The organism is Bacillus sp. BS3(2021), assembly GCF_021043345.1.
GTDB lineage: Bacteria > Bacillota > Bacilli > Bacillales > Bacillaceae > Bacillus > Bacillus paralicheniformis.
The window spans coordinates 1-55,131 of the sequence record NZ_JAJNDM010000013.1 but is presented as its reverse complement, the minus strand read 5'-3'; the positions used below and the strand labels follow the sequence as shown (position 1 = coordinate 55,131).

71 protein-coding genes, 1 rRNA gene and 2 other annotated features are annotated in these 55,131 nt (G+C 44.7%); of the genes, 3 read left to right on the top strand and 69 right to left on the bottom strand.

From position 1 onward, the window contains the following. Positions 1–1,044: 1,044 nt before the first annotated feature. From LQ247_RS21030 to LQ247_RS22145, 3 genes are all read left to right on the top strand, one after another. Positions 1,045–1,668, top strand: a complete 624-nt coding sequence (locus tag LQ247_RS21030; protein ID WP_020449883.1) for a glycosyl hydrolase lipoprotein — start codon at positions 1,045–1,047, stop codon at positions 1,666–1,668. Positions 1,669–1,728: 60 nt separating this feature from the next. Further along, on the top strand, positions 1,729–2,091 hold the full coding sequence (locus LQ247_RS22150; protein WP_250635916.1) for a site-specific integrase: 363 nt from the start codon (positions 1,729–1,731) through the stop codon (positions 2,089–2,091). A 100-nt stretch (positions 2,092–2,191) separates the two neighbouring features. Then, positions 2,192–2,404 carry a tyrosine-type recombinase/integrase gene (locus LQ247_RS22145; RefSeq protein ID WP_025810425.1) on the top strand — a complete coding sequence of 71 codons (213 nt, stop codon included), beginning with the start codon at positions 2,192–2,194 and terminating at the stop codon, positions 2,402–2,404. 101 nt (positions 2,405–2,505) lie between these two features. On the opposite strand, the gene rpsI is transcribed toward LQ247_RS22145, so the two are convergent. The 69 genes from rpsI to rrf all read right to left on the bottom strand — a co-directional run. Next, positions 2,506–2,898 (bottom strand): 30S ribosomal protein S9, encoded by a 393-nt coding sequence (rpsI, locus tag LQ247_RS21020; RefSeq protein WP_023855904.1) that lies wholly within the window; start codon positions 2,896–2,898, stop codon positions 2,506–2,508. Between the two features lie 20 nt (positions 2,899–2,918). Beyond that, the gene (gene rplM, locus LQ247_RS21015) at positions 2,919–3,356 is read right to left on the bottom strand and encodes a 50S ribosomal protein L13 (protein ID WP_003178393.1); all 438 of its coding nucleotides are present in this window, start codon (positions 3,354–3,356) and stop codon (positions 2,919–2,921) included. 161 nt (positions 3,357–3,517) lie between these two features. Further along, positions 3,518–4,261 carry a tRNA pseudouridine(38-40) synthase TruA gene (gene truA / locus LQ247_RS21010; RefSeq protein WP_025810423.1) on the bottom strand — a complete coding sequence of 248 codons (744 nt, stop codon included), beginning with the start codon at positions 4,259–4,261 and terminating at the stop codon, positions 3,518–3,520. Between the two features lie 10 nt (positions 4,262–4,271). Next, positions 4,272–5,069 (bottom strand): energy-coupling factor transporter transmembrane component T family protein, encoded by a 798-nt coding sequence (locus tag LQ247_RS21005; RefSeq protein ID WP_023855906.1) that lies wholly within the window; start codon positions 5,067–5,069, stop codon positions 4,272–4,274. After that, positions 5,066–5,935, bottom strand: coding sequence for an energy-coupling factor ABC transporter ATP-binding protein (locus tag LQ247_RS21000; protein WP_231006567.1), 870 nt, complete (start codon positions 5,933–5,935; stop codon positions 5,066–5,068). The genes LQ247_RS21005 and LQ247_RS21000 overlap by 4 nt, the downstream gene beginning before the upstream one ends. Next, a complete protein-coding gene (locus LQ247_RS20995) occupies positions 5,911–6,756 on the bottom strand; it encodes an energy-coupling factor ABC transporter ATP-binding protein (protein ID WP_025810420.1) in 846 nt (281 codons plus the stop codon). Before LQ247_RS20995 ends, LQ247_RS21000 begins: the two co-directional genes overlap by 25 nt. Before the next feature lie 141 nt (positions 6,757–6,897). Continuing rightward, positions 6,898–7,260 carry a 50S ribosomal protein L17 gene (rplQ, locus tag LQ247_RS20990; protein ID WP_020449876.1) on the bottom strand — a complete coding sequence of 121 codons (363 nt, stop codon included), beginning with the start codon at positions 7,258–7,260 and terminating at the stop codon, positions 6,898–6,900. A 77-nt stretch (positions 7,261–7,337) separates the two neighbouring features. After that, positions 7,338–8,282: a DNA-directed RNA polymerase subunit alpha gene (locus LQ247_RS20985; protein ID WP_020449875.1), complete on the bottom strand. Its 945-nt coding sequence runs from the start codon at positions 8,280–8,282 to the stop codon at positions 7,338–7,340. A gap of 174 nt (positions 8,283–8,456) precedes the next feature. After that, complete coding sequence (gene rpsK, locus LQ247_RS20980) at positions 8,457–8,852, bottom strand: 30S ribosomal protein S11 (protein ID WP_020449874.1); 396 nt, start codon at positions 8,850–8,852, stop codon at positions 8,457–8,459. Positions 8,853–8,872: 20 nt separating this feature from the next. Further along, the gene (rpsM, locus tag LQ247_RS20975; RefSeq protein ID WP_003178378.1) at positions 8,873–9,238 is read right to left on the bottom strand and encodes a 30S ribosomal protein S13; all 366 of its coding nucleotides are present in this window, start codon (positions 9,236–9,238) and stop codon (positions 8,873–8,875) included. A gap of 22 nt (positions 9,239–9,260) precedes the next feature. Next, on the bottom strand, positions 9,261–9,374 hold the full coding sequence (gene rpmJ, locus LQ247_RS20970) for a 50S ribosomal protein L36 (RefSeq protein ID WP_003156543.1): 114 nt from the start codon (positions 9,372–9,374) through the stop codon (positions 9,261–9,263). 33 nt (positions 9,375–9,407) lie between these two features. Beyond that, the gene (infA, locus tag LQ247_RS20965) at positions 9,408–9,626 is read right to left on the bottom strand and encodes a translation initiation factor IF-1 (protein ID WP_003178377.1); all 219 of its coding nucleotides are present in this window, start codon (positions 9,624–9,626) and stop codon (positions 9,408–9,410) included. Continuing rightward, a complete protein-coding gene (locus LQ247_RS20960) occupies positions 9,604–9,933 on the bottom strand; it encodes a KOW domain-containing RNA-binding protein (RefSeq protein WP_023855908.1) in 330 nt (109 codons plus the stop codon). Before LQ247_RS20960 ends, infA begins: the two co-directional genes overlap by 23 nt. 10 nt (positions 9,934–9,943) lie before the next feature. Next, positions 9,944–10,690 (bottom strand): type I methionyl aminopeptidase, encoded by a 747-nt coding sequence (gene map, locus LQ247_RS20955; protein WP_023855909.1) that lies wholly within the window; start codon positions 10,688–10,690, stop codon positions 9,944–9,946. Beyond that, the gene (locus LQ247_RS20950) at positions 10,687–11,340 is read right to left on the bottom strand and encodes an adenylate kinase (protein ID WP_020449871.1); all 654 of its coding nucleotides are present in this window, start codon (positions 11,338–11,340) and stop codon (positions 10,687–10,689) included. Before LQ247_RS20950 ends, map begins: the two co-directional genes overlap by 4 nt. 53 nt (positions 11,341–11,393) lie before the next feature. Beyond that, a complete protein-coding gene (gene secY / locus LQ247_RS20945; RefSeq protein WP_020449870.1) occupies positions 11,394–12,689 on the bottom strand; it encodes a preprotein translocase subunit SecY in 1,296 nt (431 codons plus the stop codon). A 1-nt stretch (position 12,690) separates the two neighbouring features. Beyond that, positions 12,691–13,131 carry a 50S ribosomal protein L15 gene (rplO, locus tag LQ247_RS20940; RefSeq protein ID WP_020449869.1) on the bottom strand — a complete coding sequence of 147 codons (441 nt, stop codon included), beginning with the start codon at positions 13,129–13,131 and terminating at the stop codon, positions 12,691–12,693. Positions 13,132–13,161: 30 nt separating this feature from the next. Continuing rightward, positions 13,162–13,341 (bottom strand): 50S ribosomal protein L30, encoded by a 180-nt coding sequence (gene rpmD, locus LQ247_RS20935; RefSeq protein WP_020449868.1) that lies wholly within the window; start codon positions 13,339–13,341, stop codon positions 13,162–13,164. A 13-nt stretch (positions 13,342–13,354) separates the two neighbouring features. Continuing rightward, positions 13,355–13,855: a 30S ribosomal protein S5 gene (rpsE, locus tag LQ247_RS20930; protein WP_023855910.1), complete on the bottom strand. Its 501-nt coding sequence runs from the start codon at positions 13,853–13,855 to the stop codon at positions 13,355–13,357. A gap of 24 nt (positions 13,856–13,879) precedes the next feature. Then, the gene (gene rplR / locus LQ247_RS20925; RefSeq protein ID WP_020449866.1) at positions 13,880–14,242 is read right to left on the bottom strand and encodes a 50S ribosomal protein L18; all 363 of its coding nucleotides are present in this window, start codon (positions 14,240–14,242) and stop codon (positions 13,880–13,882) included. A gap of 31 nt (positions 14,243–14,273) precedes the next feature. Further along, on the bottom strand, positions 14,274–14,810 hold the full coding sequence (gene rplF, locus LQ247_RS20920) for a 50S ribosomal protein L6 (RefSeq protein WP_003178356.1): 537 nt from the start codon (positions 14,808–14,810) through the stop codon (positions 14,274–14,276). A gap of 29 nt (positions 14,811–14,839) precedes the next feature. Then, positions 14,840–15,238, bottom strand: a complete 399-nt coding sequence (rpsH, locus tag LQ247_RS20915) for a 30S ribosomal protein S8 (protein ID WP_003178355.1) — start codon at positions 15,236–15,238, stop codon at positions 14,840–14,842. 31 nt (positions 15,239–15,269) lie between these two features. Further along, complete coding sequence (gene rpsN, locus LQ247_RS20910; protein ID WP_003178353.1) at positions 15,270–15,455, bottom strand: 30S ribosomal protein S14; 186 nt, start codon at positions 15,453–15,455, stop codon at positions 15,270–15,272. A gap of 22 nt (positions 15,456–15,477) precedes the next feature. Continuing rightward, on the bottom strand, positions 15,478–16,017 hold the full coding sequence (gene rplE, locus LQ247_RS20905) for a 50S ribosomal protein L5 (RefSeq protein ID WP_020449865.1): 540 nt from the start codon (positions 16,015–16,017) through the stop codon (positions 15,478–15,480). 25 nt (positions 16,018–16,042) lie between these two features. Next, on the bottom strand, positions 16,043–16,354 hold the full coding sequence (gene rplX, locus LQ247_RS20900) for a 50S ribosomal protein L24 (protein ID WP_003178350.1): 312 nt from the start codon (positions 16,352–16,354) through the stop codon (positions 16,043–16,045). 35 nt (positions 16,355–16,389) lie between these two features. Then, the gene (gene rplN / locus LQ247_RS20895; protein WP_020449864.1) at positions 16,390–16,758 is read right to left on the bottom strand and encodes a 50S ribosomal protein L14; all 369 of its coding nucleotides are present in this window, start codon (positions 16,756–16,758) and stop codon (positions 16,390–16,392) included. A gap of 40 nt (positions 16,759–16,798) precedes the next feature. After that, positions 16,799–17,062, bottom strand: a complete 264-nt coding sequence (gene rpsQ, locus LQ247_RS20890; RefSeq protein ID WP_003178345.1) for a 30S ribosomal protein S17 — start codon at positions 17,060–17,062, stop codon at positions 16,799–16,801. Positions 17,063–17,086: 24 nt separating this feature from the next. Next, positions 17,087–17,287, bottom strand: a complete 201-nt coding sequence (rpmC, locus tag LQ247_RS20885) for a 50S ribosomal protein L29 (protein ID WP_003178343.1) — start codon at positions 17,285–17,287, stop codon at positions 17,087–17,089. Then, entirely contained in the window at positions 17,277–17,711 is a 435-nt protein-coding gene (gene rplP, locus LQ247_RS20880) for a 50S ribosomal protein L16 (RefSeq protein WP_020449863.1), read from the bottom strand. The genes rpmC and rplP overlap by 11 nt, the downstream gene beginning before the upstream one ends. A gap of 1 nt (position 17,712) precedes the next feature. Then, the gene (gene rpsC / locus LQ247_RS20875) at positions 17,713–18,369 is read right to left on the bottom strand and encodes a 30S ribosomal protein S3 (protein WP_023855912.1); all 657 of its coding nucleotides are present in this window, start codon (positions 18,367–18,369) and stop codon (positions 17,713–17,715) included. Between the two features lie 3 nt (positions 18,370–18,372). Continuing rightward, positions 18,373–18,717, bottom strand: a complete 345-nt coding sequence (gene rplV / locus LQ247_RS20870) for a 50S ribosomal protein L22 (protein WP_020449862.1) — start codon at positions 18,715–18,717, stop codon at positions 18,373–18,375. Positions 18,718–18,734: 17 nt separating this feature from the next. Beyond that, positions 18,735–19,013, bottom strand: coding sequence for a 30S ribosomal protein S19 (gene rpsS / locus LQ247_RS20865; RefSeq protein ID WP_003178334.1), 279 nt, complete (start codon positions 19,011–19,013; stop codon positions 18,735–18,737). Positions 19,014–19,070: 57 nt separating this feature from the next. After that, positions 19,071–19,904: a 50S ribosomal protein L2 gene (gene rplB / locus LQ247_RS20860; protein WP_020449861.1), complete on the bottom strand. Its 834-nt coding sequence runs from the start codon at positions 19,902–19,904 to the stop codon at positions 19,071–19,073. A gap of 31 nt (positions 19,905–19,935) precedes the next feature. Then, on the bottom strand, positions 19,936–20,223 hold the full coding sequence (rplW, locus tag LQ247_RS20855; RefSeq protein ID WP_020449860.1) for a 50S ribosomal protein L23: 288 nt from the start codon (positions 20,221–20,223) through the stop codon (positions 19,936–19,938). Then, complete coding sequence (gene rplD / locus LQ247_RS20850; protein WP_020449859.1) at positions 20,223–20,846, bottom strand: 50S ribosomal protein L4; 624 nt, start codon at positions 20,844–20,846, stop codon at positions 20,223–20,225. The genes rplW and rplD overlap by 1 nt, the downstream gene beginning before the upstream one ends. Before the next feature lie 27 nt (positions 20,847–20,873). Beyond that, the gene (gene rplC, locus LQ247_RS20845; protein ID WP_020449858.1) at positions 20,874–21,503 is read right to left on the bottom strand and encodes a 50S ribosomal protein L3; all 630 of its coding nucleotides are present in this window, start codon (positions 21,501–21,503) and stop codon (positions 20,874–20,876) included. A gap of 38 nt (positions 21,504–21,541) precedes the next feature. Next, a complete protein-coding gene (rpsJ, locus tag LQ247_RS20840) occupies positions 21,542–21,850 on the bottom strand; it encodes a 30S ribosomal protein S10 (RefSeq protein WP_003156464.1) in 309 nt (102 codons plus the stop codon). 290 nt (positions 21,851–22,140) lie between these two features. Continuing rightward, positions 22,141–23,331: an elongation factor Tu gene (gene tuf / locus LQ247_RS20835; RefSeq protein ID WP_023855913.1), complete on the bottom strand. Its 1,191-nt coding sequence runs from the start codon at positions 23,329–23,331 to the stop codon at positions 22,141–22,143. A 119-nt stretch (positions 23,332–23,450) separates the two neighbouring features. Next, positions 23,451–25,529 carry an elongation factor G gene (gene fusA / locus LQ247_RS20830; protein WP_023855914.1) on the bottom strand — a complete coding sequence of 693 codons (2,079 nt, stop codon included), beginning with the start codon at positions 25,527–25,529 and terminating at the stop codon, positions 23,451–23,453. A gap of 49 nt (positions 25,530–25,578) precedes the next feature. Beyond that, complete coding sequence (gene rpsG / locus LQ247_RS20825; RefSeq protein ID WP_003178317.1) at positions 25,579–26,049, bottom strand: 30S ribosomal protein S7; 471 nt, start codon at positions 26,047–26,049, stop codon at positions 25,579–25,581. A gap of 165 nt (positions 26,050–26,214) precedes the next feature. Continuing rightward, the gene (gene rpsL / locus LQ247_RS20820) at positions 26,215–26,631 is read right to left on the bottom strand and encodes a 30S ribosomal protein S12 (protein ID WP_020449855.1); all 417 of its coding nucleotides are present in this window, start codon (positions 26,629–26,631) and stop codon (positions 26,215–26,217) included. Between the two features lie 104 nt (positions 26,632–26,735). Further along, positions 26,736–26,984, bottom strand: coding sequence for a 50S ribosomal protein L7ae-like protein (locus LQ247_RS20815; RefSeq protein ID WP_023855916.1), 249 nt, complete (start codon positions 26,982–26,984; stop codon positions 26,736–26,738). A 120-nt stretch (positions 26,985–27,104) separates the two neighbouring features. Next, entirely contained in the window at positions 27,105–30,704 is a 3,600-nt protein-coding gene (gene rpoC, locus LQ247_RS20810) for a DNA-directed RNA polymerase subunit beta' (protein WP_039073334.1), read from the bottom strand. A gap of 59 nt (positions 30,705–30,763) precedes the next feature. Further along, positions 30,764–34,345 carry a DNA-directed RNA polymerase subunit beta gene (rpoB, locus tag LQ247_RS20805; RefSeq protein ID WP_020449852.1) on the bottom strand — a complete coding sequence of 1,194 codons (3,582 nt, stop codon included), beginning with the start codon at positions 34,343–34,345 and terminating at the stop codon, positions 30,764–30,766. A 251-nt stretch (positions 34,346–34,596) separates the two neighbouring features. Next, positions 34,597–35,202 carry a class I SAM-dependent methyltransferase gene (locus LQ247_RS20800; protein ID WP_231006566.1) on the bottom strand — a complete coding sequence of 202 codons (606 nt, stop codon included), beginning with the start codon at positions 35,200–35,202 and terminating at the stop codon, positions 34,597–34,599. A gap of 139 nt (positions 35,203–35,341) precedes the next feature. Beyond that, the gene (gene rplL / locus LQ247_RS20795; RefSeq protein ID WP_003178305.1) at positions 35,342–35,713 is read right to left on the bottom strand and encodes a 50S ribosomal protein L7/L12; all 372 of its coding nucleotides are present in this window, start codon (positions 35,711–35,713) and stop codon (positions 35,342–35,344) included. A 44-nt stretch (positions 35,714–35,757) separates the two neighbouring features. Beyond that, positions 35,758–36,258, bottom strand: coding sequence for a 50S ribosomal protein L10 (gene rplJ, locus LQ247_RS20790; protein ID WP_003178304.1), 501 nt, complete (start codon positions 36,256–36,258; stop codon positions 35,758–35,760). Positions 36,259–36,327: 69 nt separating this feature from the next. Then, positions 36,328–36,469 (bottom strand) — a sequence feature (ribosomal protein L10 leader region). 50 nt (positions 36,470–36,519) lie between these two features. Next, positions 36,520–37,218, bottom strand: coding sequence for a 50S ribosomal protein L1 (rplA, locus tag LQ247_RS20785; RefSeq protein WP_020449850.1), 699 nt, complete (start codon positions 37,216–37,218; stop codon positions 36,520–36,522). Positions 37,219–37,319: 101 nt separating this feature from the next. Next, positions 37,320–37,745: a 50S ribosomal protein L11 gene (rplK, locus tag LQ247_RS20780; protein WP_003178300.1), complete on the bottom strand. Its 426-nt coding sequence runs from the start codon at positions 37,743–37,745 to the stop codon at positions 37,320–37,322. Between the two features lie 169 nt (positions 37,746–37,914). Then, positions 37,915–38,448, bottom strand: a complete 534-nt coding sequence (gene nusG / locus LQ247_RS20775; RefSeq protein WP_003178298.1) for a transcription termination/antitermination protein NusG — start codon at positions 38,446–38,448, stop codon at positions 37,915–37,917. A 176-nt stretch (positions 38,449–38,624) separates the two neighbouring features. After that, complete coding sequence (secE, locus tag LQ247_RS20770) at positions 38,625–38,804, bottom strand: preprotein translocase subunit SecE (RefSeq protein WP_003178291.1); 180 nt, start codon at positions 38,802–38,804, stop codon at positions 38,625–38,627. A gap of 35 nt (positions 38,805–38,839) precedes the next feature. Beyond that, the gene (rpmG, locus tag LQ247_RS20765; RefSeq protein WP_020449849.1) at positions 38,840–38,989 is read right to left on the bottom strand and encodes a 50S ribosomal protein L33; all 150 of its coding nucleotides are present in this window, start codon (positions 38,987–38,989) and stop codon (positions 38,840–38,842) included. 83 nt (positions 38,990–39,072) lie between these two features. Then, entirely contained in the window at positions 39,073–39,744 is a 672-nt protein-coding gene (gene sigH, locus LQ247_RS20760; RefSeq protein WP_003178288.1) for an RNA polymerase sporulation sigma factor SigH, read from the bottom strand. Between the two features lie 63 nt (positions 39,745–39,807). Next, a complete protein-coding gene (gene rae1 / locus LQ247_RS20755) occupies positions 39,808–40,320 on the bottom strand; it encodes a ribosome-dependent mRNA decay endonuclease Rae1/YacP (protein ID WP_020449848.1) in 513 nt (170 codons plus the stop codon). A gap of 5 nt (positions 40,321–40,325) precedes the next feature. Further along, entirely contained in the window at positions 40,326–41,075 is a 750-nt protein-coding gene (gene rlmB / locus LQ247_RS20750) for a 23S rRNA (guanosine(2251)-2'-O)-methyltransferase RlmB (protein WP_023855918.1), read from the bottom strand. Next, a complete protein-coding gene (locus LQ247_RS20745; RefSeq protein ID WP_026578984.1) occupies positions 41,072–41,488 on the bottom strand; it encodes a Mini-ribonuclease 3 in 417 nt (138 codons plus the stop codon). Before LQ247_RS20745 ends, rlmB begins: the two co-directional genes overlap by 4 nt. Positions 41,489–41,490: 2 nt before the next feature. After that, entirely contained in the window at positions 41,491–42,894 is a 1,404-nt protein-coding gene (cysS, locus tag LQ247_RS20740; protein ID WP_035337469.1) for a cysteine--tRNA ligase, read from the bottom strand. Continuing rightward, the gene (gene cysE / locus LQ247_RS20735; RefSeq protein ID WP_020449844.1) at positions 42,891–43,541 is read right to left on the bottom strand and encodes a serine O-acetyltransferase; all 651 of its coding nucleotides are present in this window, start codon (positions 43,539–43,541) and stop codon (positions 42,891–42,893) included. Before cysE ends, cysS begins: the two co-directional genes overlap by 4 nt. Before the next feature lie 74 nt (positions 43,542–43,615). After that, positions 43,616–43,846 (bottom strand) — a binding site (T-box leader). Beyond that, positions 43,847–45,304, bottom strand: a complete 1,458-nt coding sequence (gene gltX / locus LQ247_RS20730; protein ID WP_023855922.1) for a glutamate--tRNA ligase — start codon at positions 45,302–45,304, stop codon at positions 43,847–43,849. Between the two features lie 81 nt (positions 45,305–45,385). Next, positions 45,386–45,862, bottom strand: coding sequence for a 2-C-methyl-D-erythritol 2,4-cyclodiphosphate synthase (gene ispF, locus LQ247_RS20725; protein WP_020449842.1), 477 nt, complete (start codon positions 45,860–45,862; stop codon positions 45,386–45,388). Then, positions 45,855–46,550, bottom strand: coding sequence for a 2-C-methyl-D-erythritol 4-phosphate cytidylyltransferase (gene ispD / locus LQ247_RS20720; protein WP_020449841.1), 696 nt, complete (start codon positions 46,548–46,550; stop codon positions 45,855–45,857). Before ispD ends, ispF begins: the two co-directional genes overlap by 8 nt. A 16-nt stretch (positions 46,551–46,566) precedes the next feature. Next, positions 46,567–47,655, bottom strand: coding sequence for a PIN/TRAM domain-containing protein (locus LQ247_RS20715; protein WP_009330350.1), 1,089 nt, complete (start codon positions 47,653–47,655; stop codon positions 46,567–46,569). Positions 47,656–47,786: 131 nt separating this feature from the next. After that, a complete protein-coding gene (disA, locus tag LQ247_RS20710) occupies positions 47,787–48,863 on the bottom strand; it encodes a DNA integrity scanning diadenylate cyclase DisA (protein ID WP_020449840.1) in 1,077 nt (358 codons plus the stop codon). A 3-nt stretch (positions 48,864–48,866) separates the two neighbouring features. Further along, complete coding sequence (gene radA, locus LQ247_RS20705; protein WP_020449839.1) at positions 48,867–50,246, bottom strand: DNA repair protein RadA; 1,380 nt, start codon at positions 50,244–50,246, stop codon at positions 48,867–48,869. A 79-nt stretch (positions 50,247–50,325) separates the two neighbouring features. Then, complete coding sequence (gene clpC / locus LQ247_RS20700) at positions 50,326–52,758, bottom strand: ATP-dependent protease ATP-binding subunit ClpC (RefSeq protein ID WP_020449838.1); 2,433 nt, start codon at positions 52,756–52,758, stop codon at positions 50,326–50,328. Continuing rightward, the gene (locus LQ247_RS20695) at positions 52,755–53,846 is read right to left on the bottom strand and encodes a protein arginine kinase (protein ID WP_023855926.1); all 1,092 of its coding nucleotides are present in this window, start codon (positions 53,844–53,846) and stop codon (positions 52,755–52,757) included. The genes clpC and LQ247_RS20695 overlap by 4 nt, the downstream gene beginning before the upstream one ends. Further along, entirely contained in the window at positions 53,846–54,400 is a 555-nt protein-coding gene (locus tag LQ247_RS20690; RefSeq protein WP_003178271.1) for a UvrB/UvrC motif-containing protein, read from the bottom strand. The genes LQ247_RS20695 and LQ247_RS20690 overlap by 1 nt, the downstream gene beginning before the upstream one ends. Before the next feature lie 14 nt (positions 54,401–54,414). Further along, complete coding sequence (locus LQ247_RS20685; RefSeq protein ID WP_020449835.1) at positions 54,415–54,879, bottom strand: CtsR family transcriptional regulator; 465 nt, start codon at positions 54,877–54,879, stop codon at positions 54,415–54,417. 175 nt (positions 54,880–55,054) lie between these two features. Next, a 5S ribosomal RNA gene (gene rrf / locus LQ247_RS22375) occupies positions 55,055–55,131 on the bottom strand; the annotation flags it as partial.

The window sequence follows — 55,131 nt, the reverse complement described above, 5'->3', positions numbered from 1 at the left end:
TCTGACTGATCTGTCTTTCTCTTTGGAGAAAGGCTTTACAATCAGCTATTCAAGATATGTTTTATCAAGATGGTATTTCATGCTTCCGGTTTCCGCGTCTTTCACGATGAACAATTCATACAAGATCGGGAATTCATCGTCTTTATTTAAACTGATAGAAACGGCGTCAAAATGATGTTTTGTGTCACCGTCGATCAGGAAAATTCGCTTATAATGATCCCCGTATCGGTTTCGGTGATTTCGACCCCGTCCATATATTTGTGATAGGAATAACCTTTATAATCGATAGCCATTTTAAAACCTCACTTTTTTTACGGTACTTCGTAAAACATACAGACTAGCACTCGCATAATCTTATCGCTGCCCCCTGTTAATGTTCCAGTTCCTCGCACATACACTTAAATCCTGTGCTAGACATGGCCTCAACGCCTGCCGTACAAGCATTAGAATAGCCCCCGTATGGTTGGGCGAAAACAGCAAAAATATTTTCAGCTTTTTTGGCGTTTTCATCTTGAAAAAAGTATTGCGTGGAACCGTAGGCGGCAGAATCCGAGCCTAGATGAACATCTACATAATCAGCGGAATCATTCCGTTATACTGTAATCCGCCATATATCTCTGTAAGTTCTTGCTTGCTCGTATTGGCTTGAGGTATCTCCTCCGCCTAACATAGTTTTAGCAGGCAAGTGAACAGTTGATCCTAGCGAAACCCTTTCGCCACTGCTGATCGATATAACTCCTGTTGAATCGATCCAAGTGTGCCCCGTTGTATCCATTTCGAAATGACTGCCGTTTTTTACTATAAATTCCCCTTTTGGATTATCTAATGCAAAAACATTCCTTGCCACCCTTGATGGAGAATTTACACAGGAGATTTAGATGCTGCTCTTGAAATCATGACGGCGCAACTGAAAGAAGGCGGGAAAAAGAAATCTGATTAATCACAGACGTAACTTTTTACAAAATTGGTATTGTTCCGTTGAATTTGCGGGAGTTTTGTCCTATGATAAAAGATGTACCATATAAATGAACTGGGGGGCTTTACTTGAAGAAATTTTTAATTTTATCCCTTGCGCTCTGTTTAGGGATTATTTTAGGGGCGTGCGGTTCTAAAGACACCGCAAAAAAAGATGATACCAAAAAAGAATCATCAGCAAGCGAAAATAAAGACACTGACAACAAAAAAGAAGATGTACAGGAAGACGAAAACCTCAAAGGGAAAAATGTCTATACTAATAAAAAACTAAATATAAACGGAACTACAGGTCCTATTAAATACGAAATCAAAGCTGTACAATTGAAAGAAATGGAGCCAAAAAACGAAGAAACTGCTGATCTGCTCGGTGTCAAAGTAGGTGAGAAAGTGAATGCTGTCACAATTGAACTATCTGGCGAAAACACATCAGAAAAAGATGTTAACTTCTATTTAGGACAAGCCACAATCGTCACAAACACTAAAGAGCAGCTGGAACCTGAAATGTTATTGTCTGAACACATCGAGGGTGAATACTTAGGCAAAGTTAAAAACGAGGGGCATAATGTATATATCTTAAAAAAGTCATCTGTTAAGGATTTGAAATCCATTGAACTGCGTGTTGATGCTCCAACAGATAACAATTTCGAGCCTCTTGGAAAAGACATCAAGCACACAATCGAAGTCAATAATTAAGAAATGCCCTTTTTAGGGCTTTTCTTTAACACCAAAAACAGAACAAACGTTCTTTTCAACTTGTGCAATTTACTAATTGAGCATAGGAGGCGTTCATATTGGTTTTTACCGCAGGAAGAAGAGAAACGGAACTTTTGGGAAAAGGACGAAATCAAAACCTTTCTCGAAAAAGCGCATTCGCAACTTGAACAACAAGATTATGTTATGTTTTATGTTCTTATTTTTACCGGTATGCGTAAAGGGGAACTTCTTGCCTTGGAATGGAGGGACGTTGACTTAAAAGAGAAAACAATAAACATCAAACAAACAATGTTTTTTGAAGACGGTAAAGAAGTCATCCAAACAACAAAAAAATATCATTCTAAGCGAATTATTACGATTGATTATCATACGGCCCAAATACTTACAAAATGGCGTACGTAGCAAAAAGAAATACTCTTATCTAATGGGATCACCTCAGAAGCTAAATACGCGCTTATACGGGGCGATATGCGCCCTCTAAGGCTTTTCCCTCTTAAACCGTATGATCGCTAAAAATAAGCTTCACAGAATCACGATTCACGGTTTTAGACATTCTCACGCATCGATCCTTTTTGAAGCAGGCGCATCCATTAAAGAAGTACAAGCCCGTTTAGGTCACAAAGAAATTCAAACGACTATGAACATCTATACACATGTCACGAAAACCGCAAAAGAAAAAACGGCCGAAACATTTAAAAAGTACATGGAATTATGAGAAATTCATTTAAACGTGGTCAAAATGTGGTCAAAAATCATTTTAAAGCAAAAAACAAGCCCTCTTCCGAGTAACCGGATGAGGGCTTGAACGTTGGTATATTAACGTTTTGAGAACTGAGGTGCACGGCGTGCGCCTTTAAGTCCGTATTTTTTACGTTCTTTCATACGTGCGTCACGAGTCAGTAGACCGGCACGTTTTAGAGTTGAACGGTATTCCGGATCTGCTTCAAGCAAAGCGCGGGCGATACCGTGACGGATTGCTCCGGATTGACCGGATAAGCCGCCTCCATGAACGTTTACTAAAACGTCATAAGTACCAGCTGTTTCAGTCAAATTTAATGGTTGTTTGATATCTTCGATTAGAGCTGCAGATGGGATGTGCTCGCTAATTTCACGATTATTCACGATGATACGGCCTTCTCCTGGAACTAAACGCACACGCGCTACAGAGCTTTTACGACGGCCAGTACCGTAATATTGAACCTGTGCCAAATTGGTAACCTCCTTTTTAATTAACCGCGAAGTTCGTAAACTTCAGGTTTTTGTGCTTGGTGTGGATGCTCAGAACCACGGTATACGTTCAATTTTTTGAACATTTGACGACCTAGAGAACCTTTTGGAAGCATGCCTTTGATCGCAAGTTCAAGCATTTTCTCAGGGTAGTTTGTACGCATTTCAAGAGCAGTTCTTGATTTTAAACCGCCTGGATGTTGAGTGTGACGGTAGTAGATTTTGTCCGTTAACTTTTTACCAGTTAACTCGATTTTTTCAGCGTTGATGATGATCACATGATCTCCAGTGTCAACGTGTGGTGTGTAAGTTGGTTTATGTTTTCCGCGAAGGATAGATGCAACTTCTGTAGAAAGACGTCCTAGCGTCTTGCCAGCAGCATCAACAACTAACCACTTGCGTTCAATATTACTTGCGTTAGCCATAGGTGTTGTACGCATTAAATTTCCCTCCTAAATAAATCTGCCATTTTCAATAAACTTCAATTACGTTCTATTTCAAAACACAATAAGTTTCCGGGGCTTATCGTGGGGTTGAAATACATACCATATGATATCTTATAACTTTCTGTACTCTCTGTCAAGAAAATGTTACACCTGGTTTAGTTGTCATAGATAACACGCCATAAATACAAGCCGTGCGCCGGTGCAGTGCGCCCTGCGGCATCGCGGCTTCTGGCAAGAATCATCTTTTCAATGTCTCCAGGGGAAAATTTTCCGGTTCCTACATCAAGAAGCGTGCCGGCAATGATTCTAACCATGTTATACAAAAATCCGCTGCCCACAATCCTCATCTGCAGTCCGTCCCCTGTGTCAGACCATTCGAGTTCATAGACCGTTCTAACTTTGTCCTTCACTTCGGTTTTGGTTGCACAAAAGCTTGTGAAATCATGGGTTCCAACCAGAAAGCGGGAGGCTTCTTGGACTTTTTCCATATCAAGGTCATACGGAACATGGTATGCATAGTGGCGTTTAAAAACGTCCGGATGTCTGCCCCTGTAAATCATATACCGGTATTCTTTTCTTTTTGCAGAAAACCTCGCATGAAATTGATCATCGACAGCTTCCGCATTGTGGACCGATATATCATCAGGCAGCAGGGCATTCAAAGCATACGGCCATTTCGCCTCAGGGATGGATAGCGGACTGTCAAAATGAATCGTCTGTCCGACCGCGTGAACGCCGCTGTCGGTGCGCCCGGATGAAACGACAGGAATACGCTCCTTCGCTTTATGGAGCGTTTGCAGCGCTTTTTCAAGCTCATCCTGCACCGTTCTTTGACCAGGCTGCACTTGGTAGCCGTAAAAAAGGTGTCCGTCATATGAAATCGTACACTTCATTCTCATCGTCTATCACCTAAGTCCGCAATAAAATTAGCAATACGCCAAGACCAGCTAAAATGAGGAGCACGGAAGTATCCTTCCATTTCCACGTCAGCTGCCTGTATTTTGTACGGCCTTCCCCTCCCCTGTATCCTCGCGCCTCCATCGCAGTTGCAAGCTCTTCGGCTCTTTTAAAGGCACTGACAAACAGCGGAACAAGAAGAGGAACGATCGCTTTGACACGTTCTTTGACCGGGCCGTTCGTAAAATCAACGCCTCTTGCCATTTGCGCTTTCATGATCTTATCCGTCTCTTCGAGCAGAGTCGGTATAAATCTGAGGGAGATGGACATCATGAGAGCGAGTTCATGAACGGGAAGCTTTAATTTTTTAAACGGACCGAGCAAATGCTCCAAACCATCGGTCACTTCGATTGGAGTCGTCGTCAATGTTAAAATCGTTGTGATCATGATGAGGTAAACAAAGCGCAGCGAAATAAAAATCCCTTGAACAAGCCCCTGCTCATAAATTTTAAACAAGCCGAGATCGGCGAGAAGCGGCCCTTCCCTTGTCATAAAAATATGAAGCAGAAACGTAAACAGCACAATCCAGAACACGGGCTTCATCCCTTTTAAAAGGAATCGCACCGGAACGCCCGACAAAGCTGCGGCTGCGACCGTAAACAGGCCGAGCAGTGCATATGTTTCCGTATTATTCGCGAAAAAAACGATAAAGACAAAAAGGAAAATGGTTAACAGCTTTGTACGCGGATCAAGCCGGTGAATGATCGATGTCCCGGGTACATATTTGCCGATAATGATATTGTCCATCATAGGGCATTTTCCTCCTGAAAAAGAGCTTTAATTTCGGAGGCTGCTTCTTCAATCGTCAAGATCGGCGCTTTGAACGTAATGCCCAGCGTTTCTTCAAGACATTTTTGGAATTTAATCGTTTCCGGCAAATCAAGCCCAAAGGCAGCGATATCGTCTTTCCTTGAAAAAAGCTCCCGCGGCGTCCCTTTTGCTTTGACCGTGCCTTTATGCATCACAATCAGTTCATCTGCATACGCCGCCGCATCTTCCATACTGTGGGTGACGAGAATCGTCGTCAGATTCCTCTGCTTATGGAGGCTGTAGAACATGTCCATGATCTCTTTGCGGCCTCTTGGGTCGAGCCCTGCCGTCGGTTCATCGAGGACGAGAACCTCCGGCTCCATCGCCAGCACTCCCGCAATGGCCACGCGGCGCATTTGCCCGCCGCTTAGTTCAAACGGGGACCTGTCGGACAGCTCCTCATCCAAACCTACAAGCTTCAGCATTTCCCTCGCCTTTTCTTCCGCCTTCTCCCGGCTCATGCCGAAATTGATCGGGCCGAATGAAATGTCCTTTAAAATTGTTTCTTCAAACAGCTGATGTTCAGGAAACTGAAAGACAATCCCGACCTTTTTCCGCAAAGCTTTTAAGTGTTTATTCTTTTTGCCTGCTTCAAGAACGTCCCCGCCGAGGCGTATCTGTCCTTTTGTCGGTTTTAAAAGCCCGTTCAGGTGCTGAAGCAACGTCGATTTTCCCGATCCTGTATGGCCGATCACTGCGACATAGCTTCCTTCTTTAATCACGGCGTTGACATCATAGATCGCAAGGCGTTCAAAAGGCGTTTTCATCTGGTATCGGTGCTCTACATCTTTGATTTCAATGTCCATAGCTCATTCACCAATCCTTCTTGTGTCAGATGATCGCCTTTCAAAGCCAGACCGCTTTCCTTCAGCATTTGGCTGAGCTGAAAAGAAAAAGGCAAATCAAGCCCGATTTTTATCAGGTCTTGATTCAGACGAAAGACTTCCTGCGGTGTGCCTTCGGCAAATTTTCTTCCGCCGTTCATGACGATGATCCGGTCGGCCTTAGCAGCTTCGTTTAAGTCATGTGTAATCGAAATGACCGTAACCATTCCCTGGTCTTTCAGCCTTCTGACCGTATCCAGCACTTCTTCCCGTCCCATCGGGTCGAGCATGGAAGTCGCCTCGTCGAGAATCATGATGTCAGGACGGGCGGCAAGCACTCCCGCAATCGCAACACGCTGCTTTTGCCCTCCAGAGAGATGGTGCGGCTCTTGATCGAGAAATTCTTGCATGTTCACCTGTTGAACGGCCCAATCCACCCTTTCCACCATGTCTTCTCTTGGAACTCCGTTGTTTTCTAAACCAAAAGCCACATCATCGCGAACGGTTGTCCCGACAAATTGGTTATCCGGATTTTGAAACACCATGCCGATTTTTTTTCGGACATCCCAGACCGTCTCTTCCGTCAGCTGAATACCGCCGACTTCAATCGATCCTTCGTCAGGCAGGATCAGTCCGTTTAAAGCACGGGCGAGCGTCGACTTCCCTGAGCCGTTGTGACCTACGATCGCAAGCCATTCTCCTTTCGACACTTGGAAAGATACATGATCAAGCGCAGGCCTGTCCGCATCTTTCTGGTAGCGAAACGTGATATCCTCTGCAGCTATTAATCGATCTTGATTCATTTGCCCGTCCGGCCTCCTCTCCTCTAAAGCTCTGCTTTTCTGACTATTCTTTTATCATAGAAAATTCCCCGGTATCTAAAAAAAGGGCATAGATCCAGTTAAAAACTGTCCCGCCCTTCTTTAGACACACAAAATATGTGATTAAACCAATTCGATGATAGCCATTGGTGCTCCGTCACCACGGCGAGGACCAAGCTTCATAATACGTGTGTATCCGCCTTGGCGCTCTTCATAACGAGGTGCTACATCAGAGAAAAGTTTTTGGAGTGCATCTTGGTCTTTCTCTGCATCTGCAACCTCATTGCGGATGTATGCAGCTGCTTGGCGGCGTGCGTGTAAATCTCCGCGCTTGCCAAGTGTAATCATTTTTTCTACAACAGAGCGAAGTTCTTTCGCGCGAGCTTCTGTTGTTTCGATTCTCTCGTTGATGATCAAGTCTGTTGTAAGATCACGCAGCATTGCTTTACGCTGTGCACTAGTGCGTCCTAGTTTTCTGTATGACATGTGGTGTCCCCTCCTTTATTGAAATACTCGATCTGAAATAAAAAACACACGAAAATCCTAGTTCACATGGAAACTAGTCAATCGTCTTTGCGAAGGCCAAGTCCAAGTTCTTCAAGTTTCGCTTTTACTTCTTCAAGCGACTTGCGACCCAGGTTGCGAACTTTCATCATATCTTCTTCAGTTTTGTTCGCAAGTTCTTGAACTGTATTGATTCCCGCACGCTTCAAGCAGTTGTAAGAACGGACTGAAAGATCGAGCTCTTCAATAGTCATTTCAAGAACTTTTTCTTTTTGGTCCTCTTCTTTTTCAACCATGATTTCAGCATGCTGAGCTTCGTCGGTCAAACCGACAAAAATATTAAGGTGTTCAGTCAAAATCTTTGAACCAAGCGCAATTGCTTCTTTTGGTCCAGTGCTTCCATCTGTCCATACGTCAAGCGTAAGTTTGTCATAGTTTGTAATCTGACCCACACGAGTATTCTCAACTTGATATGTTACACGAGAAACAGGTGTAAAGATGGAATCAATCGGGATGACCCCAATTGGCTGATCGTCTCTCTTATTCGAGTCAGCTGGTGTATACCCGCGACCTCTTTGAGCGGTTAAGCGAACTCGAAAACTCGCATTTTGGCCAAGAGTCGCAATGTGAAGATCAGGATTCAAAATCTCAACATCACTGTCGTGGGTAATATCAGCAGCTGTTACAACTCCTTCACCCTGTACATCAATCTCAAGCGTCTTCTCTTCTTCAGAGTAGATTTTCAGTGCAAGTTTTTTAATGTTTAAGATAATCGTTGTAACATCTTCAACGACGCCTTCGATCGTCGAGAATTCATGCAGTACACCATCTATTTGGATCGATGTTACAGCGGCACCAGGGAGTGAGGATAAAAGGATACGACGTAAGGAGTTACCCAAAGTTGTACCATATCCACGCTCAAGTGGCTCTACGACAAATTTACCATACTTGGCATCGTCGCTGATTTCAACCGTTTCGATTTTTGGTTTTTCAATCTCGATCATTTCATAAAACCCTCCTTCAAAACGTCGAAACCCCGGAAAGAATTTCTCTGATTCTATCCGAAATTCCCCATTGTTTAGTCCCGTATGTGCTCAGGCAACGAGTGTGCATTCGTTTTATAAATTAACTGTATCATAACCCATTATTGACAGGGACACAAAATCTATACAAACAAATTACACGCGGCGACGTTTTGGCGGACGGCATCCGTTATGAGGAACAGGCGTTACGTCTCTGATTGCTGTAACTTCCAGTCCAGCAGCTTGAAGTGCACGAATTGCAGCTTCACGGCCAGAACCAGGTCCTTTTACAGTAACTTCAAGAGTTTTAAGTCCATGTTCGATAGAACCTTTAGCAGCTGTTTCAGCGGCCATTTGCGCAGCAAACGGAGTGGATTTTTTAGAACCTTTAAATCCAAGAGATCCGGCGCTTGACCAAGAAAGAGCATTACCATGAACATCTGTGATAGTAACAATCGTGTTGTTGAAAGTTGAACGGATATGAGCAATTCCAGATTCAATATTCTTTTTCACGCGGCGTTTACGCGTGTTTGTTTTACGAGCAGCAGCCATTGTTTAATTACCTCCCTTGCTTATTTTTTCTTGTTAGCTACAGTACGACGCGGACCTTTACGAGTACGCGCGTTATTTTTAGTATTTTGACCGCGAACAGGCAATCCGCGACGATGACGAATTCCGCGGTAGCTTCCGATTTCGATCAGACGTTTGATGTTAAGAGACACTTCACGGCGAAGGTCACCTTCAACTTTCAATTTGTCAATCACGTCACGGATTTTACCAAGTTCTTCTTCAGTCAAATCACGAACGCGAGTATCTTCAGAAACTCCAGCTTCTTTTAAGATTTGCTGAGCCGTTGTACGACCGATTCCAAAGATGTATGTTAATGAAATAACAACACGTTTATCACGTGGGATATCTACACCAGCAATACGAGCCATCTCTCTCGCACCTCCTTAAAAATTATCCTTGTTTTTGTTTATGCTTTGGATTTTCACAGATCACCATTACTTTTCCTTTTCTGCGAATGACCTTACATTTTTCACAGATCGGTTTAACTGATGGTCTCACTTTCATGTGTTTCCAACCTCCTTCAATTTCCGGAGTGCTTTATTTGTAACGGTACGTAATTCTACCACGAGTTAAGTCATATGGAGATAATTCTACCGTAACTTTGTCTCCAGGTAAAATGCGAATGAAGTGCATGCGGATTTTACCAGATACGTGAGCCAAAACCGTATGGCCATTCTCAAGTTCAACTTTGAACATTGCGTTTGGCAGCGTTTCGACTACAGTACCTTCCACTTCAATTACATCGTCTTTCGCCATTCAAGTGTTCTCCCTTCTTCAAATCAGTAACTTGCTCTCTGACAAATTTCAAAAGAGAAAATCTCAATTTTCCGTTTGTCACACGCCCTGTTTCGTTTATACTGTTCTGAACTTCCGGAGATACGCAATCATAAAAGGTTAAATGATTGATATTCTTTTTCTTAGGAGAATGAAATTTACGCTTTTCTCCGTCTGCTACCAGCACATGATGATGATCGACTATATCAATAACAACTGCGTATTGGTTCATTTCGCGGCCTCTTGCTATGCGTACGAACTGTCCAATTTCAGGTGTTTTCCGATACATCTCATTTCACCTAGGCTTTTGTCAGTATCTCAAAACCGGCTTCCGTTATGGCAATCGTGTGTTCAAAGTGAGCACACTTCTTCCCGTCCACAGTTACAACCGTCCAGTTGTCAGCCAATGTTTTGACATAGCGTGTGCCTGCATTAACCATCGGCTCAATGGCCAGGACCATGCCAGGCTTTAAACGCGGGCCTTTGTTCGGCGGACCGTAGTGAGGAATTTGCGGATCCTCATGAAGATCCTGCCCTACCCCGTGTCCTACATATTCCCTGACGACTGAAAATTGTTCGCTTTCGACATACGTTTGAATTGCGTGGGAAATATTCGACAAACGTTCTCCCGGTTTTGCTTCCTTCAAGCCTCTATATAAAGACTCCTCTGTCACATCCAGCAGCTTTTGATCATCATCGCTAATCGTACCCACTGGATAAGTCCATGCAGAGTCACCATGATAACCGTTCAGCTTCGCACCGATATCGATGCTGATGATGTCTCCGTCGCGAAGGACCCGTTTTCCCGGAATACCGTGCACGAGTTCTTCGTTGACCGAAACGCAAATGCTCCCGCGAAAACCATTATACCCTTTAAAAGACGGGATTGCACCTTGCTTTGTAATAAAACGTTCGGCAATTTGATCCAGTTCTTTTGTCGAGATGCCGGGTTTAATGTGCTTTTTCAGCTCCTGATGAGTTAAAGCGACAATTCTTCCGGCTTCCCGCATGATTTCGATTTCTCGGGGAGTTTTACAAATAATCATTTGTCCAGGCCTCCGAGAAGCTCCTTTATATCAGCGTAAACTTCATTGATGTGCTTCTGCCCGTCAATGTTTACGAGATATCCTTTATCCGCATAGAAATCGAGTAAAGGCTGGGTTTGCTTCATGTTGACCTCTAACCGTGTAGATACAGTAGCTTCATTATCGTCTTCACGCTGATAAAGCTCTCCTCCACACTTGTCGCATACATTTTCTTTCGCAGGCGGATTAAAGACTAAATGATAAGTTGCACCGCAGTTTCTGCAGATTCTGCGTCCTGTCAGACGTTCCATCAATGCATCTTTATCGACTTGAATGTTGATGACATGGTCAATCGACTTGCCAAGTCCTTTAAGAATTTCCTCAAGTGCTTCAGCTTGAGCGACTGTTCTCGGAAATCCGTCCAGAAGAAAACCTCCGTCACAATCATTCTTGCCAAGTCTCTCCCTGACAATACCAATTGTCACTTCATCCGGAACAAGCTCACCTTTATCAATGTATGATTTGGCTTCGAGTCCCAGATCCGTTTCTTCTTTCATCGCAGCGCGGAACATGTCTCCTGTTGAGATATGAGGTATCCCAAAATCTTCAACAATCCGTTCAGCCTGTGTCCCTTTACCGGCCCCAGGCAGTCCCATTAAGACTAAGTTCATTTCGGATTCCCCGTCCTCTCTATTTTAGAGGGAATGGGCGCGCCCCATTTCCTCTAGTGCTTCATAAATCCACGATAGTTTCGTTTTACCAGCTGGCTTTCAAGCTGCTTCATTGTTTCAAGTGCAACCCCGATGACAATCAGCAAACTTGTTCCACCAATTTGTGCAGATGAAGGCAGCCCAGCAATATTAACGAACAAGACAGGAAGAATGGCAATCACGGCCAAGAATATGGAGCCTACAAATGTAAGTCGATACAAAATGCTCGTAATTCTATCTTGAGTCATTTTTCCTGGACGAACTCCCGGAATATAGCCACCTTGTTTTTTAAGATTATCGGCCATTTGCTCAGGGTTTACCTGCACAAATGCATAGAAATAGGTAAAGGCGATGATCAACGCCGCATAAACTCCCATTCCGACCGGATGCGTGTAATCAAACGTTTTTTGAATCCAATTCGTGACGTCATTGGTACCAAAAAATGTTGCCACGGTCCGCGGAGTGGTGATAAATGCTACCGCAAAGATAACCGGAATAACTCCCGCCGGGTTAACCTTCAGCGGCAAGTGTGTAGACTGGCCGCCAGGAACCGGTGAACGGCCTGAACCTTTCGCATATTGAATTGAGATTTTTCTAACTGCCTGTTGGATGAAAATAACGCCAACGACAATCGCCAAAATCGCAACCAATATAACGACAACCTTTATGATTTGCAAGAATAACTGATCTCCAGCATCTACAAACTGCTGAGCGTAGATCTGATTAATCGTCTGCGGAATGCCGGCAACGATACCGGCGAAGATGATAATGGATATTCCGTTACCAACTCCATGAGACGTAATTTGTTCTCCCAGCCACATTAAAAAAGCAGTTCCAGCAGTTAGTACAACCGCAATAAGCAAATAAGTACCGACTCCAGGGTTTGTAATCAACGCGCCGCCGGCCATGTTGTTAAACCCGTAAGACATACCTAAAGCCTGGATAAATCCAAGAACGATTGTGAAGTACCTTGTGAACTGTGCTAGTTTTCGGCGACCAACTTCTCCTTGCTTAGACCATTCGGTAAACTTCGGCACAACATCCATCTGCAGGAGCTGAATGATGATTGAAGCTGTGATGTAAGGCATGATTCCCATCGCAAGAATGGAGAAGTTGAACAATGCACCGCCGCCAAATGTGTTTAGAATCCCAAATACGCTCATTTGATCCTGTGCCTTTAAAACTTCTGTGTTTACATGCGGCACAGGAATGAACGAACCGAGACGAAAGACGATAAGCATTAAAAGAGTGAAGATAATCTTATTCCGAATATCCTTCACACGCATAAAATTGGAGATTGTCTTAAACAAGTTAGATCACCTCAGCTGTACCGCCAGCAGCCTCAATTGCTTGTTTAGCAGAAGCGGAGAATTTATTGGCTTTAACAGTTAATTTCTTTTCTAATTGACCGTCGCCAAGAATTTTCACTCCAGATTTCAACTTGCTGATTACACCTGTTTCTAAAAGAAGTTCAGGAGTAACTTCCGTCCCTTCTGCAAAGCTGTTGAGTTTGTCTAGGTTGACTACAGCGAAATCCTTGCGGTTGATGTTTGTGAAACCGCGTTTAGGAAGACGTTGGAACAAAGGCATTTGTCCACCCTCGAATCCAGGACGTACACCGCCGCCAGAACGAGCGTTTTGACCTTTATGACCTTTACCTGCTGTTTTACCGTTACCAGAACCAATACCACGACCTACGCGGTTGCGCGTTTTACGTGAACCTTCTGCGGGCTTTAATTCATGAAGTTTCATTTGGACACCTCCTTAGCCTATCGTTTATTTTTAAAGTTCTTTAACAGAAACTAAATGAGATACTTTGTTAACCATACCGCGGATTGCAGCGTTGTCTTCATGAACGACAGTTTGGTTTGTTTTCTTTAAACCGAGCGTTCTTACAGTAATACGCTGATCTTCCGGGCGTCCGATTACACTGCGTTTGAGGGTAATTTCTAATTTAGCCATTAATGTTCCCTCCTTATCCTAACAGTTCTTCTACAGATTTTCCACGAAGCTTCGCAACGTCCTCAGCGCGTTTCAGCTCGCTTAAACCTTGGACTGTTGCACGGATCATGTTGATCGGTGTGTTAGAACCTAAAGACTTAGAAAGGATATCAGCTACACCTGCAAGCTCAAGTACCGCACGTACTGGGCCTCCAGCGATAACTCCCGTACCTTCAGAAGCAGGTTTTAACAAGATGTTTCCTGCACCGAAACGTCCGATGATTTCGTGTGGAATTGTAGTTCCAACCATTGGTACTTCGATCAAATTCTTTTTCGCATCTTCAACAGCTTTGCGGATCGCTTCTGGTACTTCTTGTGCTTTACCAGTACCGAATCCTACGTGTCCGTTTTTGTCACCGACAACGACTAGAGCTGCGAAGCGGAAACGACGACCACCTTTAACAACTTTCGCTACGCGGTTAACGGTAACTAAGCGTTCTTCTAACTCTAATTTGCTTGGGTCAATACGACGCATATTCATATGTCCCTCCTTCTTTTATTAAAATTCTAATCCAGCTTCGCGTGCAGCATCAGCCAATGCTTTTACACGTCCATGATAAAGGTAACCGCCACGGTCGAACACGACATTTGTGATACCTTTTTCAGAAGCGCGTTTTGCAACAAGCTCGCCAACTTTTGCAGCCGCAGACGTATCGCTGCCATTTTCAGCGTTAAAGTCTTTATCAAGAGTTGATGCACTCACAAGTGTAACACCGTTCACGTCATCGATCACTTGTGCGTAAATATGTTTGTTTGAACGGAAAACATTTAGACGAGGTCTCTCAGGGGTTCCTGAAAGCTTCGCGCGAACACGACCGTGTCTTTTAAGACGTGCAGCATTCTTGCTTGTTTTCGTAATCATCTGGGTCACTCCTTTCTCACATTAAGCGGTTTTACTTAGCAGATTTACCTTCTTTACGACGAACCATTTCTCCTTCATAGCGGATCCCTTTGCCTTTGTAAGGTTCTGGAGAACGTACAGCGCGAATGTTTGCAGCAGTAGCTCCAACACGCTCTTTATCTGTACCTTTTACAACCACTTTTGTTTGAGATGGAACTTCGATTTCAATTCCGTTTTCAGGAACGATTTCTACAGGGTGAGAGTATCCAACGTTCAAAACAAGTTTGTTTCCGGATTTAGAAGCACGGTAACCGACACCGACTAATTCCAAACCTCTTTCAAAACCTTTAGATACACCTTCAACCATGTTTCCGATGATGCTGCGAGTTGTGCCATGCAGCGCACGGTGTTCTTTATTATCTGAAGGACGCTCTACAGTAAGTACATTGTCCTCAATTTTAATCTTCATATCAGGATGAAACGTACGAGTTAATTCTCCTTTTGGTCCTTTCACGGTTACAGTGTTGTCGTTCAGAGTAACTGTAACGCCTGAAGGAATCTCAAGTAGCTTCTTACCTACACGAGACATACCAAACACCTCCATTCATGTTAAACTTCTTACCAAACGTATGCTAATACTTCTCCGCCAGCCTGTTTAGCGCGGGCTTCTTTATCTGTTAACACACCTTGTGATGTAGAAAGAATTGCGATTCCAAGTCCGTTCAGTACGCGAGGCACTTCGTTTGACTTAGCGTAAACGCGCAGACCTGGTTTGCTGATTCTCTTAAGGCCAGTGATGACACGCTCGTTGTTTTGTCCGTATTTCAAGAAAACACGGATGATACCTTGCTTGTTATCTTCAATGAATTCTACGTCACGGATGAAACCTTCTCTTTTCAAGATTTCAGCGATTTCTCTTTTCAACTTCGAAGCAGGAATTTCGAGCTTCTCATGACGTACCATGTTTGCATTACGAATTCGAGTCAGCATATCTGCAATCGGATCTGTCATAACCATTATTTAATAACCTCCTTCCCATAAACGGGGATTACCAGCTGGCTTTTTTAACGCCAGGAATTTGTCCTTTATATGCAAGTTCACGGAAACAAATACGGCAAAGTTTAAATTTACGAATAACAGAGTGCGGACGGCCGCAGCGTTCGCAGCGAGTGTACTCTTGTACTTTAAACTTCGGTGTGCGTTTTTGTTTCGCAATCATTGACTTTTTAGCCACGATTTCGCCTCCCTTTCATTGATTATTTCTGGAATGGCATACCTAATTGAGTTAACAGTTCACGAGCTTCTTCATCAGTGTTGGCAGTCGTTACGATAACGATGTCCATACCGCGAACTTTAGTTACCTTATCATAGTCAATTTCAGGGAAGATCAGCTGTTCTTTGATTCCTAGTGTGTAGTTTCCGCGACCGTCAAAAGATTTTTTTGAAATTCCGCGGAAGTCACGAACACGTGGTAAAGAAACAGAAATTAGTTTATCAAGGAAATCGTACATGCGCTCTCCGCGAAGAGTTACTTTCGCACCGATTGGCATTCCTTCACGAAGACGGAATCCAGCAATAGATTTCTTCGCACGAGTAACGACAGGTTTCTGACCAGCGATAAACGTTAGTTCTTCAACAGCGCTATCGATAGCTTTAGCGTTTTGAACAGCGTCACCAACACCCATGTTGATTACGATTTTTTCAATTTTAGGCACTTGCATCACAGATTTGTATTCGAACTTTTTCATTAATGCAGGTGTAATGTCTTTATTGTACTTTTCTTTAAGGCGGTTCATGAGATAGACCTCCCTTCCTTTATTACTAGTTATCTAGAACTTGCCCAGATTTTTTTGCAATACGAACTTTTTTGCCATTTTCCACTTTGTATCCTACGCGAGTCACTTCACCTGTTTTAGGATCGAGCGGCATTACGTTTGACACATGAATTGGCGCCTCTTGATTTAAAATTCCGCCTTGAGGGTTAGCTTGAGTCGGCTTTGAGTGCTTCTTCACCATGTTGACACCCTCAACGATTACGCGGTCTTTTTTAGGGAAAGCTGCAAGGATCACACCTTGTTTCCCTTTGTCTTTACCAGAGATAACCATTACTTTATCGCCTTTTTTAACATGCATCCTGATCGCACCTCCTTAGTCCGGCATTGATATCATTAAAGTACTTCTGGAGCTAGAGAAACAATTTTCATGAAGTTGTTATCACGAAGTTCACGTGCTACAGGTCCGAAGATACGAGTTCCGCGCGGGCTTTTGTCGTCACGGATGATAACACATGCATTCTCATCGAATTTGATGTAAGATCCGTCATTTCTGCGCGCGCCGCTCTTAGAACGTACGATTACAGCTCTTACGACCTCACCTTTTTTGACAACGCCTCCTGGTGTTGCTTGTTTAACCGTGCAAACAATGACATCACCAATGTTAGCTGTTTTGCGTCCAGAACCACCAAGCACCTTGATTGTTAATACTTCACGGGCACCAGAGTTATCAGCTACTTTTAAACGAGTCTCTTGTTGAATCATTATTTGTTACCTCCCTTCGGAAAAAGGTTTCCGAACTTTATTAGATAATAACAGCTTCTTCGACAACTTCAACTAGACGAAAACGTTTAGTCGCAGATAATGGACGAGTTTCCATGATCTTTACGATGTCTCCGATTTTAGCTTGGTTATTTTCATCATGTGCTTTGAATTTTTTAGAGTACTTTACGCGTTTACCGTAGAGTGAATGTTTTTTGTAAGTTTCTACAACAACAGTAATGGTTTTATCCATTTTGTCAGAAACAACACGTCCTTGGTAGACTTTGCGCTGATTGCGTTCGCTCATGTTTTAGAGAACCTCCCTCCGGAATTATTTGTTGGCAGCAATTTCTCTTTCCCGAATCACAGTTTTCATGCGCGCGATTGACTTGCGCACTTCACGAATGCGAGCAGTGTTTTCAAGTTGTCCTGTCGCTAATTGAAAGCGAAGATTGAAAAGTTCTTCTTTAAGAGACTTTACTTTTTGTTCAATTTCAGCAGTGGTAAGGTCACGAATTTCATTAGCTTTCATTTGATTCACCACCAATTTCTTCACGTTTTACGAACTTCGTTTTAATTGGCAATTTGTGAGATGCAAGACGAAGAGCTTCACGAGCGACTTCCTCAGACACACCAGAAATTTCAAATAAAACTTTGCCCGGTTTTACAACAGCTACCCATCCTTCAGGAGCACCTTTACCGGAACCCATCCGAACCTCTAGAGGCTTAGCTGTATAAGGCTTAGAAGGGAAAATTTTGATCCAAACTTTACCGCCACGTTTCATGTAACGAGTCATTGCGATACGCGCAGCTTCGATTTGACGGTTTGTAATCCAAGAAGCTTCTTGAGCCTGGATGCCGTATTCACCGAAATGCACTTCAGAGCCGCCTTTTGCACGGCCGCGCATTTTTCCGCGATGCTCTCTGCGATATTTAACGCGTTTTGGCATTAACATATTATTTTCCTCCTTCCTCAGTTTTCTTCTTAGTAGGAAGAACCTCTCCACGATAGATCCAGACTTTTACACCAAGCTTGCCGTAAGTTGTGTCAGCTTCAGATGTAGCATAGTCGATGTCTGCACGAAGTGTGTGCAATGGAACAGTTCCTTCACTGTAGTATTCAGAACGAGCGATGTCAGCGCCGCCAAGACGACCGGAAACCATTGTTTTAACTCCTTGTGCACCAGCGCGCATTGTGCGTTGGATTTGTTGCTTTTGCGCACGACGGAAAGAGATACGGTTTTCCAATTGACGAGCAATGTTATCAGCAACTAGCTGAGCATCAAGATCAGCTCTTTTGATTTCAAGAATGTTAATGTGTACACGCTTGCCAGTAAGGCTGTTAAGGGCTTTGCGAAGCGCTTCGACTTCAGAACCGCCTTTACCGATAACCATACCAGGCTTAGCTGTGTGGATCGTAATATTTACACGGTTTGCCGCACGCTCGATTTCCACTTTAGAAACAGAAGCGTCAGACAGGCGTTGATTAATAAATTCACGGATTTTCAGATCTTCGTGAAGGAAGTCAGCGTAATCTTTGCCAGCGTACCACTTAGATTCCCAATCACGTATAACACCAATACGAAGACCGACTGGATTTACCTTTTGACCCACGAGTTATCCCTCCTTCTTTTCTGATACAACGATAGTAATGTGGCTCGTACGTTTGTTGATTTGGCTTGCACGTCCCATAGCGCGCGGACGGAATCTTTTCAACGTAGGGCCTTCGTTCACGTAAGCTTGAGTAACAACCAGGTTGTTTGCATCCATTTCGTAGTTGTGCTCAGCGTTAGCGATAGCAGATTTTAAAACTTTTTCAATAATCGGGGAAGCAGCTTTTGGCGTAAGGTTTAAGATCGATACTGCTTCACCTACTTGCTTGCCTCGAATCAGGTCCATTACTAGACGTGCCTTACGAGGAGCAATACGGACTGTTCTTGCGACAGCTTTAGCTTGTTGCATTTAAAAGCCTCCTCTCATTAGCGTCTTGTTTTTTTGTCATCACTAGCATGACCTTTGTAAGTGCGTGTCGGTGCGAATTCACCCAACTTGTGACCTACCATATCTTCAGAGATGTAAACAGGCACATGTTTGCGTCCATCATAGACTGCGATTGTGTGACCGATAAATTGCGGGAAAATAGTAGAACGGCGAGACCAAGTTTTCACAACTTGTTTCTTATCCGCTTCATTTAATTTCTCGATTTTTGTCATTAGATGATCATCGACAAATGGTCCTTTTTTTAAGCTGCGAGCCATTTTGGAACCTCCCTTCGTGATTGCACTACGGTCCGATATGAACCGTAGACAACCCCGTTATTTATTTTTACGACGACGTACGATGAATTTATCTGATTTGTTCTTTTTCTTACGAGTTTTGAATCCAAGAGTTGGTTTACCCCATGGAGACATAGGTGATTTACGTCCGATCGGAGCGCGTCCTTCACCACCACCGTGCGGGTGATCGTTAGGGTTCATAACAGAACCGCGAACTGTAGGACGGATGCCTTTCCAGCGTGAACGTCCTGCTTTACCGATGTTGATCAGTTCGTGCTGTTCGTTACCTACTTGACCGATAGAAGCGCGGCAAGCAGAAAGAATCATGCGAACTTCACCGGAGTTCAGACGTACAAGAACGTATTTTCCTTCTTTACCAAGAACTTGAGCAGATGTACCAGCTGAACGTACAAGCTGTCCGCCTTTTCCAGGTTTCAATTCAATGTTGTGCACGACTGTACCAACAGGGATGTTGATCAGTGGAAGTGCGTTACCTACTTTAATGTCAGCTTCTGGTCCTGACATGATTTCAGTTCCTACTTGAAGGCCCTTAGGAGCCAGGATGTAGCGTTTTTCTCCGTCTACATAGTTAATTAGAGCAATGTTAGCTGAACGGTTTGGATCGTACTCAACTGTAGCAACGCGTCCAGGTATACCATCTTTATCGCGTTTGAAGTCGATAATACGGTATTGGCGTTTATGTCCGCCGCCTTGATGACGTACAGTTAATTTACCTTGGTTGTTGCGTCCGCCTTTTTTGTGAAGCGGGGCAAGCAAGGATTTTTCCGGCTGATCTGTCGTGATTTCCGCGAAATCAGACGTAGTCATGCCGCGACGTCCGTTAGAGGTCGGTTTGTACTTTTTAATCGCCATTTTGAATTTCCCTCCTTCTTTTTACAAGTGATTAAGCTTCAAAAATTTCGATTTCTTTGCTGTCTTCAGTAAGCTTAACAATCGCTTTTCTGCGTTTGTTTGTCATACCAGAGTAGCGGCCGACACGTTTGAATTTCCCTTTGTAGTTCATGATGTTGACTTTTTCAACTTTCACTCCAAAGATTTGCTCAACAGCGTCTTTCACTTCTGTTTTGTTAGCTCTTACGTCTACTTCAAACGTATATTTTTTCTCAGTCATTAAATCAGCAGAACGTTCAGTAATGACGGGGCGCTTTAGAACATCACGAGGATCTTTCATTATGCAAGCACCTCCTCTACTTTTTCAACCGCTGCTTTCGTGATCACAAGCTTCTCATGACCGACAACATCGAGGACGTTGATTCCGTTAGCTTCAACAACAGTAACTCCTGGAAGGTTACGAGCAGATAGTTCAACTGTCTCGTTTGCATCCGCAGTTACGATTAAAGCTTTCTTCTCGATAGACAGACCTTTAAGGATAGCTGCCATTTCTTTTGTTTTAACCGCATCAAGATTAAGATCTTCAAGAACGATCAAGTTGTTGTCATTCACTTTAGAAGACAATGCTGATTTGATAGCCAAGCGGCGAACTTTTTTCGGTAATTTATATGCATAGCTGCGTGGTGTAGGACCGAATACGATACCACCTCCGCGCCATTGCGGTGAACGGATAGATCCCTGACGAGCACGGCCGGTACCTTTTTGACGCCAAGGTTTGCGACCTCCGCCACGTACTTCCGAACGATTTTTTACTTTATGAGTTCCTTGACGTAAGGAAGCTCTTTGCATAAGAATAGCGTCGAATACTACGCTCTCATTTGGCTCGATTCCAAATACAGAGTCGTTTAATTCGATATCACCAGCAGTAGAACCGTTTTGGTTATATAAAGCTACTTTTGGCATGATCAATTTCCTCCTTTCCTAAGAGAATTATTTAGATTTAACAGCGCTTTTAACAGCGACTAATGATTTTTTCGCACCAGGAACGTTACCTTTAACTAAAAGAAGGTTGCGCTCTGCATCCACTTTTACGATTTCAAGGTTTTGAACAGTGATTTGCTCTCCGCCCATACGTCCAGGCAACAGCTTTCCTTTGAATACACGGTTAGGGTCTACCGGTCCCATTGAACCAGGACGGCGATGGTAGCGTGAACCGTGAGACATAGGTCCGCGAGATTGTCCGTGGCGTTTGATAGCACCTTGGAAACCTTTACCTTTCGATGTTCCTGTTACATCTACGACTTCTCCGTTAGAGAAAATATCAACTTTGACTTCCTGACCAACTTCATACGCATCCATATCCACTCCGCGTAATTCTTTAACGAAGCGCTTAGGAGCAGTTTCCGCTTTTGCAACGTGTCCTTTTTCTGGTTTGTTGGCAAGCTTCTCACGCTTGTCGTCAAAACCGATCTGAATCGCTTCATAGCCGTCGTTTTCAGAAGTTTTCTTCTGAAGTACAACGTTAGGAGCAGCTTCGATAACAGTTACCGGAATAAGATCACCGTTTTCTGCGAAAACTTGCGTCATACCAATTTTTCTTCCTAAGATTCCTTTGGTCATTCGTCACACCTCCTATAAAAATCATTCTATATTTTAGATTAAAGTTTAATTTCGATATCGACACCAGATGGTAAATCTAATCGCATTAGAGCATCGACAGTTTGTGGTGTTGGGTTCACAATGTCGATTAAACGTTTATGTGTACGCATTTCGAATTGCTCACGAGAATCTTTGTATTTGTGCACCGCACGAAGGATTGTGTAAACTGATTTCTCAGTTGGCAACGGAATCGGACCAGAAACGCTGGCTCCGGAACGTTTAGCCGTTTCAACAATCTTCTCAGCAGATTGATCAAGGATTCTATGATCATACGCTTTTAAACGAATACGAATTTTTTGTTTTGCCATTATTTTCCCTCCTTTTCGCCTACTTACATTAGACAATTCTCCGTGAGAAAAACCTGAATCACCTTGCCATGGCAAAGCGGCCGGGTGTGTCAGCAACCTCTCACTTCATCGCAGTCAAAGACCAACATGCACTATTATACAAAATTTATAGGCATGATGCAAGGTAATATTGAATATTACCGGCTTTTGCACACTTTTTTTATTATACAGATTCCAGCAAGGATAATCAAGGACTTCAGGACAAATAAAAAACGAGACCCGGTCGGATCTCGTTTTTTATTTTATAAGTATTATTCAGTGATAGAAGATACTACGCCAGAACCAACTGTACGTCCGCCTTCACGGATAGAGAAGCGAGTTCCGTCTTCGATCGCGATTGTTGAAATCAATTCAACAGTCATTTCGATGTTGTCTCCAGGCATAACCATTTCTACGCCTTCTGGAAGCTGAATGATGCCCGTTACGTCAGTTGTACGGAAGTAGAACTGAGGACGGTAGTTAGAGAAGAATGGAGTGTGACGTCCACCCTCTTCTTTAGAAAGAACGTAAACTTCAGCTTTGAACTTTTTATGTGGAGTGATTGTACCTGGTTTAGCAAGTACTTGACCACGTTGGATATCTTCACGAGATACACCGCGAAGAAGTGCACCGATGTTGTCTCCAGCTTCTGCATAGTCAAGAAGCTTACGGAACATTTCAACACCTGTAACAGTTGTTTTGCTGTTTTCTTCTTGAAGACCGATGATTTCAACTTCGTCACCGACTTTAACTTGTCCGCGCTCTACGCGTCCAGTAGCAACTGTTCCACGACCTGTGATTGAGAATACGTCCTCAACAGGCATCATGAATGGCTTTTCAGTATCGCGCTCTGGAGTTGGGATGTATTCGTCAACTGCATCCATCAGTTCGAAGATTTTAGCTTCGTATTCAGCGTCACCTTCAAGAGCTTTAAGTGCAGAACCTTTGATAACTGGTACATCGTCACCAGGGAACTCATACTCAGAAAGAAGATCGCGAACTTCCATTTCAACTAGCTCAAGAAGCTCTTCGTCGTCTACCATGTCGCATTTGTTCAAGAATACTACGATGTAAGGCACACCTACGTTACGAGAAAGAAGGATGTGCTCACGAGTTTGTGGCATTGGACCGTCAGCAGCAGATACAACAAGGATCGCTCCGTCCATTTGCGCAGCACCAGTGATCATGTTTTTAACATAGTCAGCGTGTCCTGGGCAGTCAACGTGTGCATAGTGACGAGTTTCTGTTTCGTACTCAACGTGTGCAGTAGAGATTGTGATACCGCGCTCACGCTCTTCTGGAGCACCGTCGATTTGGTCGTATGCCATAGCAGTACCTTTACCAGATTTCTTATGAAGCACAGTTGTGATAGCAGCTGTTAATGTAGTTTTACCATGGTCAACGTGTCCAATTGTACCAATGTTGGCATGTGATTTGGAACGGTCGAATTTTTCTTTAGCCATTCTGAAAATCCTCCTTAAAAAGGTTAGTTTTTGTTATATAGAGTGATAGAAAGTGAAAGCGATGTTTCACTTTCTCATCTTACAATAGTATTTATACTTTAATGAAGAGGCAAAATCAATTATTCACCTTGATTTTTTTTGATGATCTCATCAGCAATGCTCTTAGGCACTTCTTCGTAATGGTCAAAGACCATTGTGAACGTACCGCGTCCTTGTGTGTTTGAACGGAGAGCCGTAGCGTAACCGAACATTTCAGAAAGTGGAACCATCGCGCGAACGACTTGAGCGTTTCCGCGTCCTTCCATACCTTCTACGCGACCGCGGCGTGATGTAATATCACCCATGATGTCTCCCATGTATTCTTCTGGGATAACGACTTCAACTTTGGAGATCGGCTCAAGAATAACCGGGTTACACTTGCTTGCCGCGTTTTTAAGCGCCATTGAAGCAGCGATTTTAAACGCCATTTCGTTTGAGTCGACGTCATGGTAAGAACCGTCAAACAATTTCGCTTTGATGTCGATAACAGGGTAACCTGCGACTACACCGTTTTGAAGTGAATCTTCAAGTCCTGCTTGAACAGCCGGAATGTATTCACGAGGAACGACACCACCGACGATTGCGTTTTCGAACTCAAAGCCTTTTCCTTCTTCGTTTGGAGAGAATTCGATCCAAACGTGTCCGAACTGTCCTCGTCCACCAGACTGACGTACGAATTTACCTTCAACTTGCGCGCTCGCACGGAATGTTTCACGATACGCAACTTGAGGAGCACCAACGTTGGCTTCAACTTTAAATTCGCGTTTCATACGGTCAACGATGATATCAAGGTGAAGCTCACCCATACCGCCGATGATCGTTTGACCTGTTTCAGGGTCAGTATGCGCACGGAATGTTGGATCCTCTTCAGCCAATTTAGCCAGTGCAGTAGACATTTTGTCTTGGTCAGCCTTAGATTTAGGCTCGATTGCAACGTGGATAACAGGCTCAGGGAATTCCATAGATTCAAGAATAACAAGGTTTTTCTCGTCGCAAAGCGTGTCCCCTGTAGTCGTGTCTTTCAAACCTACAGCAGCAGCGATATCCCCTGCGTACACAGTAGAGATTTCTTCACGGCTGTTGGCGTGCATTTGCAGGATACGTCCGACGCGCTCACGTTTGCCTTTTGTTGAGTTTCTTACGTATGAACCGGAATCAAGTGTTCCTGAGTACACACGGAAGAACGTCAATTTACCAACGTAAGGGTCAGTCATAACTTTAAATGCAAGTGCTGAGAAAGGTGCGTCGTCAGAAGACTCACGAGTAACCTCTTCCTCAGAATCAGGCAGAGTACCTTTGATTGCCGGTACGTCAGTTGGAGCTGGCAGGTAGTCAAGAACTGCGTCAAGCACTAATTGAACACCTTTGTTTTTGAAAGCTGAACCACAAAGAACCGGATAGAACTCCACGTTACAAGTTCCTTTGCGGATTGCCGCTTTCAGCTCGTCAACTGTGATTTCTTCGCCTTCCAAGTACTTCATCATAAGCTCTTCATCAAGCTCAGCAACAGCTTCAATCAAGCTGGCGCGAAGCTCTTCAGCTTTGTCTTTGTACTCGGCAGGGATTTCACGCGCATCAGAGCGTGTTCCAAGATCATCTTCATAGTAGTACGCAACGTTTTCTACAAGGTCGATGATCCCTTCGAAATTGTCTTCGGCGCCAATCGGTAATTGGATCGCGTGAGCGTTCGCCTCAAGACGGTCTTTAAGAGTTCCTACAGAGTAAAGGAAGTCCGCACCCGTTTTGTCCATCTTGTTGACAAATACGATACGAGGTACTCCGTAAGTTGTTGCCTGACGCCAAACCGTTTCAGTTTGCGGCTCAACGCCTGATTGTGCGTCAAGAACGGCAACGGCACCATCAAGTACGCGCAGTGAACGTTCAACCTCAACTGTGAAGTCTACGTGTCCTGGTGTGTCGATGATGTTTACGCGGTAACCTTTCCACTGTGCAGTTGTTGCAGCGGATGTGATTGTGATACCGCGTTCTTGTTCCTGCTCCATCCAGTCCATTTGGGAAGCCCCTTCATGAGTTTCACCAATTTTATGGATACGGCCTGTGTAGAACAAGATACGTTCAGTTGTTGTCGTTTTACCGGCATCGATGTGAGCCATGATTCCGATATTACGAGTTTTTTCTAAGGAGAACTCTCTTGCCATTGGGTCTTTTCTCCTTCCTTCTTAGGGAATAATATTTTGTCGTGTGAGATTACCAGCGATAGTGAGCGAACGCTTTGTTTGCTTCAGCCATCTTATGAGTATCTTCACGTTTCTTAACAGCTGCACCAGTGTTGTTAGCTGCATCAAGGATTTCGTTAGCTAAACGCTCTTCCATCGTTTTTTCTCCGCGAAGACGAGCGTAGTTTACTAACCAGCGAAGTCCAAGAGTCGTACGGCGCTCAGGACGAACCTCTACAGGTACTTGGTAGTTTGCACCACCTACGCGGCGTGCTTTAACTTCAAGCACTGGCATGATGTTCTTCAATGCTTGTTCGAAAACCTCCATTGCATCGTTGCCGGTACGTTCTTTAATAATATCGAATGACTTGTATAGGATTGTTTGAGCTTTACCTTTTTTACCGTCGATCATCATTTTGTTGATCAAACGAGTAACCAGTTTAGAGTTGTAAAGCGGATCAGGTAAAACATCTCTTTTTGCTACAGGACCTTTACGTGGCATCTGATTATCCTCCCTTCTCTTGTTACGGGTTTACAGTAAGCAGAGGGATTTCACGGTTCAGCTGCCGGGATCAAACCAGCGCTAGGCGCGAAAAGCCTGATGCCCTTAACAGCATTGCCAGAACTCCTTGCTTTTAAAAACCCTTTTATTTGTATTTAAACGGAATTATTTTTTCTTAGGACGTTTTGTACCGTATTTAGAACGGCCTTGTGCACGGTTTTCAACTCCGGCAGTATCAAGCGCGCCACGCACGATGTGGTAGCGTACCCCCGGTAAGTCTTTTACACGTCCACCGCGGATCAATACGACACTGTGCTCTTGCAGGTTGTGTCCGATACCAGGAATGTAGGCCGTAACCTCGATTCCGTTAGTTAAACGAACACGGGCATATTTACGAAGCGCCGAGTTCGGCTTCTTCGGTGTCATTGTACCGACACGGGTACATACTCCGCGTTTTTGTGGTGAAGATACGTTAGTGTGCTCTTTCTTGAAGCTGTTGTATCCTTTGTTAAGTGCTGGAGACTTAGAATTTTCAACTTTGCTTACGCGTCCTTTGCGGACTAGCTGATTAATTGTAGGCATTTTGTAATTCCTCCCTTCATCATGTTTTATAACCCACATACCCAGGTGGTTCATTTAAAAGCAAAAAACAATGCCTTTGCATAAAAGCAAAAACAACGAGTACGTTATTGAATAATGGCAACAGCTGCAGCTCCGACTTCAATTCCGCAGGCTTTGCCGAGCTTTTTCATGGACTCTGCCATTGAGACGGGAATCCCTTGTTCATTTGCCAGGTTAATAACATCTGACGTCAGAAAAGGATCAGCGTCTTTTGCTACGACGACTTCCTTAACAGAATTGCGCTTCAGCGCTTTGACTGTCTGCTTCGTACCGATAATAATAGATTGAGCCTGTGATACTTTATCATAAGACATCATATATCCTCCAAAGTAACAGGTTTAAATTGAGCACCTTGGTTATATTATCATCCTGAAAGAAGGATGTCAACACATGATGACAATTTTTAGTGACATCCTTCTTTAGGATTTTTTTATTTATTCAGCCGGAACCATTTCATCAGATGATTGGACTTGCAATACCGGCTTCACTTTACGGTAGTTCAGCATACCCGTTCCAGCAGGAACAAGCTTACCGATGATAACATTCTCTTTCAGGCCGAGAAGCTCATCGCGTTTTCCTTTGATTGCTGCATCTGTCAGGACACGTGTTGTTTCCTGGAATGACGCGGCAGACAGGAAGGAATCCGTTTCAAGCGATGCTTTGGTGATACCGAGAAGCACCGGACGGCCTGTTGCAGGGCGTTTGCCTTCGAGCAGAACTTTTTTGTTCGCTTCGGTAAACTGGTGAATATCGAGCAGCGTGCCTGGCAGCACTTCCGTGTCGCCGGCATCGATGACACGCACTTTGCGAAGCATCTGGCGAACCATAACCTCGACGTGCTTATCCCCGATTTCAACCCCTTGCATACGATAAACCTTCTGCACTTCATGAAGGAGGTATTCTTGCACCGTCGTGATGTCAGTAACTTTCAGAAGCTCTTTCGGATCAACCGAACCTTCTGTCAGCACCTGACCACGGGAAATTTTCTCTCCTTCAGTGACTTTCAGGCGCGCGTTGTAAGGCGCCGTATATGAACGGCTTTCGACTTCGCCCTGAACGACGATTTCCTGCTGTTTGTCACGGACTTCATTGATTTCAGCTACGACACCGTCAATTTCAGAGATCGTCGCTTGACCTTTAGGGTTTCGTGCTTCAAACAATTCCTGGATACGCGGCAAACCTTGTGTAATATCGTCTCCGGCAACCCCGCCCGTATGGAAGGTACGCATCGTTAACTGTGTACCCGGCTCACCAATGGACTGGGCAGCGATGATTCCGACTGCTTCCCCGACTTCGACGTCGGTTCCTGTTGCCAAGTTGCGGCCGTAGCATCGTTTACATACACCATGTGACGTATTACATGTAAATGCGGAGCGGATCCACACTTCTTCAATGCCTGCTTCGACAATTTCGAGCGCTTTATCTTCGTCGATCAGCTCATTTTCATCCACAAGCACTTCACCTGTTTCCGGATGTTTAACAGGTTTTCTCGCGAATCGGCCGACAAGACGCTCTTCAAGACGCTCGATCACTTCTGTGCCTTCCGTAATGGCTTTGGCAAGAATGCCTCGGTCTGTGCCGCAGTCAGTCTCACGAATGATGACGTCTTGGGCTACGTCTACGAGACGGCGTGTCAGGTAACCTGAGTCGGCTGTCTTCAGAGCCGTATCCGCAAGACCTTTACGCGCACCGTGAGTAGAGATAAAGTACTCGAGTACCGTTAAACCTTCGCGGAAACTTGACTTGATCGGAAGTTCGATGATCCGTCCAGCCGGGTTGGCCATCAGACCGCGCATACCCGCAAGCTGCGTAAAGTTTGATGCGTTACCCCGGGCTCCGGAATCACTCATCATGTAGATCGGGTTGATTTCATCCAGGGATTTCATCAGCTTGCCTTGGATCGTATCTTTAGCTGCACTCCAGATGGAAATGACCCGTTCATAACGCTCTTCTTCAGTAATCAGACCGCGTCTGAACTGCTTCATGACGTTATCAACTTTTCCTTGCGCTTCTTCAAGGATTTCCTGTTTGTCGTCCAATACGACGATATCGGAAACACCGACCGTAATTCCGGCTTTTGTCGAATATTTAAATCCAAGGTTTTTCATGCGGTCAAGCATTTTTGATGTTTCTGTAATATGGAATCTTTTGAAGATCTCCGCAATGATTTTACCCAAAATGCCTTTTTTGAACGGCTGGTTGATTTCCTGGTTCTTAATGGCTTCTTTAACATCTGCACCGTAATCCAAGAAGAAACGGTCAGGTGTTTTTTCTTCAATGTTGCTCTTCGTCGGTTCGTTCATGTATGGGAACGACGGCGGAAGAATCTCGTTGAAGATCAGTTTTCCGACAGTTGTAACGAGCAGCTTGGAACGCTGTTCTTCGGTAAATGTTTCATTTTTAAGGGAGTTAACCGCAACGGCTACTCTCGTATGCAAATGAACATATCCGTTTTGATACGCAAGAAGCGCTTCATCCGTATCTTTGAAAACCATACCTTCGCCGACTGCGCCTGGGCGTTCTAGCGTCAGATAGTAGTTTCCAAGCACCATATCCTGAGACGGCGTAACAACCGGTTTTCCGTCTTTAGGGTTCAGGATGTTTTGTGCGGCAAGCATCAAGATGCGCGCCTCAGCTTGCGCTTCTGCTGATAAAGGAACGTGAACCGCCATTTGGTCACCGTCAAAGTCAGCGTTGTATGCCGTACATACAAGCGGATGAAGACGGATGGCACGGCCTTCGACAAGCGTTGGTTCAAACGCTTGAATACCTAATCTGTGAAGCGTAGGTGCACGGTTGAGAAGCACAGGGTGTTCTTTGATAACTGATTCAAGGACATCCCAGACTTCCGGCTGAACGCGCTCAATTTTACGCTTCGCACTCTTAATGTTGTGGGCAAGACCTTTTTCAACAAGCTCTTTCATGACGAATGGCTTGAACAGTTCCAGCGCCATTTCTTTCGGAAGACCGCATTGATACATTTTCAGGTTCGGACCTACGACGATAACCGAACGGCCTGAGTAGTCAACACGTTTACCGAGAAGGTTTTGACGGAAACGGCCTTGTTTACCTTTCAGCATGTGAGAAAGGGATTTTAACGGTCTGTTTCCCGGACCTGTAACAGGACGGCCTCTGCGTCCGTTATCGATCAGCGCGTCCACGGCTTCTTGAAGCATGCGCTTTTCGTTTTGAACGATAATGCTTGGCGCTCCAAGATCCAAAAGACGTTTTAAACGATTGTTACGGTTGATGACACGGCGGTACAAATCGTTCAGATCGGAAGTTGCAAAACGTCCACCGTCAAGCTGTACCATCGGTCTCAGCTCAGGCGGAATGACCGGAAGAACGTCGAGGATCATCCAGGACGGCTTATTTCCGGAGTTGCGGAATGCTTCCAATACTTCCAAGCGTTTGATCGCACGTGTGCGGCGCTGTCCTTGTGACGTTTTAAGCTCTTCTTTCAGCATATCCACTTCTTTATCGAGGTCGATATCTTGAAGGAGCTTATGAATCGCTTCAGCACCCATTGATGCCTGGAATTTATTTCCGTATTTATCAAGGTATGCCCGGTACTCTTTTTCAGAAAGAAGCTGTTTTTTCTCAAGCGGTGTATTGGCCGGATCTGTTACGACATAAGAAGCAAAGTAAATGACTTCTTCCAATGCGCGCGGAGACATATCCAGCACAAGACCCATACGGCTCGGGATTCCTTTAAAATACCAGATGTGAGAAACAGGGGCTGCCAGCTCGATATGCCCCATTCTCTCACGACGGACTTTAGCCCGGGTTACTTCAACTCCACAACGGTCGCAGACTACGCCTTTATAACGAACCCGCTTGTACTTTCCGCAGTGGCATTCCCAGTCCTTTTGAGGACCGAAAATGCGCTCGCAGAATAGACCATCTTTTTCAGGTTTCAAAGTACGATAGTTGATTGTTTCAGGCTTTTTCACTTCTCCGTAAGACCATGAACGGATTTTGTCAGGTGAAGCGAGACCGATGTTCATATACTCAAAATTGTTCACATCCAGCAAGGGGCCTACCTCCCTTTTTATCTTCGGGTTATACCCTGTCACTTGCGTATAAAATTCGTTTATTCTTTTGTGACGACATCGCGCTCTGCGTCAGCAGAAACGAATTCTTCGGACTCTTCATCATTCGGCAGAGAAAGCCCTTCGTTTTGTTTCGCGTCTTCGTCGTCTTCCAAGTCTCTCATTTCGATTTCTTCTTCGTCGCTTGATAGGATTTTGACGTCCATACCTAAGCTTTGAAGCTCTTTGATCAATACTTTGAACGATTCCGGAACACCAGGTTCTGGAACATTGTCGCCTTTTACGATGGCTTCGTATGTTTTCACACGGCCTACGACATCATCCGATTTAACAGTCAGGATTTCTTGAAGTGTATATGCTGCACCGTAAGCTTCAAGCGCCCAAACTTCCATCTCTCCAAAACGCTGTCCACCGAACTGCGCTTTACCTCCGAGAGGCTGCTGGGTAACGAGTGAGTAAGGACCTGTAGAACGCGCGTGCAATTTGTCGTCAACCATGTGAGCCAATTTGATCATGTACATGATGCCGACAGACACCCGGTTGTCAAACGGCTCCCCAGTTCGGCCGTCGTAAAGGACTGTCTTTGCGTCCCTTGACATGCCGGCTTCTTCAAGCGTTTCCCACACATCTTCTTCGCGGGCACCGTCAAATACCGGCGACGCGACATGCAGACCGAGACGGCGTGCAGCCATACCAAGGTGCAGCTCCAACACCTGCCCGATGTTCATACGCGATGGTACGCCCAGCGGGTTTAACATGATGTCAATCGGTGTTCCGTCAGGCAGATACGGCATATCTTCCTCCGGAAGGATTTTCGAAATAACACCTTTGTTCCCGTGGCGTCCGGCCATTTTGTCCCCTTCAGAAATTTTACGCTTCTGAACGATGTAAACGCGGACGAGCTGGTTAACGCCCGGAGGCAGTTCGTCTCCGTCTTCGCGGTTGAACACTTTTACATCAAGGATGATACCGCCGCCTCCGTGAGGCACACGCAGCGACGTATCGCGGACTTCACGCGCTTTTTCGCCGAAGATGGCGTGAAGCAGGCGCTCTTCTGCAGTAAGCTCTGTAACACCTTTAGGCGTTACTTTACCAACAAGAAGATCTCCGTCTTTTACTTCAGCACCGACACGGATAATTCCGCGTTCATCGAGATTGCGAAGAGCGTCTTCACCGACGTTTGGAATATCGCGTGTAATTTCTTCAGGTCCGAGTTTTGTATCCCGGGCCTCTGATTCGTATTCCTCAATATGAATAGACGTGTATACGTCGTCTTTTACAAGGCGTTCGCTCATGATGATGGCATCCTCGTAGTTGTAGCCATCCCATGTCATAAAGCCGACCATGACGTTGCGTCCAAGGGCAAGCTCACCTTTTTCCATAGACGGACCGTCAGCTAAAATTTCACCTTTTACAACCTCATCACCGACGCTTACGATCGGACGCTGGTTGTAGCAAGTTCCCTGGTTGGACCGAACAAACTTCAGCAGGCTGTATTTATCAAGGTTTCCTTTGACTTTCTGGCCGTCGACTTCTTCATAGCGGCGCACCCAGATGTTTTTCGCTTCCACCCGTTCAACGATTCCAGGATGGCGGCAAATAACAGCGGCACCGGAGTCTTTTGCAGATACATACTCCATTCCGGTTCCGACGATCGGAGATTCAGGCTGCATAAGAGGTACAGCCTGCCGTTGCATGTTCGCTCCCATTAGGGCGCGGTTTGAGTCATCGTTTTCCAAGAATGGAATACATGCAGTCGCGGCAGAGACAACCTGTTTAGGCGAAACGTCCATATAGTCGACGCGGTCTTTCGGAACAACGGTGTTCTCCCCTCTGAAACGGGCGACGATGCTGTCATCCACAAAAGATCCGTCATCATTCAGACGTGCGTTAGCCTGGGCAACGACATAGTTGTCTTCTTCATCAGCTGTCAGGTAATCGATTCTCGGCGTTACTTTTCCAGTCTCAGGGTCAACGCGGCGATACGGCGTTTCGATGAAGCCGAAACGGTTCACTTTCGCGAATGAAGAAAGCGAGTTGATCAAACCGATGTTTGGACCCTCAGGAGTTTCAATCGGACACATCCGGCCGTAGTGGGAATAGTGAACGTCACGGACTTCCATTCCGGCGCGCTCACGGGTCAAACCGCCCGGTCCAAGCGCTGACAGACGGCGCTTATGCGTCAGCTCAGCAAGCGGATTCGTCTGATCCATAAACTGAGAAAGCTGCGAGCTTCCGAAAAACTCTTTGATTGATGCGATGACAGGGCGAATATTGATCAGCTGCTGTGGCGTGATCGTGTTTGTATCTTGAATAGACATTCTTTCACGAACAACACGCTCCATTCTGCTTAAACCGATACGGAATTGGTTTTGCAGAAGCTCTCCCACTGAACGGAGACGGCGGTTTCCTAAATGGTCGATATCGTCGGTATCGCCCACTCCGTGAAGCAGGTTAAAGAAATAGCTGATGGAAGAGATAATATCAGAAGGTGTAATATTTTTAACGCCTTCTTCAATATAAGCATTTCCAATCACATTGATTGTCTGCTCCCCTTCTTGATCTGTCGGGGCATAGATTTTAATAGACTGAAGCGTCACTTCATCTTCGACAACTCCGCCGTTCGGATACAGCTTTTTAAAACCGATTCCGTTTTCAAGGTACGGAAGGACTTTGTCAAGCGTTCTTCTGTCTAAAATCGCGCCTTTTTCGGCAAGAATTTCGCCTGTTTCAGGATCGATCAGCGTTTCAGCAAGCCGCTGATTAAACAGTCTGTTTTTGATGTGAAGCTTTTTATTAATTTTATAACGTCCTACACTTGCAAGGTCATATCTTTTCGGATCAAAGAACCTTGAATCAAGCAGGCTTTTTGCGTTTTCTACTGTAGGCGGCTCTCCTGGACGAAGACGCTCGTAGATTTCAAGAAGCGCTTTATCGGTGTTTTCCGTATTATCTTTATCAAGCGTATTGCGCAAATACTCGTTTTCACCGATGAGATCAATGATCTCTTGGTCAGATCCGAAGCCAAGAGCACGCAAAAGAACCGTAACCGGCAACTTACGTGTGCGATCGATGCGTACATAAACAACATCTTTCGCATCAGTCTCGTATTCTAACCATGCGCCACGGTTTGGAATGACAGTCGCGGTAAAACCTTTCTTACCGTTTTTGTCTACTTTACCACTAAAATATACACTTGGAGAACGAACGAGCTGAGATACAATGACCCGTTCCGCACCGTTGATAATAAAGGTTCCAGTGTCTGTCATAATAGGGAAATCACCCATGAAGACATCCTGATCCTTTACTTCACCGGTCTCTTTGTTGATTAAGCGGACCTTAACACGCAGCGGAGCTGAGTAGGTCACGTCGCGCTCTTTTGATTCTTCTACCGGATACTTAGGCTCGCCCAAGCTGTAGTCGATAAATTCCAGAGAGAGGTTACCAGTGAAATCCTCAATTGGCGATATGTCTTGAAACATCTCTCTAAGACCCTCATCAAGAAACCACTGATAAGAAGAGGTTTGAATTTCAATGAGATTTGGTAATTCTAACACTTCGCTAATGCGTGCATAGCTTCTGCGCTGGCGGTGTCGTCCATACTGAACTAGTTGACCTGTCAACTGATTCACCCCTCAAATCATGCGTAATATATGTGTAACAAGCATTTCTTCCGCAAATATGTAAGAAATACTTTTACAAGACAAAAGAAAAAAGGGTTTCTAATTTAGAAAACCACATCCAAAAAACAAAATACCGATTTTATTAGTGTTCCCAAAAATGTATATTTTATACAAACCTAGGCGTTTCTTAAAAACAGCAGCAAAATATATACATTGGCATTTTATAATATTAACATAGCTGAAAATCCGAGTCAAACTTTTTTTGCTTTGATGATATAGTACCCTTTCTTTTTGTGAACGACTTCAACGTCCGCAAAAAGTTCTTTTAATTTTTCAATGGCAGAAGGCCCGCCTTGTTTTTTCTGAATGACGACCCACAGCTCTCCTGAAGGCCGTAAATGTTCAGCGCTTTTTTCAAAGATGGCGTGCACAGTTTTTTTCCCGGCGCGTATGGGGGGATTAGTAATAATAGAAGCGAATTTTTTTGCAGGTTCGACGTTGGCAAACAGATCACTCTGATAGATCTTTGTGTTGTCGATCTGATTATTTAACGCGTTTTCCTTCGAAAGTTCGACAGCTCTTTCATTAACATCGATCATGTGAACCATTCGATCTTCGAAATCCGCAGCAAGCGAAAGACCAATCGGGCCATAGCCGCAGCCTACATCCAAAAAATCACCTTCTGTATCCGATTCCCGGAAAGCTTCAATCAGCAGCCTTGAGCCAAAGTCCACTTCTTTTTTTGAAAAAACTCCGCTGTCGCTGATAAAAGTAAACGTCCGGTTTCTCAAGCGAAATTCCCACGTTGATCTGCTGCTTTTTGCTGAAGGTTTTTCCGAATAATAATGGTCAGTCATCACAGAACCTCCTCAGTTGGTGAACTCTCCAGATATCTTGAAACAAGATGGCGTATCTTATGCGGAAGGGACTACAATTAATTAGCAAAGAAAAAGCCCGCTTTTAAAAGCGAGCTTTCCCCTAAAGATTAGGTGAAGATTACTTAACTTCTACAGAAGCGCCAACTTCTTCAAGTTTAGCTTTAAGCTCTTCAGCTTCTTCTTTCGCAATACCTTCTTTAAGAGGTTTTGGAGTGTTGTCAACAAGTTCTTTAGCTTCTTTCAAGCCAAGACCAGTGATTTCACGAACAACTTTGATAACTTTGATTTTTTGATCTCCTGCACCAGCAAGAACAAGATCAAATTCAGTTTTTTCTTCAGCAGCACCGCCTGCAGCAGCTCCGCCAGCTACAGCTACAGGAGCAGCAGCAGTTACGCCAAATTCTTCTTCGATTGCTTTTACTAAGTCGTTCAATTCAAGTACAGTTGCTTCTTTAACGGAAGCAATGATTTCTTCGATATTTAAAGCCATTTGTAATTCCTCCATTTTGTTTTATTTTTTAGATACTGATGCTATTAAGCGCCTTGTTCTTCCTTTTGTTCTGCAACAGCTTTAGTTGCAAGAGCAAGGTTGCGAACTGGAGCTTGAAGTACGCTAAGCAACATAGAAAGCAAGCCTTCGCGAGATGGAAGTTCAGCAAGAGCTTTCACTTCTTCAACTGTAGATACTTTGCCTTCGATTACGCCCGCTTTGATTTCAAGAGCTTCGTGCTTTTTAGCAAACTCGTTAAGAACTTTAGCTGGAGCGACAACATCTTCAGTACTGAATGCAATCGCATTCGGTCCTGTTAAGAAATCGTTCAAACCATCAAGTTCAGCTTGTTCAACCGCACGGCGAGTCATCGTGTTTTTGTACACTTTGAACTCAACGTTAGCTTCGCGAAGCTGTTTACGAAGTTCTGTTACTTCAGCTACGTTAAGGCCGCGATAGTCAACGATGATCGTTGATTTACTTTCTTTCAGTTTAGAAGTAATTTCTTCAACAACAACTTTTTTTGTTTCAATTGCGCTGCTCATGGTTACACCTCCTGTAAGATTCATCTGTGTAACACTTATACCGTTCGGTGATCACGTTCTTTAACGACATGTTCCATATAAAAAGCCTCCATTCGACATGGAGGCTGTATATACAAGCATACGTAACGCTAGAGCTGTGATATATATACACCTCGGTAGGAGATTAAGCCTTATCGGCACCTACTGTCTACGGTATAAATGGACATATTTTATTTTTACAACGTTTTGAATTATATCAGAACGTCTTATCAAAAGTCAATATTATTTTACGTTGAAAGTTGAAGGGTCCACTTTGATTCCAGGTCCCATTGTAGATGTAACAGAAACGTTTTTCACGTATACACCTTTAGCAGCAGCAGGTTTCGCTTTCAAAATTGTGTCGTACATTGTCGCGAAGTTTTCTACAAGCTTGCCTTCTTCGAATGACACTTTTCCGATTGGAACGTGGATGTTTCCTGCTTTATCAACGCGGTATTCAACTTTACCAGCTTTGATTTCGTTGACTGCTTTTTCAACTTCGAAAGTAACCGTTCCTGTTTTAGGGTTTGGCATAAGACCTTTTGGTCCAAGCACGCGTCCGATTTTACCGACTTCACCCATCATATCAGGAGTCGCAACGATTACATCAAAATCAAACCAGCCTTGCTGAATTTTGTTGATGTAATCAGAATCGCCTACGTAGTCTGCACCAGCAGCTTCTGCTTCTTTCGCTTTTTCGCCCTTAGCGAAAACAAGAACGCGCTGAGTTTTGCCTGTTCCGTTTGGAAGTACAACTGCACCGCGGATTTGCTGGTCGTTTTTACGAGGGTCAACACCTAAACGGAATGCCGCTTCAACAGTGGCATCGAATTTAGCTGTGTTTGTTTTTTTCACAAGCTCGATCGCTTCGTTTACGTCGTAAGCTTTTGTACGCTCTACAAGCTTGGCAGCTTCGACGTATTTTTTACCTTTTTTAGCCATTTTAAAATTTCCTCCTTAGTGGTTTTAGCGGAATAACCTCCCACGAATAAGGGTTGCGAACTTGTCTGATCCAAACTCGCAACCCAGCAAAGAGACAAAAATTAGTCTTCGATCACAATACCCATACTGCGGGCAGTTCCTTCAACCATACGCATAGCCGCTTCAACATCTGCCGCATTTAAGTCAGGCATTTTTGTTTCGGCGATTTCACGTACTTTATCGCGTTTAACGGTTGCGACTTTATTACGGTTAGGCTCACCAGAACCTGACTCAATTCCAGCCGCTTTTTTAAGCAATACAGCAGCAGGCGGAGTTTTTGTGATAAATGTAAATGAACGGTCTTCGTAAACCGAAATTTCTACAGGAATGATCAGACCAGCTTGGTCAGATGTACGAGCGTTAAACTCCTTACAGAATCCCATGATGTTAACACCGGCTTGACCCAATGCAGGACCAACTGGCGGAGCTGGATTCGCTTTTCCAGCAGGAATTTGCAATTTTACAACTTTAACTACTTTTTTAGCCACGAGACACACCTCCTTAAGTCCGTGATGTGGTAATAGGGTGAACCCTCCCACTCAAGGTCTCATTCTTTATATGAATGATGAAAATATCAAGCTAGCTGCCTTGACCTTTTTGCCAAGACGCACCTTTGTATATTATCACTTTTATATAGTGATTTCAAGCGCTTTTCCATTACAATTTGTCAACTTGAGTAAATTCGAGCTCAACCGGGGTCTCTCTTCCGAACATATTAACGAATACTTTGACTTTATTTTTGTCGTGGTCGATCTCTTCGATCGTCCCTGTGAAATCAGCAAACGGGCCGTCGATCACCTTGACGGTTTCTTTTAATTCAAAGTCGATTTCTGTTTTTCTTTCTTCAAGCCCCATCCGCTTCAGAATTTTTTCCGCTTCGCCCGGAAGCAGCGCAGTCGGCTTTGAACCTGATCCGGCTGAACCGACAAACCCGGTCACGCCAGGCGTATTTCGAACAACATACCAGGAATCATCCGTCATGACTAGTTCGACAAGTACATACCCAGGGAATACTTTCTTTTTAACGACTTTTTTCTTGCCGTTTTTAATATCGGTTTCTTCCTCTTCAGGTACAACGACGCGGAATATCTTATCCTGCATCCCCATCGATTCCACCCGTTTTTCCAAATTCGCCTTTACTTTATTTTCATAGCCGGAATACGTATGAACCACATACCATTTCTTTTCCATTCTCATTCAGGACCCTTTCAGTCCTTCCCTCCCCACACCTTAAAAGTTTTTGGCCGTACCGGGAAACTGACACTTTCTTTTATACGAGCCTCATATTTTGAAACAATGAAAAAACCCGTTAAACGGGTTTTTTGGCAAGTCATATTTAGATCTATTATAACACGTTATGCTGATCATTATTCAACTATTAAACGAATTAATTGCGTAATACCCGAATCGATGAGTGCAAAAAAGATAGCGAAAAAGATAACGGTGGTGATAACAGTGATCGTATAGCGCGTTAGTTCTTTTCCTTTAGGCCAGGTGACCTTTTTCATTTCTTTTCCGACATTCTTTAAAAATTTGATAATACCCATGGTAAGAAACCTCCACAACCTAAAAACAAAAACGCCTATTTTGTTTCCAGATGTACTGTATGTGAATTGCAGTTATTGCAGTATTTCTTTACTTCGAGCCGTTCAGCCAAAGCTGCGGAGCTTTTCATTGTCGTATAATTACGACTTCCGCAATTTTTGCAGGCTAACGTTACTTTTTTCTTCATGTTTACACCTTTTTCTGGACGATCATTTTCCTAAGTAACATATCACAGTCATAAAATGACTGTCAATATGCCATAAGCATTGGCTACAAGCTGATTTCGCGGAGCTCCAGGTACTTTTCAAGCTTTCTTTTGACACGCTGGAGCGCATTATCGATCGATTTTACATGGCGGTTTAGTTCTTCGGATATTTCCTGATAGGATCTTCCGTCGAGATAGAGCGCAAGAACTTTTCTTTCTAAATCACTAAGCAATTCTCCCATTTTCAGCTCGATATCATCGAATTCTTCCTGATTGATGATCAGCTCTTCAGGATTCATGACCTTGGCTCCGGAAATCACATCGAGAAGCGTCCGGTCTGATTCCTCGTCATAAATGGGCTTGTCCAGCGACACATAAGAATTGAGCGGAATATGTTTCTGGCGAGTAGCTGTTTTGATAGCGGTAATAATTTGGCGGGTAATGCATAATTCTGCAAAAGCTTTGAATGAAGTCAGCTTGTCCTCTCTAAAATCACGGATAGATTTGTAGAGTCCAATCATGCCTTCCTGAACGATATCTTCCCGATCAGCCCCGATTAAGAAGTAGGATCTTGCTTTTGCCCTTACAAAATTACGGTACTTTGTAATCAAGTAATCTAACGCATCACTGTCTCCGACATGAACCATTTCAATGACCTGCTCGTCTTCCAACTGGCAAAAACGTTCTTTGCTGAACTGTTCTTTGCTGAATTTTCCCTGGTTGTTTTGTAAGTTCACTCCGATCCCCCCGACCGCACGTAGATAGAAATATTATACAGTAATGGACAAAAAAGCGTCAACCTAATCCAAGTCGCCACGCCGCCATTTTTCGAAGATCTTCAAGACGTCTTCTGACAATGGAATTTTCCCCGCGGGACGTTCTGAGGTGATTTGTTTCACCCTTTTTTCGATTTGCCTTTCGATCGCTTCGACTTCCCTGAGCAGCTCCCTGGCTGATTTGCGCAGGGCCCCTTGGCCGAAAATCGCCCATTGCTCTGTGTAGTCGGATGTGGCAACATGGAGTTGCGTCTGAATATTATTCAAGTCTGACACCAGTTTCTCGATCCGTTCATCAGCCGTTTCATTTTCCCTTGTGAATATCACTTCTACGCGATGATTGACCTTCTTTTTCTCGATTCCTTTAACGAGATGCGCATCAAAGACAACGATTACCCGGAACCCAGTATACGATTGATATTCCGCCATCTTCTGTATCAACAGATCCCTTGCTTCTTCAAAACTGTTTTCTTTTAAATCTTTCAACTGAGGCCATGCCCCAATCATGTTATAACCGTCGACCAACAGGATGTCCATTCCGTCTATTCTCCCAGAGGGCTTCGTTTCCGGTACACTTCATACATCAGGAGGCCGGCTGCGACTGAGGCGTTCAGGGACGTAACTTTTCCCGCCATCGGCAGGCGGATGAGAAAATCACATTTCTCTTTTACAAGCCTTCCCATGCCTTTTCCTTCGCTGCCGATGACAAGCGCAAGCGGCATATTTCCGTCAAGCGACCTGTAGTCCTGTTTTCCAGACGCATCGGTACCGACTACCCAAATGCCCCGTTGCTTCATTTCTTCCAGGGTTCGCGACAGGTTGGTCACTTTGACGACCGGAATATGTTCGATGGCTCCTGTCGAGGCTTTGGCGACAGTCGTCGTAAGGCCGACCGCGCGCCTCTTCGGGATGATGATACCATGAGCCCCTACCGCGTCTGCGGTGCGCATAATAGAGCCCAGATTGTGCGGATCCTCAATCTCGTCTAAAACGAGGATAAACGGCTGTTCATTTCTGTCTTCGGCCTTTTGAAAAAGATCATCCAGTTCGGCATACTCGTAAGCCGCGACCTGAGCGACGACGCCTTGATGCTGTCCGGAAACCATTTGATCGAGTTTTTTTCTTGGGACATAATGAATCGTGATGCCTTTTTTGGCGGCAAGTTCAACGACTTGCTGAGCCTGTCCCTTCACTGTGTTTTCCGCCATCCACAGCTTATACAATTCCCGGCCTGACTTTAATGTTTCGATGACCGCGTTTTTTCCTATGACGTAATCATGCTGCTCACTCATTTGACTTCCTCCCTGCCATCCCGTTTTTCCAGTGCTGCTTTGATGAGTTCATTAAGCCTATCTTCCCTGTTCTCAAGAAAAAGATACCCGATGACCGCCTCAAAAGCCGTACTGTAACGATATGTTTGAACATCCGTATTTTTCGGTACCGTTCCGGATTTGGCATTCCGTCCTCTTCTCAGCACAGCCTGTTCTTCCTCGGTGAAAAATTCCTGCTCCTCTAGCGCAAACAGCATGCTTGCCTGCGACTTGGCAGAGACATAGCGCCTCGACTGCCTGTGCAGATCATTGGGCCTTGTCCTGCCTTGCTTTAAGAGGTGATGCCTGACGTATACCTCTAATACGGCATCACCCATGTAAGCAAGCGCCAAACCATTCAGCTGTTTGGCGTCTTTAATGGTTTCCAAATTCATGTTTACGATTCTCCTCTTTTCCAGCGTGTACCCTGTGGAGTGTCCTCCAGGATAATGTTCATGCTTTTCAGCTGGTCGCGAATCTGGTCAGATGTTGCGAAGTCACGGTTTCTGCGGGCTTCATTCCGCTTCTCGATCAGTTCTTCAATGTCCTTATCCAAAAGTTCCTGTTCCTTGAGGGAGAAGCCGAGAACTGAGCAGATCTCGTCAAACAGCTGTAGAAATGCCTGAATGACATGTTCTGAAGTATTCTTTTCCTGCAGATAGTAGTTGGCGTGTTTGGCCAGATCAAACAGGACGGAAATTGCATTCGCTGTATTAAAATCATCATCCATTGCCGTTTCAAAGGCTTTTCGCTGCTCTTCAATTTTTCCAAGCCATTCTGAATCGCCCTCTGTTAAATTTGTACTGCTTTTCAGGCGATACTGCAAATTGCTATAAGCTGTTTTTAGACGCCCAAAAGCATTTTTTGTGTTTTCAAGAAGTTCGACCGAATAGTTGATCGGATGTCTGTAATGAACAGACAGCATGAAAAACCGCAGCACTTGGGGATCATGCTCTTTAATAATGTCATGCACAAGCACAAAGTTACCGAGCGATTTTGACATTTTCTCATTATCGATATTAATGTAGCCGTTATGAAGCCAATATTTCGCGAAAGGCTTCCCTGTCAATGCCTCCGATTGGGCAATTTCGTTTTCGTGATGCGGGAAGGTCAAATCCTGGCCGCCGGCGTGAATGTCGATCGAATCGCCCAAATATTTTTTCGCCATCGCAGAGCACTCGATATGCCAGCCGGGACGGCCTTTTCCCCAAGGGCTATCCCAGGAGATTTCGTTATCTTTCGCCGCTTTCCATAATGCGAAATCGAGCGCATCTTCTTTTTTCTCGCCCACTTGAATCCGGGCGCCTGATCTCAGCTCATCGACTGATTGATGCGACAGCTTTCCATAACCTTCAAACGATCTTGTTTTATAATAAACATCCCCGTCTGCCTCATAAGCATAGCCCTTATCGATCAGCGTTCGAATAAAATCGATGATTTCATCCATGTTTTCAGTGACGCGCGGATGGCAATCCGCTTTTGTGCAGCCCAGTGAACCGACATCTTCGAAGTACGCCTTAATAAAGCGTTCGGCGATGACCGGCACTTCCTCTCCAAGCTCATTTGCCGCTTTAATTAATTTGTCATCGACATCTGTAAAATTGGAGACGTATTGGACGTCATAGCCTTTATACTCCAAATACTTTCTGACCGTGTCATAGACGATCGCCGGCCTCGCGTTTCCGATGTGGATGTAGTTATATACGGTCGGCCCGCACACATACATTTTGACCTTGCCTTCTTCAAGAGGCACAAACGGCTCTTTTTTTCGTGTGAGAGTATTATACAGTGTTAGTGTCACAGCTCATCTTCCCTTTCTTTTCTCCGGAGCTCTTGTTTCAGCTGCCTGATTTCGTTTTCCAATTCTCTGAAGCGGTCAGCCACCGGATCCGGCAAGTCCTGGTGGTTCAAGTCGCGTCTGATTTTCTTTCCGTTTTGTACGACGACGCGGCCCGGGATGCCGACAACGGTGGAGCATTCAGGCACATCATGCAGGACGACGGAGCCGGCGCCGATTTTCGCCCCTCTTCCGATTGTAATGGATCCAAGCACTTTTGCCCCTGTTGAGATCAGGGCATGATCCTCGATTGTCGGATGCCTTTTGCCTTTTTCTTTTCCAGTTCCTCCTAGCGTTACGCCCTGAAAAACCGTGACATTGTTTCCGATCTCACAGGTTTCGCCGATCACAACCCCCATGCCGTGATCGATGAAAAACCTCCTGCCGATCTTGGCACCCGGGTGAATTTCGATTCCTGTAAAGAAGCGGGCGATTTGAGAGATCGTTCTGGCGATGAAAAACCTTTTTCTTTTATATAAAGCATGTGCAATTCGATGCGCCCATATAGCATGCAAACCTGAATAAGTTAAGATGACTTCAATGTAGCTTCTCGCAGCTGGATCTTGATCAAATACGACGTCTACATCTTCTTTCAGCATTTTAAAGAACACATGATTCCCCCCGTTCCCCGCTTCCTTTGTCTCTATCTATTGTCAAACCATATAAAAAAACGCCTCTGTCTAATGACAGAGACGCTTTTTGACGCGCGGTTCCACTCTGTTTAGAAAACAGCACAGCTGTTTTCTCAACTCTCATCCATAACGGCGGATACCGCCTTTGAATACTTGTGTAAAAACGTTCTTCAAAGGTCTCAAGAGGTGCATTTCTAAAGCCCGGCGCTTAAGTCTTTTCCAGCCGATGAAGACTCTCTCTTTAAAGGCCCTGGCTTTATACTTATCCCTGTCAACGATTTATCTTATTGAATAATGTTATTCAGCCGTTTTAAAACGGTGTCTTTCCCCAATAATTCAATGGACTGAGGCAGTTCAGGACCGTGGGTCTGGCCTGTCGTCGCTACGCGGATCGGCATAAACAGCTTTTTCCCTTTATGTCCTGTTTCTTTTTGAACGGCTTTGATGGATGCCTTGATCTCATCTGCCGTAAACGAGTCAAGCTGCTCAAGCTTTTCGGCAAATACGCGAAGCACTTCCGGAACCTGCTCTTCTTCTAAAACTGTTCTTGCTTCACGATTATACTGGATATCGTCTTTAAAGAACAACTCTGTTAACTCGACGATTTCAGCGCCGTAGCTCAACTGTTCCTGATATAGAGAAATCAGCTTGCGAACCCATTCCTGTTCGCTGCCAGTTAGCTCTTCTGAAACCTTGCCCGCTTTTTGCAAATGCGGAACGGTCAATTCGATCACCTGATCAAGATCAAGTTTTTTCACATACTGGTTGTTGACCCATTTCAGTTTATGCGTATCAAACACCGCTGGTGATTTTGACAAACGGTGTACATCAAATATCTCAATAAACTGTTCTTTTGTAAACAGTTCTTCTTCTCCGACCGGCGACCAGCCGAGAAGAGTGATGAAGTTAAACAATGCTTCCGGCAAATAGCCGAGCTCTTCGTACTGTTCGATAAACTGAATGATGGACTCATCCCGTTTGCTCAGTTTTTTACGGTTTTCATTGACGATTAATGTCATATGTCCAAATGCCGGGATGTCCCAGCCAAGGGCGTTGTAAATCATGATCTGCTTCGGCGTATTGGAAATGTGGTCTTCGCCGCGCAGGACATGCGTCATTTTCATTAAATAGTCATCGACAGCTACGGCAAAGTTGTAAGTAGGCGTTCCGTCTTTCTTCACGATAACGAAGTCGCCGATGCCGTCTGTTTCAAAAGAAATTTCTCCTTTGACGATGTCATTGAAGCTGATGACTTCTCCTTGAGGGACTTTAAAGCGGATGCTCGGCTGTCTTCCTTCAGCTTCGAGCTTTTCCTGCTCTTCTTTAGTTAAATTGCGGCACTTGCCTGAGTAGCGCGGCATTTCTCCGCGGGCAGCCTGTTCCTCGCGCTCTTTCTCAAGCTCTTCTTCCGTGCAGTAACATTTGTAGGCAAGCCCTTTTTCAAGAAGCTCCTCGTAATATGTTTTGTAAATGTCGTTTCTTTCGGATTGGCGGTATGGTCCGTATTCTCCGCCGACATCCACGCTTTCATCCCAGTCGATGCCCAGCCATTTTAAATAGTTCAGCTGGCTTTGCTCTCCACCTTCAATGTTACGCTTCCGGTCCGTATCTTCAATGCGGATGATGAATTTTCCGCCTTGGCTCCGGGCAAACAAATAATTAAAGAGAGCGGTTCTGGCATTTCCGATATGTAAATGGCCTGTTGGGCTCGGCGCATAACGAACCCGAACTTCGTTTCCCATCTGTCTAACTTCCTTTCGTCTCTAACAGAGTTCAAATTTATTTCCTATTCTATCATCAAATGAACCTGTCTTCAAAATGAATTATACCTTTTGGAGCAGAACGGAAGCCTGAGCGGCGATTCCTTCGGCTCTTCCCGTAAATCCAAGCTTTTCGGTTGTGGTCGCTTTTACGTTAATTTGGGACATTTCCGCCTCAAGCCCTTCGGCAATTCTGGCTCTCATGTCTTCGATATACGGCGCCATTTTAGGCTTTTGGGCGATGATTGTACAATCCAGGTTCCCGAGCGTATAGCCTTTTTCCTTCACAATCATCCAGACGTGACGAAGGAGTTTGAAGGAGTCGGCATCTTTGAACTCAGGGTCGGTATCCGGAAAGTGTTTTCCGATATCGCCCTCGCCGACGGCGCCGAGACATGCATCCGCAATCGTGTGCAAAAGCACATCGGCATCCGAATGTCCGAGCAGGCCTTTTTCGTAAGGAATCGTAATTCCCCCGATAATGAGCGGCCTGCCTTCCACTAGTTGATGGACGTCAAATCCTTGGCCTATTCTAAACATGTTCATTCCTCTTTTCCGCTTCTAATATCGCTTCTGCGACAAGCAAGTCATCCGGGGTCGTCAGTTTGATGTTTTGATAATCCCCTTGAATGATTGCAACCGTACCTCCGGCTTCCTCGACCAGACTGGCGTCGTCCGTACCGAGGAAACCTTTTGTTTCAGCCTCAAGGTGAGCATTCATCAGAATAGAAAGACGAAAAGCTTGTGGGGTTTGAGCGGCCCACAAGCTTGAACGTTCAATCGTTCCGGCTACTTCACCGTCTTGAACGCGTTTGATCGTGTCTTTAACAGGTACGGCAACGATAGCAGCCCCCGTTTCCTTCGCTTTCTCGACAAGCTGTTCGATATATTCCCGTTTAATAAAGGGTCTTGCTCCGTCATGGACGAGGACCGTTTCCTCTTTGCCGGCCGCTTTAATACCCGCAAATACGCTTTGCTGGCGTTCTCTTCCGCCCGGAACCATCTCGATCGGAGTTGTAAAATGATAGGTTTTTAAAAGGGTGCTGAATTCACCGAATTCCTGTTCATTGATGACAAGAATGATCCTTTTGCAGGCATCATGGTTTTCAAACACCTTTAATGTATGAATAATCACAGGTATTCCTTTCGCCTCGATAAACAGTTTGTTTTTCCCGGCATTCATTCGTTTACCTTGTCCGGCGGCAGGAATGACGACTTCGTAATTCATTTTATTTCTCCCTTTTTCAAAGCGCCTTTTCCAGCAGTTTTGGCTTGGCGAATATCATTCTGCCAGCCGCTGTCTGCAGCACGCTGGTCACGAGCACGTCGATATGTTTGCCGATATAATTCCGCCCTTCTTCCACGACAATCATCGTGCCGTCGTCCAGATAAGCCACGCCCTGATTATGTTCTTTCCCGTCTTTGATGACCTGCACCTTCATTTCTTCTCCCGGAAGCACGACAGGTTTGACGGCGTTGGCAAGGTCGTTGATGTTCAATACGGCAACCTTTTGGAGCTCGCATACTTTGTTCAAATTGAAATCGTTGGTAACGACAACGCCTGAGGTCAATTTCGCCAGTTTGACAAGCTTGCTGTCGACCTCTTGAATATCTTCAAAATCGCCTTCATAAATTTCAACTTTGATATCGAGCTCTTTCTGGATCCGATTTAAAATATCCAGTCCTCTCCGTCCTCTGTTTCGTTTGAGGACGTCTGAAGAGTCGGCGATATGCTGCAGCTCCTCAAGCACAAACTGAGGAATCACAATGACGCCTTCAAGAAATCCGGTCTGACAAATATCAGCAATTCTCCCATCTATAATAACACTTGTGTCTAAAATTTTCAGCTTTTTGTCTTCTTCAGGACGCTCTTCCTCAGCAGAACCTTTTTTCTTTCTCGATGTGAAAAGTGTCAGCATTTCATCCTTTTTCTTGAAACCTACACGGAATCCGAGATAGCCGAGAAATGCGGCCAACACAATCGGAATGACCGTGCTGATCAACTGATAAGGGATGTCTTTTAACGGAATGACGTTGACGATAAGATAAGCGAGCATAAGTCCGAAGATTAATCCCAAAGAGCCGAACAATAAATCTGAGACAGGTGCTTTGATCAAGGAATCCTCAATTTGTTTCACCCAGTTGATGACATGATCCGCACACCAGATGCCCAGAAGAAAAAAGATGATAGCTCCTAAACAAGCGGACGCATACGGGTTTGTTACTAAAGGTATGTCCTGTACATTTAACAGCACAAACAATTCCGGTATGAGAAAAATACCGATAACGCCTCCCAAAATCGCAAAGAACGCTTGAACTATTCGTTTCAACATACCTTCACCTCCTTTAAAATAATCGTTTTAATTTTTATGAATGCAGCTGTTTCAACCGGAAAAAGGGAAAACAAAAAGTAAGAATAATATACCCATAAATTGCAAATTTTAATCACTTTTAGAAATTTTTCTCACAGCTGCCTGTCAGTATAATGTTTCTCCTGAAGTCTCTTTAACCCTTTCTTTATCTTTTGGGCACGAACCGCCCCAATTCCTTCCACTTCATCCAATTCTTTTACATCCGCTTCGATAATGAGCTTTAAATGGCCGAATGCTTCGACAACATTTTCTACGATCGGCATCGGGAGACGGGGGATTTTGTGAAGGAGCCTGTAGCCTCTCGGGAAAACGTATTCCTCCATATTCGTAGTTGCTGAATAGCCTAAAAGCTTAAGGAGAATCGAGTCATCCAGCAATTCGAAACTCGACATATCCTGTAGCTGCTTCAGCAGGACAAACGGGTCTTTGATTTTTTCTTTCACATAATCTTTAACGAACAGCGCCGCTTCCTGCTCCATATCAGTGATCAGTTCACTAACCTGGAGCCTGATGAGATGGCCTTCTGTTCCAAGCTCTTTAATATACATATTAATTTCGTTTTTGATTCTGAGCACCATTTCATATCGATGCAGAACAGAGATGACATCCCCAAATGTCACAAGCTCTTCAAACTCCAGCGCATTCAAATTGGAAATCGCATGGTCCAAAATGAGTTTGTATTTTTCGAGTGTCTGAATCGCCTGATTGGCTTTTGTTAAGATAAAGCCGATATCTTTGAGTATATATTTCATATTTTCCTGATAGAGCGTAATCACATTCCGCCTTTCAGAAATTGCAATGATCAGACAGCCGGTCTGCTTGGCCACACGCTCGGCCGTTCTGTGCCTCATGCCCGTCTCAGAGGATGGTATCGTCGCCTCAGGCATAAGCTGCGTATTGGCATATAGAATTTTCTGCCCTGAATCGCTGAGAATAATCGCCCCGTCCATTTTAGCCAGCTCGTACAGATGAGCCGGAGAGAAAGAAGAATTAATGTGGAACCCTCCGTCAACCACTTCTTTCACTTTATCATTGAAGCCGACCACGATTAATCCGCCTGTTTTGGCCCGAAGGACGTTTTCGATTCCCTCGCGAAGAGGTGTGCCGGGGGCGACAAACTGCAATATTTCTGAAAGATCCTGTTTCGCTCCTTTTTTGTCTTTTTCCATATATTATGATCCTCCTAATGAAGCTCGAAGGGCCTCAGCTACATTTTCAACACCGACGACTTCAATTCCTTTCGGCTTTGTCCATCCTTCCACATTTGCAGAAGGAATAATCATTCTTTTAAAACCAAGCTTCGCCGCTTCCTGCACCCTCTGTTCTATCCTTGATACTCTGCGGACTTCCCCTGTCAAGCCGACTTCGCCGATAAAACAATCCGTCGGATGAGGCGGGGTGTCTCTGAAGCTTGAGGCGATGCTCACCGCAACGGCGAGGTCGATCGCCGGCTCGTCCAGCTTGACGCCGCCGGCGACTTTTAAATAGGCGTCTTGATTTTGCAGCAGCAGCCCCACCCTTTTTTCTAAAACCGCCATCAGCAATGAGACGCGGTTATGATCAATTCCGGTTGCCATCCTGCGCGGATTTCCAAAACTCGTCGGGGAAATCAGCGCCTGAATCTCTACTAAGACCGGCCTCGTGCCTTCCATTGAAGCCACGACACTCGAGCCGGCTGCTCCAGCCGAGCGCTCTTCGAGAAAGATCTCCGACGGATTCAGCACTTCTGTCAGGCCCTCTTCCCTCATTTCAAAGATTCCCATTTCATTCGTTGATCCAAACCGGTTTTTGACGGCTCTTAAAATCCGAAATGTATGATGCCGCTCACCTTCAAAATAAAGGACGGTGTCGACCATATGTTCCAGAAGTCTCGGTCCGGCAATCGAACCTTCTTTTGTGACATGCCCGACGATAAATATCGGAATCCCTTTTGTTTTTGCAATTCTCATCAGCTCAGCGGTGCATTCCCTGACCTGGGACACGCTGCCTGGAGCAGATGTAATATCACTTTGGTAAACGGTTTGAATCGAATCAACCACCACGAATGATGGATTCATCTCTTCTATAGAAGACGTAATATACTCCATATCGGTTTCAGATAAAACGTGAAGAGTGGGACTGTTGATGCCTAGACGGTCTGCTCTCAGCTTTGTCTGCTTGACCGATTCTTCACCTGAGATGTACAGGACATTTTCTTTTGAATCAGCGAGCTGGGCAGATACTTGAAGCAGCAAGGTTGATTTCCCGATGCCGGGATCGCCTCCGATTAAAACGAGTGAACCTTTGACAATACCGTTTCCCAAGACGCGGTTGAATTCGCCCAGTTTCGTTTTAATTCGCGGCTCTTCTGTTGTTTCGATTGAAGTGAGAGGTGAAGGCTTTTGCACCGTTTGAACGGAATGTGAAAAAGCGGTTCTTCTGTTGGCGGCGGGTTTTTTTATCGTTTCTTCCACCATGGTATTCCATGTGCCGCATCCGGGGCACTTCCCCATCCACTTGGCGGATTCGTAACCGCATGAGTGACAAATGAATTTAGTCTTTGTTTTAGCCATTGATTTTTCAAAACGCTCCCTTTATAAGAAAGTGAGGCATACTGATGAACATCGTATGCCTCTTTCTTTTGTCTCTATATTAGTTCGTTTTAGCTTCGGTTTTTACGACAAATTCTCCGCCTTCTACATCCAAAACAATATGCTGGCCTTTTTCAATATGGCCTTTCAGGAGCTCTTCAGACAGCCGGTCCTCCACGTGTTTTTGGATTGCTCTTCTGAGAGGGCGCGCCCCGTATTCGAGATCCACGCCTTCATCGGCAATTTTTTCTTTAGCCGCTTCAGTCAGCTCAATTGAAAGATCCTGTTCTTTCAGACGCTTAGTTAATTGTTCTGACATGAGGGATACAATATCTTTCAAATGTTTTTTCTCCAAAGAGTGGAAGACGATAATCTCATCAATCCGGTTGATAAATTCAGGTCTGAAGGCGCGTTTTAATTCGCCCATGACTTTGTCTTTCATATCTTTATAATTCTGGGTTTCATCCTGCACATTAAACCCGACGTATTTATTTCTTCTCAGTTCGCTCGCACCGACGTTTGATGTCATGATCAAAATCGTATTTCTAAAGTCGACCGTGCGCCCTTTTGAATCAGTCAGGCGACCGTCTTCAAGCACTTGCAGCAAAATATTGAAGACATCAGGGTGCGCTTTTTCGATTTCGTCAAGCAAGACGACGGAATACGGTTTTCTTCTCACTTTTTCAGTGAGCTGTCCGCCTTCATCATAGCCGACATATCCCGGAGGGGAACCGACGAGTCTTGATGTTGAATGTTTTTCCATATACTCGGACATATCGATGCGAATCATGGCTTCTTCATCGCCGAAAATGGACTCGGCAAGTGCACGGGCAAGCTCCGTTTTTCCTACGCCTGTAGGGCCGAGGAAAATAAAAGAACCGATAGGACGTTTTGGATCTTTTAAGCCGGCACGCGCGCGTCTGACTGCTTTGGCAACCGCAACGACAGCCTCATCTTGGCCGATAACGCGTGAATGAAGAATGCTCTCCATGTTCAGTAATTTGTCTGTTTCAGTCTGCGCAATTTTCGAAACCGGCACTCCGGTCCAGCTTGAAACAACCATTGCAATATCGTCGACGGTCACTTCTGAATTTTCCTGTCCCTGCTTTTCTTTCCAGGTTTTCTTGGTTTCTTCGACCTGTTCGCGCAGGCGCTGCTCCGTATCCCGTAATGACGCTGCTTTTTCGAATTCCTGGCTTTGGACAGCGGCATCTTTTTCTTTCCTTACTTCATCAAGCTTTTGTTCAAGCTCTTTTAAGTTCGGAGGCGTTGTAAATGAACGCAGGCGAACCTTTGAACCGGCTTCATCGATTAAGTCGATCGCCTTGTCAGGCAGAAAACGGTCCGAAATATACCGGTCTGACAGCTTCACAGCCGCTTCAATCGCTTCATCCGTAATCGATACGCGGTGGTGGGCTTCATAGCGGTCTCTGAGACCTCTCAATATTTGAATGCTCTCTTCAGGAGACGGCTGGTCAACCTGAATCGGCTGAAAACGCCGTTCGAGTGCAGCATCTTTTTCAATGTATTTGCGGTATTCATCAAGGGTTGTCGCTCCGATACATTGCAGCTCTCCGCGCGCCAAAGACGGTTTAAGGATATTGGAGGCATCGATGGCCCCTTCCGCTCCCCCGGCTCCGATGAGAGTATGCAGCTCATCGATAAAGAGGATGATATTTCCCGCTTGACGAATTTCGTCCATCACTTTTTTCAGGCGGTCTTCAAATTCACCGCGGTATTTCGTACCGGCGACAACCGTTCCCATATCAAGCGTCATAACTCGCTTATCGCGGAGAATCTCCGGTACTTCGTTATTGATGATCTGCTGGGCGAGGCCTTCGGCAATCGCTGTCTTACCGACACCGGGCTCCCCAATTAACACAGGGTTGTTTTTCGTTCTGCGGCTCAGCACTTCAATTACGCGCTGAATTTCTTTGCTTCTGCCGATTACGGGGTCAAGGCTGTCTTCTTTTGCAATCGCCGTGAGATCCCTGGCAAGACTGTCTAAGGTTGGTGTGTTGGCATTGCTGTTGGCGCCTGAAGCAGCGCCACCGCTCTCATTGCTGCCCAACAGCTGCAATACTTGCTGTCTCGCTTTGTTTAAGCTGACGCCTAAATTATTCAGCACCCTTGCTGCAACACCTTCCCCTTCTCGGATTAAGCCGAGGAGGATGTGTTCAGTTCCAACGTAGGAGTGACCAAGCTTTCTTGCTTCATCCATTGCCAGTTCAGTCACTTTTTTGGCTCTCGGTGTGTAATGGATCGATTGTGACATCTCTTGCCCTCGGCCAATGAGGCTTTCAACTTCTTTTTGAATCTTGTCAGGGCTGAGTCCTAATGCCTGCAGCGCCTTTGCAGCAATCCCTTCTCCCTCGCGGACAAGGCCGAGGAGAATATGTTCTGTTCCAATGTTATTATGGCCCAGACGCAGAGCTTCTTCTTGAGCAAGCGCCAATACTTTTTGTGCTCTTTCTGTGAATCTTCCAAACATCATATCGTTTCATCCTCCTGTCTATTGCCGTTGTTTTCTAATTTCAGACGCTCCCTGATAAGAGCAGCCCGCCTGATGTCCCTCTCGTTTGGCCTTAAGACTCCTCCTGAATATTGCTGGAGAAATCCAGGCTGCGTGAGGATCATCAGCTCATTAAGTATATTGCTGGAAAGACCTTTTATTATCCCCAGGTCAATTCCAAGACGAACGTCTGAAAGACATCTTGCTGTTTCTTTCGATTCGATCATCCGGCAATTGGACAGTACGCCGTAAGATCTGTAGACGCGGTCTTCAAGCTCGATTTGCGAAGTCTGATAAAGCGCCTTTCTTGCTGAACGCTCTTGTTCGATCAACTGAGCAACGACGCTGTTCAGATCTTCGACAATGTCGTGTTCCGATTTACCGAGGGTAATTTGGTTGGAAATTTGAAAGATATTCCCTAATGCTTCGCTGCCTTCACCGTAAATTCCTCTAACAACAAGCCCCAATTGATTAATTGCCGGAATAATTCTGTTTATTTGCCTAGTTAACACTAAAGCAGGAAGGTGCATCATGACAGAAGCTCTAAGCCCGGTTCCGACATTTGTAGGACAGCTGGTCAAGTAGCCTCTTTGTTCTGAAAAAGCATAGTCAATCCGTTCTTCAATCCAATCGTCCACCTGATTTGCTGCTTTTAATGCTTCTGAAAGCTGAAATCCCGGGAACAGACATTGAATGCGAATATGATCTTCCTCATTCAGCATAATACTCACTTCTTCATTTTCAGAAAGAAGGCATGCGCCAAAGGAAGCTTCCGTCAAATGCGGACTGATCAGATGTTTTTCTACAAGAACCCTTTTTTCCAAAGGCTGGACCTGATCCATTTTCACAAGCTCGAATTTCCCGATACCTGGCACTTCATAGCCTGTGAATTGTTCTTCAAACAATGTAATAATCGCTGAAGCCTCTTCGTTTGAAAAAAGCGTTGGAAAACGAACTTTATCCAAGTTGCGAGCAAGACGGATCCGGCTGCTAAGCACGATGTCACTTTCAGGGCCTTCCTGCCGCATCCAATTGCTTAAAGCATTCTGAATAAAATGCTGCAGTGACATCAGTCCTCCTCCTCCTTGTTTGCATTCAGGTTTTGTTCAAGCGACCTGATCTGGTCTCTAATGTTGGCTGCTTTTTCAAATTCCTCCTGCTGAATTAATTCTTTCAGCTCTTTTTTCAATGCTTCAATTTGTCTTCTTACATGCAGGTTACCGCCGATCCGCTTTGGTATTTTACCGGCATGGACCGTGTTCCCGCTGTGAACTTTCCTTAAAACCGGAGTGATATAGGAATGGAAGGTTTTATAACATTCCGAACATCCAAATCGGCCTGTTTTTCGAAATTCCGGAAATGTCATATTGCATTTTTTGCATCTCAGAACCTGGTCCGGCTGTTGAAAAAGCTGAGCCTCGCTGCTGTTAGTAAAAGACGAGTCAAAATTCAGCAGTCCGGATAACAAATTATGGATGGAAAATCCGCCACTTTCATTCATAGAATATGACTCACTGTTTTCTTTCGCACATTGTTCACAGATATGCATTTCTTTTTTTTCGCCATTAATAACTTTCGTAAAGTGAAAAGTTGCTGGTCTTTCTTTACACTCTTGACATATCACGCTTCTCACCCGCTTTACTTAAATTTAAGTGACGTAAGCATGGCTTTCATCATTCTTGCTCTTAATTCGTCTCGTTCAGGCAAATCAATATATAATACAGAACGATCCATGACACTCACCATCAATTTTGCTTCACTTTTTGTAATGACACCATTTTCTAAAAGCCTTAAAATGATATCGTCTGAAGCAGCCTGGGAGAGCCTTGTATAGATATGATTCATAATGTTGTCAATCAAATCAATTTTATCGTTCATTTTAATTTTAATAATTCGGATATAACCGCCGCCGCCTCTTTTGCTTTCGACGATGTATCCGCGCTCACTCGTAAAACGCGTATTGATCACGTAATTGATCTGAGAAGGAACACACTGAAATTTATCGGCTATTTCGCTCCGTTTAATCTCTAATATTTCTTTCCCGTTCTGTTCTAATATTTGTTTCAAATACTGTTCGATTATGTCAGAAATATTTTTCCCCACTCAGCCCCCTCCTTCACTTGACTTTGACTATATTTGACTTTAACTTTACTATAAGTGGTTTTCGCTTTTTTTTCAACTAATTGCTCTTCGTCCTTTATTATTTCCACTTTTGGCTATCGTAAAACCTTAGGGAACAAGAAAAAAGACCAGCTTATATAAGCTGGTCTTTTTAATCGCTTGGCGGCGTCCTACTCTCACAGGGGGAATCCCCCAACTACCATCGGCGCTGAAGAGCTTAACTTCCGTGTTCGG

Coding starts and splice junctions, on each gene's coding strand:
- rae1 (WP_020449848.1), bottom strand. CDS start 40,320: ATGGACATCCTGTTGGTCGACGGTTATAACATGATTGGGGCATGGCCT.
- rpmC (WP_003178343.1), bottom strand. CDS start 17,287: ATGAAAGCTAATGAAATTCGTGACCTTACCACTGCTGAAATTGAACAA.
- rpsK (WP_020449874.1), bottom strand. CDS start 8,852: ATGGCTGCTGCTCGTAAAACAAACACGCGTAAACGCCGCGTGAAAAAG.
- LQ247_RS20995 (WP_025810420.1), bottom strand. CDS start 6,756: ATGAATCAAGATCGATTAATAGCTGCAGAGGATATCACGTTTCGCTAC.
- LQ247_RS20960 (WP_023855908.1), bottom strand. CDS start 9,933: ATGTATCGGAAAACACCTGAAATTGGACAGTTCGTACGCATAGCAAGA.
- rplV (WP_020449862.1), bottom strand. CDS start 18,717: ATGCAACAAGCTAAAGCTGTCGCAAGAACAGTCCGTATTGCTCCTCGT.
- LQ247_RS21005 (WP_023855906.1), bottom strand. CDS start 5,069: ATGATGGACAATATCATTATCGGCAAATATGTACCCGGGACATCGATC.
- rplC (WP_020449858.1), bottom strand. CDS start 21,503: ATGACCAAAGGAATCTTAGGAAGAAAAATTGGTATGACGCAAGTTTTC.
- map (WP_023855909.1), bottom strand. CDS start 10,690: ATGATTATTTGTAAAACTCCCCGAGAAATCGAAATCATGCGGGAAGCC.
- LQ247_RS20695 (WP_023855926.1), bottom strand. CDS start 53,846: ATGTCACTGCAGCATTTTATTCAGAATGCTTTAAGCAATTGGATGCGG.
- secE (WP_003178291.1), bottom strand. CDS start 38,804: ATGGGTATTATCAAATTTTTAAAGAATGTCGGAAAAGAAATGAAAAAG.
- rplA (WP_020449850.1), bottom strand. CDS start 37,218: ATGGCTAAAAAAGGTAAAAAATACGTCGAAGCTGCCAAGCTTGTAGAG.
- LQ247_RS20715 (WP_009330350.1), bottom strand. CDS start 47,655: ATGTTGAAACGAATAGTTCAAGCGTTCTTTGCGATTTTGGGAGGCGTT.
- tuf (WP_023855913.1), bottom strand. CDS start 23,331: ATGGCTAAAGAAAAATTCGACCGTTCCAAATCACATGCCAACATTGGT.
- radA (WP_020449839.1), bottom strand. CDS start 50,246: ATGGCTAAAACAAAGACTAAATTCATTTGTCACTCATGCGGTTACGAA.
- LQ247_RS20745 (WP_026578984.1), bottom strand. CDS start 41,488: ATGAATTTGGAAACCATTAAAGACGCCAAACAGCTGAATGGTTTGGCG.
- rplW (WP_020449860.1), bottom strand. CDS start 20,223: ATGAAAGATCCTCGTGATGTTCTAAAGCGCCCCGTCATTACTGAACGT.
- rpsQ (WP_003178345.1), bottom strand. CDS start 17,062: ATGAGCGAACGCAATCAGCGCAAAGTCTACCAAGGACGTGTTGTTTCT.
- rplQ (WP_020449876.1), bottom strand. CDS start 7,260: ATGTCATACAGAAAACTAGGACGCACTAGTGCACAGCGTAAAGCAATG.
- rplF (WP_003178356.1), bottom strand. CDS start 14,810: ATGTCTCGTGTAGGTAAGAAGCTACTTGAGATTCCTTCAGGCGTTACA.
- rlmB (WP_023855918.1), bottom strand. CDS start 41,075: ATGAGTGAGCAGCATGATTACGTCATAGGAAAAAACGCGGTCATCGAA.
- LQ247_RS22145 (WP_025810425.1), top strand. CDS start 2,192: ATGATCGCTAAAAATAAGCTTCACAGAATCACGATTCACGGTTTTAGA.
- rplP (WP_020449863.1), bottom strand. CDS start 17,711: ATGTTAATGCCAAAACGCGTTAAATATCGCAGAGAGCATCGCGGAAAA.
- disA (WP_020449840.1), bottom strand. CDS start 48,863: ATGGAAAAAGACAAAAAAGGAGCGAAACAGGATCTTTCAGAAATATTG.
- rplB (WP_020449861.1), bottom strand. CDS start 19,904: ATGGCGATTAAAAAGTACAAACCGACCTCTAACGGACGTCGCGGCATG.
- rpsG (WP_003178317.1), bottom strand. CDS start 26,049: ATGCCACGTAAAGGTCCTGTAGCAAAAAGAGATGTTTTACCTGATCCG.
- clpC (WP_020449838.1), bottom strand. CDS start 52,758: ATGATGTTTGGAAGATTCACAGAAAGAGCACAAAAAGTATTGGCGCTT.
- rplD (WP_020449859.1), bottom strand. CDS start 20,846: ATGCCAAAAGTAGCTTTATATAACCAAAACGGTTCTACTGCTGGTGAT.
- rplO (WP_020449869.1), bottom strand. CDS start 13,131: ATGAAACTTCATGAATTAAAGCCCGCAGAAGGTTCACGTAAAACGCGC.
- rplM (WP_003178393.1), bottom strand. CDS start 3,356: ATGCGTACAACACCTATGGCTAACGCAAGTAATATTGAACGCAAGTGG.
- fusA (WP_023855914.1), bottom strand. CDS start 25,529: ATGGCAAGAGAGTTCTCCTTAGAAAAAACTCGTAATATCGGAATCATG.
- gltX (WP_023855922.1), bottom strand. CDS start 45,304: ATGGGAAACGAAGTTCGGGTTCGTTATGCGCCGAGCCCAACAGGCCAT.
- rplN (WP_020449864.1), bottom strand. CDS start 16,758: ATGATTCAACAAGAGACTCGTTTAAAAGTAGCTGATAACTCTGGTGCC.
- rplX (WP_003178350.1), bottom strand. CDS start 16,354: ATGCATGTTAAAAAAGGCGATAAAGTAATGGTTATCTCTGGTAAAGAC.
- rpmJ (WP_003156543.1), bottom strand. CDS start 9,374: ATGAAAGTGAGACCATCAGTTAAACCGATCTGTGAAAAATGTAAGGTC.
- LQ247_RS20800 (WP_231006566.1), bottom strand. CDS start 35,202: ATGACTGACCATTATTATTCGGAAAAACCTTCAGCAAAAAGCAGCAGA.
- nusG (WP_003178298.1), bottom strand. CDS start 38,448: ATGGAAAAGAAATGGTATGTGGTTCATACGTATTCCGGCTATGAAAAT.
- rplR (WP_020449866.1), bottom strand. CDS start 14,242: ATGATTACGAAAACAAGCAAGAATGCTGCACGTCTTAAAAGACACGGT.
- rpmG (WP_020449849.1), bottom strand. CDS start 38,989: ATGAAGAAAAAAGTAACGTTAGCCTGCAAAAATTGCGGAAGTCGTAAT.
- rpmD (WP_020449868.1), bottom strand. CDS start 13,341: ATGGCTAAATTAGAAATTACCCTCAAACGCAGTGTAATCGGACGCCCG.
- rpsM (WP_003178378.1), bottom strand. CDS start 9,238: ATGGCTCGTATTGCTGGTGTAGATATCCCACGTGATAAACGTGTTGTT.
- rplL (WP_003178305.1), bottom strand. CDS start 35,713: ATGGCTTTAAATATCGAAGAAATCATTGCTTCCGTTAAAGAAGCAACT.
- rpsS (WP_003178334.1), bottom strand. CDS start 19,013: ATGGCTCGCAGCTTAAAAAAAGGACCATTTGTCGATGATCATCTAATG.
- rpsH (WP_003178355.1), bottom strand. CDS start 15,238: ATGGTTATGACAGATCCGATTGCAGATATGCTGACTCGAATTCGTAAT.
- ispF (WP_020449842.1), bottom strand. CDS start 45,862: ATGTTTAGAATAGGCCAAGGATTTGACGTCCATCAACTAGTGGAAGGC.
- infA (WP_003178377.1), bottom strand. CDS start 9,626: ATGGCGAAAGACGATGTAATTGAAGTGGAAGGTACTGTAGTCGAAACG.
- LQ247_RS20950 (WP_020449871.1), bottom strand. CDS start 11,340: ATGAACTTAGTCTTAATGGGACTGCCTGGGGCCGGTAAAGGGACACAG.
- LQ247_RS20985 (WP_020449875.1), bottom strand. CDS start 8,282: ATGATCGAGATTGAAAAACCAAAAATCGAAACGGTTGAAATCAGCGAC.
- LQ247_RS20815 (WP_023855916.1), bottom strand. CDS start 26,984: ATGTCTTATGATAAAGTATCACAGGCTCAATCTATTATTATCGGTACG.
- rpsJ (WP_003156464.1), bottom strand. CDS start 21,850: ATGGCAAAACAAAAAATTCGTATTCGTTTAAAAGCGTATGATCATAGA.
- rplJ (WP_003178304.1), bottom strand. CDS start 36,258: ATGAGCAGCGCAATTGAAACAAAAAAAGTTGTTGTTGAAGAAATTACT.
- rpsE (WP_023855910.1), bottom strand. CDS start 13,855: ATGCGTCGTATTGACCCAAGCAAATTAGAGTTAGAAGAACGCTTAGTT.
- rplE (WP_020449865.1), bottom strand. CDS start 16,017: ATGAACCGCCTTAAAGAAAAGTACAATAAAGACATTACACCTGCATTA.
- ispD (WP_020449841.1), bottom strand. CDS start 46,550: ATGAATTACGAAGTCGTCATTCCTGCCGCCGGACAAGGTAAACGAATG.
- truA (WP_025810423.1), bottom strand. CDS start 4,261: ATGAGAATGAAGTGTACGATTTCATATGACGGACACCTTTTTTACGGC.
- LQ247_RS21000 (WP_231006567.1), bottom strand. CDS start 5,935: ATGGACATTGAAATCAAAGATGTAGAGCACCGATACCAGATGAAAACG.
- rpsL (WP_020449855.1), bottom strand. CDS start 26,631: ATGCCTACAATTAATCAGCTAGTCCGCAAAGGACGCGTAAGCAAAGTT.